We start from the raw sequence: 55,989 nt of genomic DNA on the forward strand, positions 1-55,989 counted from the left end.
CTGAAGGAGCACGCCTGGAAAGTGTGTATACGGCAACGTATCGGGGGTTCGAATCCCCCCCTCACCGCCATATTTGAAAAAGAGCTCGCATGAAAATGCGGGCTTTTTTTTCGCATGTTGCACACCTCTGGGGGGATGAGAATCCCCGACCGGGGTTCGACAACTGGCGACAGCCAGTTGGACAGACTGGGAGCGAAGCGAACAGGCTGCCCGCAGGGCGAGCGAAGCGAGTCAATCCCCCCCTCACCGCCATATTTGAAAAAGAGCTCGCATGAAAATGCGGGCTTTTTTTTCGCATGTTGCACACCTCTGGGGGATGAGAATCCCCGACCGGGGTTCGACAACTGGCGACAGCCAGTTGGACAGACTGAGAGCGTAGCGAACAGGCTGCCCGCAGGGCGAGCGAAGCGAGTCAATCCCCCCCGGTACGGACTCAGCCGCCTCACTAAAAAAAACCCGAACTAATGCACGGGCTTTTTTTATTCTATTCCTTAGCTATTCAACTTTGCTGCCGGCTGCTTTCTTTCAAGCGATGAAACCTGCTCAGGCTGAACACCATCTTCATCCTTACGCCCATCAAGCCAGTAATCCGCATTTTTAATCCCCAGCCGAATCGGATCGAACTGTGGGTCCAGCCCTTGCGCATTCTGGATTTCATAATCCTTAAGGCTGGCAAACGCTTTTTTATGCAACAGAACAATGGCAATAATGTTGAGCCATGCCATCAGTCCTACCCCGATATCCCCCAGCCCCCATGCCAGATCCGCGGTGCGAACCGTGCCATATACCGTGGAGGCCATCAGACATAGCTTGAGCAGAAAGGTCAGCCATGGACGGTGAATTTTACGGTTAATGAAGGCGATATTGGTTTCGGCAATATAGTAGTAGGCAATAATGGTTGTGAAAGCAAAGAAGAACAGCGCAATGGCAACAAAGTAATTACCAAAGCCCGGCATCATACTTTCCATCGCCGTCTGCACATAGCCAGGACCCGCGGCCACGCCTGCAATCCCAGTATAGAGCGCTGCGCCGTCGACGCCCTGGACGTTATACAGCCCGGTGATCAGCAGCATAAACCCGGTCGCGGAGCAGACAAACAGCGTGTCGATGTAGACCGAGAACGCCTGAACCAGCCCCTGCTTCACCGGATGGCTTACTGCCGCTGCAGATGATGCATGCGGCCCGGTTCCCTGGGCGGCCTCGTTGGAATAGACTCCGCGCTTAACGCCCCACATGATGGCCTGACCCAGAATGGCACCGAAACCTGCTTCAAGGCCGAACGCACTTTTCCAGATCAGCAGAATAACCGAAGGGAGCTGGTTAATATTAATGGCGATAATCACACAGGCGACAATAATATAGCCCAGCGCCATAAATGGAACGACCATACTGCTAAAGCTAGCGATCCTTTTCACACCGCCGAAAATAATAAAGCTCAACAGCACAGCAAGTAATGCCGCCGTAACGTTCGGGCTCAGACCAAAAGCAATATCCAGGCTTGCCCCAATCGAGTTTGCCTGCACGCCCGGAAGTAATAATCCGCAGGAGAAAATAGTCACAATAGCAAATAGCCATGCGTACCACTTAACGCCTAAACCTTTTTCAATATAAAAGGCAGGACCACCGCGATATTCGCCGTTAATTTTTTCTTTATAAACTTGTCCCAGGGTGGATTCGACAAATGCGGAGCTGGCACCTAAAAAAGCGACTATCCACATCCAGAAAAGCGCGCCCGGACCGCCAAAGGTAATTGCCGTGGCCACACCGGCGATATTCCCTGTCCCCACGCGGCCTGCCAGCGTCATCGTCAGCGCCTGAAACGACGATACGCCTGCATCGGTAGGACGCCCCTGGAACATCAGGGTAATCATATGTTTGATATGGCGTAATTGCAGGAAGCGACTACGCAGCGAGAAATAAAGGCCGACACCCAGACATAAAAATATTAACGCAGGGCTCCAGATTACACCATTAATAGCACCAACCAGTTCGTTCATGTATGACCCTCAGCGTGATGTTTCAGGGAAAAGGTTCCCCTGTTGTGTTTCTTCTTAGAATTTTGTTCGAACAAGTACGAAACATAGATAACTCACTTGAAGACACCAACTTAATTTTTACTTCGTAGTAATGTTCTGTGACAACATTCACGTTTAATTTTTAACTAACAATTAGCGCGCTCATTATATTCACAGGTATTTTGTGGGTATTATCACTTCATATCACACTTCTGCAAAAAATAATAAAAACAACCACCCACTTAATAATCGACATTATTGATTCAGCAATACGGTGCTTAAATAAGGGAAGTTTTAGCGGAGTATAAACGACGCTTCCCGGCATTACGCCGGGAAGAAATTACAGGAAAGAGGCAAAACGATAATGCTTTACCTTTAGTCGGAATAGACCTGCAGCGTGCGCTGGCAGAGCGCCGAACGCACGCAGTCATCTTTGGTGAAGCGTACCACCCCAATCATCTCATCTTCCTCAAAACGTGACATGGCGTCGCTCAGCCCGGATTTCACGCCGGATGGCAGGTCACACTGGGTAATATCGCCGTTAACGATAACCGTCACGTTCTCCCCGAGGCGCGTTAAAAACATCTTCATTTGCGCAGCGGTCACGTTCTGAGCCTCGTCAAGAATGACGACCGCATTTTCAAATGTACGTCCGCGCATATAGGCGAACGGCGCGATTTCCACCTTACCAATCTCTGGTCGCAGGCAGTACTGCATGAAGGATGCACCCAGTCGCTTCACCAGCACGTCATAGACGGGCCTGAAGTACGGGGCAAACTTCTCCGAAATATCTCCGGGCAAGAAGCCGAGATCTTCATCAGCTTGCAGTACCGGACGGGTAACAATAATTCTCTCCACGTCCTTATGGATCAATGCTTCCGCCGCTTTGGCTGCACTAATCCAGGTTTTCCCGCATCCGGCTTCGCCGGTTGCAAAGATGAGCTGTTTACTCTCGATAGCATTCAGGTAGTGCGCCTGAGCTTCATTGCGCGCCACAATTGGAGAATTATCACGGCTGTCTCGGGCCATGCCAATTGCTTCTACGCCACTCATCTGCACAAGCGAGGTGACCGATTCTTCTTCACGCTGTTTATGGCTACGTGAATCCCGTCTCAGCACACGTTTTGCTTCGCGACGAGCTTTGATCACTGCTTTTTGTCTTCCCATGGATAGCACCTTGAGTTGTTGGTATTCATCACACGCGCCAGCTTCGGCACGATTATGCGCACGAACATCAGAGGGTTGGCTTCCTTGTAAGCCATTGCTTGCTTTATCGGATGACGATACGGAACAGCTACGCGCACTGTTCTGCACGTCGGTCGAATCAGATTCTTGAGGGAGGGGGGAGAATTTAGTGGTGAGGAAATCGCTGCCGGAGTCTGAGCCTCCGCGCCGGGTACTGCGGTTGTTATGTTTACCTTGTCCAGTATAGGACGCAACCATTCGCGATCTCCATAGTGATTCAGCATCACTGCCGGGAACTACCGCTGTCTTATCTTAAGTACATCAGGAGTTATCATAAATGCAACATTTATTTTACCTGTATGCAACCTTTAAGACTGTCCCTGCAGGTGGAATCAGTCTCATATAGAAATATTACAGAAATATAACAGGAGGATAGTCATATGAAAAAATAATGTCCCCGCGAACTGTCGCAGGGACAATTATCAGGCTTCAATAAGACCTTGAGCGAGGTATGCGTTCCGATCACGCACGCCCGGCAGGGCAAAGAAATAGCCGCCGCCGATAGGTTTAATGTACTCTTCCAGCGCTTCGCCGTTGAGCCGCTTCTGTACAGTCAGGAAGCCCTTTTCCAGATCGTGCTGATAGCAGACGAACAGCAGCCCCATATCAAGCTGGCCTGAGTTGGTCACGCCGAGCGAGTAGCTATAGCCCCGACGCATCATCAGGCTGGACTGCGTTTCTTTAGTGCGCGGATTGGCCAGACGAATGTGGCTATCCAGCGCGATGGTATCGCCATTGGGATCGCTGGCGTAGTCAGGCACATCATGCTCGTTCTTCATACCGAGCGGTGCCCCGCTTTGCTTATCCCGACCAAAGATCGTCTGCTGCTCTTTCAGCGGCGTGCGGTCCCAGAATTCCACGTGGAACTGAATAATCCGCACCGCCTGATAGCTGCCGCCCACCGCCCATGCCGGTTCGCCCTGATCGGCAGTGACCCACACCACCTCCTTCATAAGCGCACCATCGTGGCTGTCCGGGTTGGCCGTTCCGTCCTTAAAGCCCAGCAGGTTGACCGGGGTCTCTTTCCCTTTGCTGCGGGCGGCGTGGTCCGAGATAAACCCTTCCCGCTTCCAGCGCACGCTCAGCAGATCCGGTGTGTGCTTGATAATATCGCGCAGGGCGTGGATCACCGTGTCCTGGGTATTGGCACAAATTTGCAGGAGCAGGTCGCCGTGGCAGAGGGCCGCGTCCAGGGAGTCATTCGGGAAACGCGTCATTTTCTGCAGCGCTTTCGGCTTCTGTTTTGCCAGCCCATAGCGCGCATCAAACAGCGACTCACCCAGCGAAACGGTAATAGTCAGGTTATCCGGGGCGATAAACGGCCCCAGAATGCCGGAGTCCATTGGCGGCAGGCGCGGGTTCGGCGTATCGGGCGCCGGTCCGCCCGAGGTGAGAAACGCGATGCGCGTCGTCAGCAGGCGGAACAGGCGTTCCAGATCGGCTTTATCGCTGGCCAGCGAATCAAAGGCCACCAGCATCATGGACGCCTGCTGCGGCGTCAGGATGCCCGCCTGATGCTCGCCATAAAACGGCTGCGTCTCCATGCGGGCATTGGGTGACAGCGTGCCGGGCGCGCTTTGCGGTTTCGCCGCATGTGCTACCGGACATCCGCCAGCCAGCGCAAGGGCGCCTCCCAGCGCCCCTACCCCTTTTAACAATCGACGACGTGAAGGCTCAACCACATCGTTCTCGTTATGTTTATTCATCGTGCTTAGTCCAGACCCAGTACGCCACGCAGCAGAGAGAGATCTTCCGCCAGGGCGGTAATCGGGCCTTTCAGCGCATTACGGTCGGCATCAGTCAGCTTGTCGTAGGTTTCAAACCCGTCTTTGGTACGGTACTTCGCCAGAATGGTGTCGACTTTTTTGAAGTTGGCATCCACTTTGGCCAGCAGTTCACTGTTCTCTTTCTGCAGTTGAGGACGCAGCAGCTCGACAATTTTCTGCGCACCGTCGACGTTGGCCTGGAAGTCCCACAGATCGGTATGGCTGTAACGATCTTCTTCGCCGCTGATTTTGCTGGCGGCCACTTCTTCAATCAGACCGGCCGCGCCGCCCACCACTTTTGACGGCGGGAAGGCCAGCTCGCTGATGCGCTTTTGCAGCTCCAGCACATCGCCGTTCAACTGCTCAGCGTATTTCTCCATCCCTTTGGTGGAGTTGTCGCCAAACAGGGCTTTCTCCAGACGGTGGAAACCGGTGAATTTCGGATCGGCGGCTTTCTGCTCGAAATCATCTTCGCGGGCATCAATGCTGCCATCAAGGTCAGAGAACAGCTCGGCAATCGGTTCGATACGCTCGTAGTGCTGACGGGTTGGCGCATAGAGGGATTTCGCTTTTTCGATGTCACCGGCTTTCACTGCATCGGTAAAGGCTTTGGTTGCCGTCGCCAGGTCCGCCGTCTCTTTCGTGACATAGGCTTTATACGCGGTAATCGCGTCACCCAGGCTCAGCACCGCAGCGCCTTTCGCCGCATCAGCCGTCGCTTCACCTTTGACGATCAGCTTCCCTTTAGGGTTGGTCAGCAGACCACAGGTCATCTCATACTCACCCGGCTGCAGGTTGGCGGTCATCTTCTGGCTGAAGCCAGGGGCGATATTTTCGCGCTCCTCCACCACCAGAACCCCTTTCAGGATCTCCCATTCCAGCGCCTTCTGGCTGTGGTTCTGAATAATGAACTGGGTTTTGCCGCTGTTCACCGTGAGGGTCATCGGCTCACACTGCTTATCATTGACGGTGACTTTAACCTGAGGAACATCCGCGCCCCAGGCGGAGAATGCAGAAGCGAACAGCGCGGCAATGCCTGCGCATAACGCACTACGACGGAACTGAATTGCCATGACTCTTCCCTTTAAAAGTATGTTGTAACTAAAGCAAACATTATGGCGTAACGCGCGACGCCTGCGTGCCGGTACGCGGCGGCATAGCGAACAGCACCAGCGCCGGAACCAGATAAATAAAGTACATCGCCACTTCACTGACGCTTGGCGTTTCCTGATAGCCGAAGATGCCTTCGAGCAGGGTGCCGGTCAGTGAATGGGTGGAGAGCACGTTGCTGAGGTCGAACGCGACGTCCTGGAAATGGTTCCACAGGCCAGCTTCATGGAAGGCGCGGATCGCCCCTGCCGCCAGCCCTGCCGCCACCAGCAGAATAAACAGGCTGGTCCACTTGAAGAACGCGCCCAGGTTCAGGCGAATACCGCCCCAGTAGAGCAGGAAACCGAGCACCACGGCTGTAGCAAGACCCAGCATCGCACCCAGCGGTGGCCAGATCCCGACATCCTGCTGAAACGCCGCCAGCAGGAAGAAAACAGACTCCAGGCCTTCACGCGCGACGGCGAAAAAGACCATCATAATGAGCGCCCAGCCGTGGTTATTGCCCTTTTGCAGCGCATTATCCACCGCCTGCTCCAGCTGCACCTTCACGTTTCGGGAGACTTTACGCATCCAGAACACCATCCAGGTGAGGATTACCACCGCAATCACGGCGACGATCCCCTCAAACAGCTCCTGCTCTTTCTGCGGGAACTCCCCGGTGGTTTCGTTGATGAGGATACCGAGACCCAGACAGAGTGCCGCAGCAAGGAATACCCCGACCCACATGACGGCAATCCAGCGCCCGCGCTGGGTTCGCTTCAGATAACTGGCGATGAGGCTCACGATGAGGGCAGCTTCGAGCCCTTCACGTAACATAATGAGAAATGGAACAAACATGCCGACACCTTAAATGTTTATCGCGGTCAACTGATGCAAAGAAAGGTAAATTCTTGTGATAGTGATTATCATTACGGAGAAAAGAAACACAAGCGAAATGTGTGGTGTTTTGATGACGAGTTGTAAACGCCGAGCCTGGTAATAGTTACATACGTAACGTTTAAGTTTATAAGTTATAACGAAAATGCCCATTTACGCTGATTCAGGGCTGTGGCTAAATATCCGCCTCAAACACCTGGTGAAAATTAATTATGTTTAAGATTGTCCATTTCCTGCTGGCGCTGGTGATTATTCTTGCGCTTGCCTGGCTGGTGAGTTTTGACCGCCGAAAAATTCGCATTCGTTTTGTTTTACAGCTGATTGTCATTGAAATTGCCCTGGCGTTCTTTTTCCTGCACGCCGAAAGCGGGTTATTCCTGATTAAATACGTTTCGGGATTTTTTGAGTCACTGCTTAAATTTGCCGGCGAAGGCACCAATTTCGTCTTTGGCGGTATGGGGGAAAAAGGGCTGGCGTTCATTTTCCTCGGCGTGCTTTGCCCGATTATTTTTATTTCCGCACTGATTGGTATTCTTCAGCACTGGCGGATCCTGCCGATTTTTATTCGAGTAATCGGTACGCTGCTGTCAAAACTGAACGGTATGGGCAAGCTGGAATCCTTTAACGCGGTGAGTTCGCTGATCCTCGGCCAGTCGGAAAACTTCATTGCCTACAAGGGTGTACTGGGGGATCTCTCCTCGCGTCGTCTGTTCACCATGGCGGCCACGGCCATGTCGACGGTCTCCCTGTCGATTGTCGGCGCCTATATGACCATGCTCGACGCCAAATTTGTCGTCGCGGCGCTGATTCTGAACATGTTCAGCACCTTTATTATTCTCTCCGTCATCAACCCGGCACGCCCTGAAGCGGAGCCGGATATCCGGCTTGAAAAACTGCATGAATCGCAGAGCTTCTTTGAAATGCTCGGCGAGTATATTCTGGCCGGCTTTAAAGTAGCGATGATTATTCTGGCAATGCTGATTGGCTTTATCGCCCTTATTAGCGCCGTTAACGCCCTCTTCTCCAGCGTATTTGGCATGAGCTTCCAGCAGATCCTGGGCTATGTATTTTATCCCCTGGCGTGGCTGGTGGGTATTCCGCTGAGTGATGCCTTAAACGCGGGCAGTATTATGGCGACCAAGCTGGTGGCGAATGAATTTGTGGCGATGATTGAGCTGCAAAAAATGGCTCATCAGATGTCCCCGCGCGGGCTGGGCATTTTGTCCGTCTTCCTGGTGTCGTTTGCGAACTTCGCGTCCATCGGCATTGTGGCCGGGGCGATTAAGGGCCTGAACGAGCAGCAGGGGAACGTGGTGTCGCGGTTTGGTTTGCGTCTGGTGTACGGCGCGACGCTGGTGAGCCTGCTGTCGGCGAGCTTTGCGGGGCTGGTACTCTGATGCAATGCCGGGTGGCGCTGCGCTTACCCGGCCTACAAAACAACAACGGCGGGTTATCCCGCCGTTTTTACTAAAACTGCACGCACACCGGCTGATCGACGCGCATCACTGACTCCTGCGCGAAGCGAGACTTATAAATCCCGCGTAACGCTTCGATGTTCTTCTCGCTCTGCGCATCTTTACCGTGGATCAGCATCAATGCCTTGCTCGGCTCACGCGCCACTTTCCCGTCGTTCCCCAGCCACTGCCCGCGCGCGTCAAATACCGTTAAGCCATCGCGAAAACGCGGCGTCACGTCCTGGTCAACAAACTGCTGCCACTCGTTGGGGGTAATCTGCGCCCCGGCAGGTCGATTTAAGCCGAAATAGAGCGTGGTTTGCTGCATCTGGTTATCCGCTTTGCAGGTCTCTACCGCCGCGTGTTGCGATGGCGCAGTGCAGCCAGCCAGCATTAATAATGCCGCTGCCATTACCCCTGTTTTGAGTGTCATGTGTCGCTATCCTCATTGTTATAAGTGCAGCGATATCAACGTAATTCTGGAAAATTTGCAAGAAAAAGCCGGGTGGCGCTTGCGCTTACCCGGCCTACGGTGTTGCGTGGAAAAAATTATTCCGGCTGCAGCTTAGACGGCGGCGCGGAGTGGTAATGCGCGTCTGCTTCAGCAAAGCGTTTCTGCATCGCGGCAGACGGTGCTTTACCCAGCAGGCTGAACACCACGATGCCGATGCTGCCGAAGATGAAGCCCGGGATGATCTCGTACAGGCCCAGCCAGGCGAACTGTTTCCAGACGATGACGGTCACCGCACCGATGATCATCCCCGCCAGCGCACCATTACGGGTCATTCGTGACCACATGACGGAGAACAGAACGACCGGACCAAATGCCGCACCAAAGCCCGCCCACGCATAGCTCACGAGGCCCAGCACGCGGTTTTCCGGGTTGGTCGCCAGCGCAATCGCCACCAGCGCTACCACCAGCACCATAAAGCGCCCTACCCACACCAGCTCTTTCTGGCTCGCGTTTTTACGCAGGAAGGCTTTGTAGAGGTCTTCGGTGATTGCACTGGAGCAAACCAGCAGCTGGCAGCTCAGGGTGGACATCACCGCCGCCAGGATCGCGGAGAGCAGAATACCGGCAATCCACGGGTTAAACAGAATTTGCGCCAGCTCGATAAACACGCGTTCGGCGTTCTGGTTCACCGCGCCCGCCTGCGCCGGGTTGTTGTTGAAGTACGCGATACCGAAGAAGCCGACCGCACACGCCCCTGCCAGACACAGGATCATCCACGTCATACTGATGCGACGGGCATGAACGATGGTGTGGTGAGAATCCGCCGCCATAAAGCGTGCCAGGATATGCGGCTGACCGAAGTAGCCCAGGCCCCAGCCCATCAGCGACACGATGGCAACGAAGTTCAGCCCTTTCAGCATGTCGACGTTTTCAATACTCTTCTGTTTGATCACCTCCAGCGATTCGCCAAAGCCGCCAACGGTGAAAATCACAATCACCGGGGTCAGGATCAGGGCGAAGATCATCAGGCTCGCCTGCACGGTGTCGGTCCAGCTTACCGCCAGGAACCCGCCCACGAAGGTATAGAGGATGGTCGCCGCAGCACCGGCCCACAGGGCGGTTTCGTAGCTCATGCCGAAGGTGCTTTCGAACAGACGCGCGCCGGCCACGATGCCGGAGGCGCAGTAGATGGTGAAGAACAGGAGGATAACCAAGGCAGAGATAATGCGCAGGATGCGGCTGTTATCTTCAAAGCGTCCGGTGAAGTAATCCGGCAGCGTCAGGGCGTTATTGTTGGCCTCGGTATGCACGCGCAGACGGCCAGCCACCAGCTTCCAGTTGATCCATGCGCCGATGGTCAGACCGATGGCGATCCAGCTTTCCGAGATACCGGAGATGAAAATCGCGCCCGGCAGCCCCATCAACAGCCAGCCGCTCATGTCGGATGCGCCCGCAGAGAGTGCGGTCACCATCGGGCCTAAACTGCGTCCGCCCAGAATGTAGTCGTCAAAGTTTTTCGTTGACCGCCACGCCAAAAACCCTATCAGGATCATGCCAAAAATATAAACGAGAAATGTCACCAGCATCGGTGTGCTAATAGCCATTCAAATTCTCCAAAATGTCGAGCGACAACCGTCCGGGCTGCCTTGTTATATGATCACCGGAACGAGGTGAATGTATCTTGTGTTTCGGTTGGGCGCGCTATCCTGCCGTATGCGCCTTCCGCTGACAAACGATTTAACACTGCATTTACATCAATTTCATCCCCGGTTTGATACGAGTTTCCTATAGGTTGCACTCGCTCACGCTTTTACGGGTTGCACCTTTTAAAAGTGTTAACTCCCGCATAAAAACAGGCTTCCTGCACAAAAGCCAGTGCGTTTTTACAGCTAACCATTCGTTAACAATCCATTCATTTTCCGGGTTGCAAACCAGGTCACATTTAACACGGTTGCACAAAGTTGCAACATGGGGGATATTTCACGCTAACGACCAAACACGATGAAAGAACAACAGGAGCTTTGGCATGGGTATGACCACCATGGGGGTTAAGCTGGATGACGCAACCCGCGAACGGATTAAGTCCGCAGCAACCCGCATTGACCGCACGCCGCACTGGTTAATTAAGCAGGCGATTTTTAACTATCTCGAAAGACTTGAGAGCGATGAGGGCCTGCCAGAGCTGCCTGCCCTGCTGGCCGGTGCAGCGAATGAAAGCGAGGAAGCGCCAGCCGCTGGCGACGAGAACCATCAGCCGTTCCTCGAATTTGCCGAGCAGATCCTGCCGCAGTCCGTCAGCCGCGCCGCCATTACCGGCGCCTACCGTCGCGCCGAAACCGACGCCGTGCCGATGCTGCTGGAGCAGGCTCGTCTGCCGGAAACCATTGCCGCCCAGGCGCACAGCCTGGCGTATCAGTTAGCCGACAAGCTGCGCAACCAGAAAACCGCCACCGGCCGCGCCGGGATGGTTCAGGGTCTGCTGCAGGAGTTTTCCCTCTCTTCACAGGAAGGCGTGGCGCTGATGTGCCTGGCGGAAGCGCTGCTGCGTATTCCGGATAAAGCCACCCGCGATGCGCTGATCCGCGACAAGATCAGCAACGGCAACTGGCATTCACACATTGGCCGCAGCCCGTCGCTGTTCGTCAACGCCGCCACCTGGGGCCTGCTGTTTACCGGCAAACTGGTCTCCACCCATAACGAAGCCAACCTCTCCCGCTCCCTGAACCGCATCATCGGTAAGAGCGGTGAGCCGCTGATCCGCAAAGGCGTGGACATGGCGATGCGCCTGATGGGCGAGCAGTTCGTCACCGGGGAAACCATTGCCGAGGCGCTGGCGAACGCTCGCAAGCTGGAAGACAAAGGTTTCCGCTACTCGTACGACATGCTGGGCGAAGCGGCGCTGACCGCCGCCGACGCGCAGGCCTACATGGTCTCTTACCAGCAGGCGATCCACGCCATTGGTAAAGCGTCCAACGGTCGCGGTATTTATGAAGGTCCGGGCATCTCCATTAAGCTCTCCGCCCTGCACCCGCGCTACAGCCGCGCACAGTACGACCGGGTGATGGAAGAGCTCTACCCGCGGCTGAAATCCCTGACCCTGCTGGCGCGCCAGTATGACATCGGCATCAACATCGACGCCGAAGAGGCCGACCGTCTGGAGATCTCCCTCGATCTGCTGGAAAAACTGTGCTTCGAGCCGGAGCTGGCAGGCTGGAATGGCATCGGTTTCGTTATCCAGGCCTACCAGAAGCGCTGCCCGTTCGTCATTGATTACCTGATTGACCTGGCAAGCCGCAGCCGCCGTCGCCTGATGATCCGTCTGGTGAAAGGCGCCTACTGGGACAGCGAAATCAAACGCGCCCAGATGGACGGGCTGGAAGGCTATCCGGTCTATACCCGCAAGGTCTATACCGACGTCTCTTACCTCGCCTGTGCGAAAAAGCTGCTCGGCGTACCGAACCTGATCTATCCGCAGTTCGCTACCCACAACGCCCACACCCTGGCGGCGATCTACAGCCTGGCCGGGCAGAACTACTACCCGGGCCAGTACGAGTTCCAGTGCCTGCACGGCATGGGTGAACCGCTGTACGAGCAGGTCACCGGTAAAGTGGCGGACGGCAAGCTGAACCGCCCGTGCCGTATCTATGCTCCGGTGGGCACCCACGAAACCCTGCTGGCATACCTGGTGCGTCGTCTGCTGGAAAACGGTGCGAACACCTCCTTCGTTAACCGCATCGCCGATACCACCCTGCCGCTGGACGAGCTGGTGGCCGATCCGGTGCAGGCCGTTGAGAAGATGGCGGCACAGGAAGGTCAGATTGGCCTGCCGCATCCGAAAATTGCCCTGCCGCGCGAGCTGTACGGCAAAGGCCGCGTCAACTCGGCGGGTCTGGATCTCGCCAACGAACACCGTCTGGCATCGCTCTCCTCTGCCCTGCTTAACAGCGCATTGCAGAAGTGGCAGGCCAAACCGATGCTGGAACAGCCCGTTGCTGACGGCGAAATGCAGCCGGTCATTAACCCGGCAGAGCCAAAAGATATCGTCGGCTACGTGCGTGAAGCCACCGAAGCGGAAGTGGATCAGGCGCTGGACAGCGCGGTGAATAACGCCCCTATCTGGTTTGCCACGCCGCCGCAGGAGCGCGCCGCGATTCTGGAACGCGCGGCGGTGCTGATGGAAGATCAGATGCAGTCGCTCATCGGTATTCTGGTGCGCGAGGCGGGTAAAACCTTCAGCAACGCCATTGCCGAAGTGCGCGAGGCCGTCGATTTCCTGCATTACTACGCCGGTCAGGTGCGCGATGATTTCGATAACGAAACCCACCGTCCGCTGGGTCCGGTCGTCTGTATCAGCCCGTGGAACTTCCCGCTGGCGATCTTCACCGGCCAGATTGCCGCCGCCCTGGCCGCAGGCAACAGCGTGCTGGCAAAACCGGCAGAGCAGACTCCGCTGATTGCCGCTCAGGGCATCAACATTCTTCTGGAAGCCGGCGTGCCGGCGGGCGTGGTTCAACTGCTGCCGGGCCGCGGTGAAACCGTCGGTGCCAAACTGACCGCCGATAACCGCGTGCGCGGTGTGATGTTTACCGGCTCGACCGAAGTGGCCTCTCTGCTGCAGCGCAATATTGCTACCCGTCTGGATGCGCAGGGTCGTCCTACTCCGCTCATCGCGGAAACCGGCGGAATGAACGCCATGATCGTTGACTCCTCCGCGCTCACCGAGCAGGTGGTGATCGACGTGCTGGCCTCCGCGTTCGACAGCGCCGGTCAGCGCTGCTCCGCCCTGCGCGTGCTGTGCCTGCAGGATGACGTGGCGGACCACACGCTGAAGATGCTGCGCGGCGCGATGGCCGAATGCCGCATGGGCAACCCGGGCCGTCTCACCACCGACATCGGACCGGTGATCGACACGGAAGCCAAAGCCAACATCGACAACCACATTCAGGCCATGCGCGCGAAAGGCCGTCCGGTGTTCCAGGCGGTGCGCGAGAACAGCGAAGATGCCCGCGAATGGCGGACCGGCACCTTTGTGCCGCCAACGCTGATTGAGCTGGCAAGCTTCGACGAGCTGAAAAAAGAGGTCTTCGGCCCGGTACTGCACGTGGTGCGCTACAACCGTAACAACCTGAACGAGCTGGTTGAGCAGATCAACGCCTCCGGCTATGGCCTGACGCTCGGTGTGCATACCCGTATCGACGAGACTATCGCGCAGGTGACCGGCAGCGCTAAAGTGGGCAACCTGTACGTCAACCGCAACATGGTGGGCGCGGTCGTGGGCGTGCAGCCGTTTGGCGGCGAAGGCCTGTCCGGCACCGGCCCGAAAGCGGGCGGTCCTCTCTACCTGTACCGCCTGCTGGCAAACCGTCCAGAGAACGCCCTGGGCGTCACCCTGGCACGCCAGGATGCGGACTATCCGGTGGATGCGCAGCTGAAAACCGTACTGACGCAGCCGCTGGAGGCGCTGATCGCCTGGGCGGAAAAACGTCCTGAACTGCGTGCAGTTGCCCAGCAGTACGGTGAGCTGGCGCAGGCGGGCACGCAGCGTCTGCTGCCGGGGCCAACCGGCGAGCGCAACACCTGGACGCTGATGCCGCGCGAGCGCGTACTGTGCGTGGCCGATAACGAGCAGGACGCGCTGGTGCAGCTGGCCGCCGCGATGGCAACCGGTTGTGAAGTGCTGTGGCCAGAAGATGCGCTGCATCGCGATCTCGCCAAACAGCTGCCGAAAGCGGTCTCGTCCCGCATTCGCTTTGCGAAGACCGATGCCCTGCTGACCCAGCCGTTTGATGCCGTAATTTATCATGGTGATTCCGACCAGCTGCGCGAACTGTGCGAGCAGGTTGCGGCCCGCAGCGGGGCGATTGTTTCGGTGCAGGGCTTCGCCCGCGGTGAAACCAACCTGCTGCTGGAGCGTCTGTACGTGGAGCACTCGCTCAGCGTCAACACGGCGGCGGCAGGCGGTAACGCCAGCCTGATGACCATCGGTTAATCGTGTAAATTTTCCCCGGTGACGCTACGCTTACCGGGGCTACAAAATCACCGTAGGCCGGATAAGCGCAGCGCATCCGGCTTTTGTACACGGAGGGAATGATGAAACACTATCTGATCGCAGGCGCAGCAGTGCTGCTCAGCACCAGCGCGCTGGCCAACGAGTGCGACAAAGCGACCACCCAGCTTGAGCTGAATACCTGTAGCGCGCAGCAGTATCAGGCTGCCGATAAAAAGCTCAACCAGACGTATCAGGCCGCCATCAAGCGCGCGGCGGCACCTCAGCGCGACCTGCTGAAAAAAGCGCAGCAGGCGTGGATTACCCTGCGCGACGCGGACTGCGCGTTTGTCGGTTCGGGGACGGAAGGCGGGAGCGTCCAGCCAATGATTGTGAATCAATGCCTGGCGGAGAAAACCGTTGAGCGTGAAGCGTTTCTGGCCTCGCTGATGCAGTGCGAAGAGGGCAACCTAAGCTGTCCCCTCTCCCCATAGGGGCGAGGGAGAAAAGACAGCACAGAACAGTCCCCTCTCCCCTTTGGGGAGAGGGTTAGGGTGAGGGAAACTAGCGTAAGCGGATCCCTTCAATAATCATCCGCTGCACGTTTTCCAGAGTGCTGTGGAAAAACGCCTCGTCCTGGAGCGTTTTACCGGTCACCGCCTCAACCTGGGCCGCAAAGTCAGCGTAATGCTGGGTGGAGGCCCAAATCATAAAGATCAGGTGATGCGGATCGACGGGTGCCAGCTTTCCACTGGCGATCCATCCGGCAATAATGGCCGACTTATCGTCAACCAGCTGTTTTAAATCTCCGGTAAGTTCCGCCTGCAACAGCGGCGCGCCCTGCAGCATCTCAAGACAAAACAGCCTTGATGCCTGCGGGTAATCGCGCGACACCTCCAGCTTCAGGCGAATATACTCTTTGATCGCCACCAGCGGGGCCAGCTCTGCGCGAAAGGCTTTCAGCGGCGCCAGCCAGATATCGAGGATCTGCTGCATCACCGCGATATAGAGCGCCTCTTTCGACGGGTAGTAGTAGAGCAGATTGGTTTTGGATACCCCGGACTGCTCCGCCACCTGCTCCAGGCGCGTGCCGTGAATACCAAACTGCGAAAAGGTCTCCAGCGCCGCGCTGAGGATCGCCTGTTTCTTAGCACTCACCGCCTGCGAACGTTTACCTGGTGTCTTCACTGCGCCTTGTGTCATTCCCGCTCTCCTTATTCTGCGTTGCCCTCAGCATAGCAAAACCCCCGTCTCGCCACGACATCCTGCACTCCGATCGCGCATGAATGCCTGTTTTCTGTGCAATGTTTTTGACCATTTAGTCCACATTTAGCCGCATCAATCCACCAACTTCTGATTAACACATTAATAACACTGCCATTTTCAAAACTGGCATTGCCTTTGCAAAAACACCGTTACACCTGCGACGTAATGAAGAGAGGTTCGTGATGAAAATTGGCGTATTTGTACCCATCGGCAACAACGGCTGGCTTATCTCGACCGCTGCACCGCAATACATGCCGACCTTTGAGCTCAATAAAGCCATCGTGCAGAAAGCAGAGCACTACCATTTCGACTTTGCGCTTTCGATGATCAAGCTGCGCGGCTTTGGCGGCAAAACCGAATTCTGGGATCACAACCTGGAGTCCTTTACCCTGATGGCCGGGCTGGCGGCGGTAACGTCCCGCATTCAGATCTACGCCACCGCCGCCACCCTCACTCTCCCCCCGGCGATCGTGGCACGCATGGCGTCCACCATTGATTCCATCTCCGGCGGGCGCTTTGGCGTCAACCTGGTCACCGGCTGGCAAAAACCCGAGTACGAGCAGATGGGGCTCTGGCCGGGTGACGATTACTTCTCGCGTCGCTACGACTACCTGACCGAATACGTGCAGGTCCTGCGCGATCTGTGGGGTACCGGCAAAAGCGATTTCAAGGGTAACTTCTTCACCATGAACGACTGTCGCGTCAGTCCGCAGCCGTCGGTGCCGATGAAGGTGATTTGCGCCGGGCAGAGCGACGCGGGAATGGAATTCTCCGCCAAATACGCCGACTTTAACTTCTGCTTCGGCAAAGGCGTGAACACGCCTGCTGCCTTCGCCCCGACCGCCGCGCGAATGAAAGAGGCCGCCGACAAGACCGGGCGCGACGTGGGCTCCTACGTGCTGTTTATGGTGATAGCCGACGAAACCGACGAGGCCGCGCGCGCCAAATGGGAGCGCTATAAGGACGGCGCCGACGAGGAGGCTCTGAGCTGGCTCACCGAACAGAGCCAGAAGGATACCCGCTCCGGGGCGGATACCAACGTTCGCCAGATGGCTGACCCAACCTCTGCGATCAATATCAACATGGGCACGCTGGTCGGCTCTTATGCCAGCGTCGCCAGAATGCTTGACGAAGTGGCAGCCGTTCCCGGCGCGGAAGGCGTCCTGCTGACCTTCGATGATTTCCTCACCGGCGTGGAGACCTTCGGCGAGCGCATCCAGCCGCTGATGCAGTGCCGCGCCCACATCCCTGCCGTCACGAAGGAGGTGGCGTAATGACGACCCTTAACGCACGCCCGGAAGCCATCGCCTTTGCGCCGCAGCAGAGCGCGCTGATCGTGGTGGATATGCAAAACGCCTACGCCAGCCAGGGCGGTTATCTGGATCTGGCGGGGTTCGACGTCTCCGCCACCCGGCCGGTGATCGCGAACATCAAAACCGCCGTCGCCGCCGCGCGCGCCGCGGGCATGCTCATCATCTGGTTCCAGAACGGCTGGGACGATCAGTACGTCGAGGCCGGTGGCCCCGGCTCGCCCAACTTCCACAAGTCGAACGCCCTGAAAACCATGCGTAAACGGCCAGAACTGCAGGGCAAGCTGCTGGCGAAAGGCGGCTGGGACTATCAGCTGGTGGATGAGCTGGTACCGCAGGTGGGCGATATCGTCCTGCCGAAACCGCGCTACAGCGGCTTTTTCAACACCCCGCTCGACAGCCTGCTGCGCAGCCGGGGCATTCGCCATCTGGTGTTCACCGGGATCGCCACCAACGTCTGCGTGGAGTCGACCCTGCGCGACGGCTTTTTCCTCGAGTATTTTGGCGTGGTGCTGGAAGACGCGACCCACCAGGCCGGGCCGGAATTCGCCCAGAAAGCGGCCCTGTTCAATATCGAAACCTTTTTTGGCTGGGTCAGTAACGTCAATGATTTCTGCGACGCCCTGAATCCCCCGCTCGCCCGTATCGCCTGAGGAGACACCTGATGCCAAAATCCGTGATTATTCCGCCGGGTACCAGTACGCCCATTGCCCCGTTTGTTCCCGGCACCCTCGCCGACGGCGTGGTGTATGTCTCCGGCACGCTGCCGTTTGATAAAGACAACAACGTGGTGTTTATCAACGACCCAAAGGCGCAAACCCGCCACGTGCTGGAGACGATCAAAACCGTGATCGAAACGGCGGGTGGCACGATGGAGGATGTGACCTTCAACAGCATCTTTATCACCGACTGGAAAAACTACGCCGCGATTAACGAGATTTACGCCGAGTTCTTCCCCGGCGATAAACCGGCCCGGTTTTGCATTCAGTGCGGGCTGGTGAAGCCAGAGGCACTGGTCGAAATCGCCACCGTTGCGCACATCGCGAAGTGAGGCAGGTATGAAACTCTCCGTCTCGCCGCCCCCGTATGAGGGTGCGCCCGTGGTAGTGTTTATTTCCGGTCTCGGCGGCAGCGGCAGCTACTGGCTACCCCAGCTGGCCGCGCTGGAGCCGGAGTATCAGGTGGTGTGCTATGACCAGCGGGGAACGGGCAATAACCCCGCCACCCTGCCTGAAGGGTACAGCCTTGCGCAAATGGCGGACGAACTGGCTCGGGCGCTGGCTGATGCCGGGATTGCACGCTACAGCGTCGTCGGTCACGCGCTGGGGGCGCTGGTCGGCCTTCAGCTGGCCCTCGACAGGCCCGATGCTCTCACCGCGCTGGTGTGCGTCAACGGCTGGTTGACCCTCAACGCCCATACCCGACGCTGCTTTCAGATCCGCGAGCGTCTGCTGCATTACGGCGGCGCACAGGCGTGGGTCGAAGCGCAGCCGCTGTTTCTCTACCCGGCGGACTGGATGGCCGCCCGCGCTCCCCGCCTGGAGGCAGAAGAAGCGCTGGCGCTGGCCCATTTCCAGGGTAAAACCAACCTGCTGCACAGGCTCAGCGCCCTGAAAAAGGCCGATTTCAGCCGCCATGCCGCGCGTATTCGCTGCCCGGTGCAGATCATCTGTTCCGCCGACGACATGCTGGTACCCGCTGTCTGCTCGTCTGAGCTGCAGGCGGCGATCCCGCACAGCCACAGCGCGGTGATGCGCCAGGGCGGGCATGCCTGCAACGTCACCGAGCCGGATACCTTTAACACCCTGCTGCTGAACGGGCTTGCCAGCCTGCTGCACAGCCCGGAACCCGCCTTATAAGGAGCTTTAATGAGTGAAGCCATTACCCCCGCCGCGCTGGAAACGCTGTTCACCGGCGCCCGCACCCATAACGGCTGGCAGGATATTCCTGTCAGCGACGAAACGCTGCGCGAGATCTACAACCTGATGAAATGGGGGCCAACGTCCGCCAACTGCTCCCCGGCGCGGATTGTGTTTGTGCGAAGCGCAGAGGGAAAAGAGAAGCTGCGCCCGGCGCTCTCCAGCGGCAACCTCGAGAAAACGCTCACGGCCCCGGTCACGGCGATTGTCGCATGGGACGGTGAATTCTACGAGCGCCTGCCTGAACTGTTCCCGCACGGCGATGCCAGAAGCTGGTTTACCACCAGCCCCGCGCTGGCGGAAGAGACGGCCTTTCGCAACAGCTCAATGCAGGCCGCGTACCTGATTTTCGCCTGTCGCGCCCTGGGGCTGGACACCGGCCCGATGTCGGGCTTTGACCGCCAAAAGGTCGACGAGGCCTTTTTCATCGGCACAACGCTTAAAAGCAATCTGCTGATCAACATTGGCTACGGCGATACGAACAAACTTTACGGGCGCCTGCCGCGTCTGGACTTCGACGATGCCTGCGGGCTGGCGTAAGGAGCGACTATGACGACACCGGATAAACAAACCTTTCGCGACGCCATGGCCTGCGTTGGCGCAGCGGTCAATATCATCACCACCGACGGCCCGGCGGGGATGGCAGGCTTTACCGCCAGCGCGGTGTGCAGCGTCACGGATTCACCGCCCACCCTGCTGGTGTGCCTGAACCGCGGCGCGTCCGTCTGGCCAGCGTTTAGCGAAAACCGCACCCTTTGCGTGAATACCCTCAGCGCCGGGCAGGAGCCGCTCTCAAACCTCTTTGGCGGGAAAACGCCGATGGAGGACCGCTTTGCCGCCGCCCGCTGGCAGACGGGCGACACGGGCTGCCCGCGACTGGAGGATGCGCTGGCCTCATTTGACTGCCGCATCAGCCAGGTGGTGAGCGTCGGTACCCACGACATTCTGTTTTGCGACATTGTTTCGATTATTCGTCATCCCGCGCCGCAAGGGCTGGTGTGGTTTGACCGCGGCTACCACGCACTTATGCGACCCGCCTGTTAACCCGCCTTAAGGAGACAGATCATGTTCGGATTTCCCCACTGGCAGTTGAAATCGACCTCCACAGAAGCAGGCGTGGTCGCGCCGGATGAACGACTCCCGCTCGGGCAGACGATGGTGATGGGCGTCCAGCACGCGGTTGCCATGTTTGGCGCCACGGTGCTGATGCCGATGCTGATGGGACTGGATCCCAACCTCTCTATTCTGATGTCGGGTATCGGCACGCTGCTGTTCTTTTTTGTCACCGGCGGGCGCGTGCCCAGCTATCTCGGATCCAGCGCCGCCTTTGTGGGCGTCGTCATTGCCACTACCGGGTTTAACGGCCAGGGGATCAACCCCAACCTGAGCGTGGCCCTCGGCGGCATTATCGCCTGCGGGCTGGTCTATACCCTGATTGGTCTGGTTGTGATGAAAATCGGCACGCGCTGGATCGAACGCATGATGCCTCCCGTCGTGACGGGTGCCGTGGTGATGGCGATTGGCCTGAACCTCGCCCCGATTGCGGTCAGGAGCGTCTCCGCCTCGCCGTTTGAAAGCTGGATGGCGGTGATCACCGTGCTGTGCATCGGCCTGGTGGCGGTGTTCACGCGAGGCATGATCCAGCGGCTGCTGATCCTGGTTGGGCTGATTGTCGCCTGCCTGGTCTATGCCCTGCTGGCGAACGTTTTCGGTCTCGGCAAGCCGGTTGATTTTACCCTGCTGCATCAGGCCGCCTGGTTCGGCCTGCCTAAGGTGACCTCGCCCACCTTCAACACCCAGGCGATGATGCTTATCGCACCGGTGGCGGTGATCCTCGTCGCAGAGAATTTAGGTCATCTGAAAGCGGTCGCGGGAATGACCGGGCGCAGCATGGATCCGTACATGGGCCGCGCGTTCGTTGGTGACGGGCTGGCGACCATGCTCTCCGGCTCCGTGGGCGGCAGCGGTGTCACCACCTATGCCGAAAACATCGGCGTGATGGCGGTCACCAAAGTCTACTCGACGCTGGTCTTCGTGGCGGCGGCGGTGATGGCGATGCTGCTTGGATTCTCACCGAAATTCGGCGCGCTGATCCACACCATTCCGTCACCGGTTATCGGCGGGGCATCGATTGTGGTGTTTGGGCTGATCGCCGTGGCCGGCGCGCGTATCTGGGTGCAGCATCGGGTCGATCTTAGCCAGAACGGCAACCTGATTATGGTGGCGGTCACGCTGGTGTTGGGCGCAGGTGATTTTGCCCTGACGCTGGGCGGGTTTACGATTGGCGGGATTGGCACGGCGACCTTCGGCGCGATCCTGCTTAACGCCCTGCTGAGCCGCCGGATGGCAGCCGCACCGCAGGGCGCCGTGATGCATCAGGATTTGTGATTTAACGTTGCGCTGTCATTTTCGGGCAGCGCGTTTTTCTTCCGTTTGAGCTTTAACTCACTCACCAATACTCCGGCGACAATAAATGCCGCGCCCACCAGCGCCAGAAGCGGCAATCGCTCACCTGCAATGCGTCCGAAAATCCCCGCCCAGACCGGTTCGCCGGTGTAGATCACCGTTGCCCGCGTCGGAGATACGCTGCGCTGCGCCCAGTTCATGGTGACCTGGATAATGGCGCTAAAGATGCCCAGCCCCAATGCGACCACAATCAGGCCGGTGGACATCGGCGGCACGGACTCCCCAGCCGGTACCATCGTCGCGAAAGCCACCAGCGACGCCGTGGCAAGCTGCACCACCGTGACACGCTTGACGTCCACTTTGCCCGCCCAGGCACTGATCAGAATAATTTCCGCCGCAATGGCAATCGCCCCGACCAGAGTAATGATCTCCCCCGGTCCCAGCGCCAGCAGGTTATTTTCCGGACCAGCTAATAAAATCAGGCCGATAAACGCCAGAACGATACCAATACAGGACATCAGCCCCGGTAGTCGCCCCAGGCACAGCCACTGCAGTAACGGCACCAGAGGCACATACATGGCTGTGATAAACGCGGATTTGCTGCTGGAGATGGTCTGTAATCCCCACGTCTGCAGACTGTAGCCCATCGCTATCGCCACCCCAATCGCCACGCCTGCCTTGAGCTCTTTAAGCGTCAGACCCCGCAGCGTTTTAAGGGATATCAGCCCAACGGCTATCGCCGCCGTCGCGAAGCGCAGGCCAACGAAAAAGAACGGATCGCTCAGGGTCACCGCGTACTGGACGGCCAGAAAGGTCCCGCCCCAGAACATGGTGATCAGAATGAGGATGGCTTCCTGAGGTTTTACAGAGAATTTAAAGCGTGAAACAGACATGCGACACCAGCAAGTTAAATCAATGCCGTAGTGTGCGTTGTCTTTGGTTACAGTTCAATGTTGCAGAAATAAAAAAACCGCCGGGAAAACCCGGCGGCAGGGCGTCAACCCGGCGTACTACTTGTTGCTGCCGTGGCTGTTTTTACCCCCTTTTTTACCAGCCTCTGATGCGCGCTGAGGGTCATTTTTGAAGTTACCCCCGCTAGACTGGCCACCTTTACGACCTGCTTCTGATGCTCTTTCACGGTCTTCAGCGAAATTACCTGAACCACCACGATGGTTTGCCATCTCTAACCTCCAGAATGTGAAACATTAAACATCATATTGCATTCAGTAAAAGAGGATCCTTTCACCTCGCAACACAAGGGCAGTGCCTTTAACCGTGCCGCGTGAAACTAAGCTTAGTGGAATGCCGCTATCCGGCAAGCCGCAGGTAATATCCTGCAACATGAACTCAGCCTTTCGGGTGAGATGACGCGACGGGGATGCATAAACCTTTCTTATCATTTCAAAAATCCACCGCCGAAAAGTTGTATCATTTTGCTACAAAGCCTTTTTGTAACCATATTGTTATAAATCAAAGAAATGCCGTTCATTTTTGCAGTCTGGCTGTGATGGCATATCTTTAAAAGAACGCAGCGATCCGCTGTCAGAAAAACCAACGAGGAGTGATGCAAAATGGCAAAAGTTCTGGTGCTCTATTATTCCATGTATGGACACATTGAAACCATGGCTCACGCGGTAGCAGAAGGTGCAAGCAAGGTGGACGGCGTTGAGGTCGTGGTGAAACGCGTACCGGAAACCATGAATGCCGAAGCGTTCTTAAAAGCCGGAGGGAAAACGCAAAACGCACCTCAGGCAACCCCGCAGGAGCTGGCGGATTATGATGCCATTATCTTCGGCACCCCCACCCGCTTCGGCAATATGTCAGGCCAGATGCGTACCTTCCTCGATCAAACCGGCGGGCTTTGGGCATCCGGGGCACTCTACGGCAAGCTCGCCAGCGTATTCAGCTCTACCGGTACCGGCGGCGGTCAGGAGCAGACGATTACCTCAACCTGGACTACCCTTGCGCATCACGGGATGGTGATTGTGCCGATTGGTTACGGCGCACAGGAGCTGTTTGACGTTTCCCAGGTGCGTGGCGGTACGCCGTACGGCGCAACCACCATTGCCGGTGGGGATGGCTCACGTCAGCCAAGTAATGAAGAACTGTCTATCGCCCGCTATCAGGGTGAATATGTCGCGGGTCTGGCCAAAAAACTGAACGGCTAACACCCAACAGGAGGACAAGCATGCCAACTCAAGAATCCAAAGCTCACCACGTGGGCGAATGGGCAAGTTTACGCAACACCTCTCCGGAGATTGCCGAAGCTATCTTTGAAGTCGCGAAGTACGATGAAAAGCTGGCCGAGCAGATTTGGGAGGAAGGTAACGATGAGGTGCTGGTGCGCGCCTTCGAAAAAACGGATAAAGACTCGCTCTTCTGGGGTGAGCAAACCATCGAACGTAAAAACGTCTAAGCGTTTCCCCCCGCCGTCACGCGGGGGTTCTCTTTTACTTCGCCGCGTTATTCATGACCGCATTGAATTTATCGACAGGACAGAAACCGTTCGCATCCACCGGGCAGCCTTTCAGCTCCAGCGTCACGCGCTGCGCAGGCGACTGCAGCGACAGCACGCTGGCGTTACGCAGTTGTTCTGTGCTCTGGTAGACATACTCAATTTTCATCAGCTCCTGGTTGGCATTTTTGTCATGCCAGCGCTGGAAGACGATCTTACCGCCAATCGGGGTGCGCTCCTGCTGGTCGTGTAGCTGATACGGTTTGAAATCCAGGGCGGTAAGCAGGGAAGCAATGTTCGAATCATGCCCCACCAGCAGGGTGATTTTAGGCGCTTTTGCCTGATCGGTGACCAGCGTTTTATCAATGTACTTCACCAGCGGCTTCGCCACGTTTTGCGCCACCTCGGTGGAGGTAAACAGCGAGTCCTGATAGCCGTTCTTCAGCTTCGACAGCACGCGCCACTGCTGGTCGGTCTTGATTTCGCCCCAGGCCACCTGGTCAGCCGGGAAGCCTTCGTAATACTGCAGCGTGAACGCATCCACCAGCGAGTTACCCACCTTCAGCGGCCCGGATACGCCAGGCTCTTTTTCATAGTCGGCGCTGAAGGTATCTTTCGCGTCCGCCAGCGAGCAGACTTTTTTCTCTTTGCAGGACGGGGAATCCGCGTAGTTCGTCATCTGCTCCAGCAGCTTATAGCTTTCTGCGAGCTGCATTTTCTGTCGTTCCGTCTCCATCGCCTTCAGCGCTTTTTCACGGAATTCCGGCGAGTTATCGGTAATCACCGGATTAAAGGTCGGATCCATGGTGCCCATTTTTTCCTCATGGTGCACGGGAACGTCACAGCCCGGGAACGCGCCGGTGATAAAGAATTGTGCAGTCGCGACGGTACGCTGCAGGCTGTTGGCATAAGCATAAACGCTATCCGCCGATGGGCATTCGCCGGTGGTTACCATCCCCTGCTGCGCCAGCCACTCGCGCATGTAATGGCCCATATAAACTTCCAGCACGCCACCCTTGGTGGTGAGTTGACCGCCCGGCACCTCCCACTCCGGCCACTGCTTCGGCGTGGACTGCTCCAGCACGCTACCGTTATTGGCGAGCGGCGCGCGCAGGTTATGACGACTCATGATTAAAACTTGCTCAAGCTGATACCCTTCCGGCGTCTCTTGCGCCTGCACGCCAAACGTAGCTGAAATGGAACCGGCGACAGCCAGCGCGAGTAGTGCTTTTCTCATCCCTAATTCCTCACTCGTTTTAAAATGTCGCGTTCAGTGTGACAGATTCGTGACAATTTTCCGGGAAGCATTTCTCAAACTGATGATTAACGTGCTTACGGCGCGTGCAGATTAGTTTTATAATAAAACCACACCCTACCGGAGAATTGACAGTGAAACGTACCCGCCTCGAAGAGAGCACCTGCCCCGTCGCCCGCTCGCTGGATATCATCGGCGACTGGTGGTCGCTGCTGATTGTTCGCGACGCGCTACGCGGGATTAAACGCTTCGGCGAGTTCCAGAAAAGCCTCGGTATCGCGAAAAACATGCTGACCACGCGGCTAAAACTGCTGGTTGATGAAGGGATCCTCCGGCTTCAGCCCGCGTCCGACGGCAGCGCCTGGCAGGAGTATGTCCTGACCGATAAAGGGCGCGCCCTGCAAACGGTGCTGGTTGCCTTGTCCCAGTGGGGGAATGAATTTTTGTTTGCCGAAAATGAATGTGGCACCGTGCTGGTCGATACCGAACAGCGCAAACCTCTGCGAAAACTGGCGCTTATCGCCGACGATGGGCGCGAGCTGACGCCTGAAGAGATCGTGGCTAAACTCCCCTCCTGATCGTTCCCGACGGCAAAAGCACAAAATGATCGCCAAAATAGTTGCATTATAAAACCAAATAGCTGAGAGTTATTTTAGTTTCATATTGAAACCAACTAACCCACTTTGCTTTGAGGTAACACACGATGACTACGCAAATCACCACCGCCCTGATTACGGGCGCCTCTTCCGGGATTGGTGCCGTCTATGCTGACCGTCTTGCCGCGCGCGGCGCTAACCTGGTCCTGGTCGCCCGTCGTGAGGATCGCCTGAAAACCCTCGCGGCCGACCTGCGCGGGCGCTATGGCGTGGCCGTCGATATTCTGGTGGCCGATCTCACCGATGAGACCGGGATCCGCGCCGTGGAAGAGGAACTGCGCAGCAATACCGCCATTGATACGCTCATTAACAACGCGGGCACCGCGCAGATGGCACCGTTCCTCGCGGGCGAGGTGGCGCAGCATCAGGCCATTAACACCCTGAACACCACGGCGCTGATGCGTCTGACCTACGCTATCCTGCCGCGGCTGGCGAAGAATAATCGTGGTACGCTGATCAATATCGCGTCCGTGCTGGCCCTGCACGTACGGGCGGGCAGCGCGCTCTACAGCGCCACCAAGGCGTGGGTGTTGAGCTTTACCCGAGGGTTACAGGAAGAATTTGCCGACAGCAACGTGCGCATTCAGGCCGTGCTGCCCGCCGCAACGGCGACTGAAATCTGGAGCCATTCAGGCGTCACGGTGAACGATCTGCCGGAAGGATCGGTGATGACCACCGACGATATGGTGGATGCGTCGCTGGCGGGTCTGGATCAGGGTGAACCTATCACCATCCCACCGATGCATGACGCTGGCCTGTGGGAGCGCTACGAAGCGGCGCGCCTTGAGCTATTCAACAGCGCGCGCACCGGCATTCCGGCACCGCGCTACGTAAAACAGTAGCCTAACGCTCCAGCTGGTCGCCGTACTCGCTCATCCAGGCGGCCAGCGGCGAGAGCGCGCCTTGCAGGGTTAACCCCAGTTCGGTTATCTGATACTCCACGCGCGGCGGGATCTCCGGGTAGACCGTCCGCGTCACCAGCCCGCGCTGTTCAAACAGGCGTAGCTGCTTTGTGAGCTCTTTCTGGGTGATGGGGGCTGCGGCACGCAGCAGATCGCCAAAGCGTACGGGCGTGTTAAAGACAATCAGGCGATAAAGAATGGGGATCGCCCACTTACCGGAAATCAGGTTGACAAACTGCGTCATCGGGCAGGTATACGCCTCAGATTTTTTTTCACAGCACACCGCCAGCATTTCTGCCATAGCACACCTCTTGCCTCGTTAGTATCCATTTGGTACCTGGTTTCCTTTCGATACTAACGTTTCTATAGTGCTTTCTCCAGAGACATTTCAGGAGAAGAAAATGGGTCGTTTAACAGATAAATATACGCTGATTACCGGCGGCACCAGCGGCATCGGTCTTGCCACCGCGCAGGCGTTTATCGCCGAAGGTGCGCTCGTCGCGGTTACCGGACGTAACCCGGACACCCTCGCCGAAGCAGAACGTATTCTTGGCGATAAGGCCTGGGTGATCCCGACCGATGCGGGAGATATCACGTCGCAAAAAGCGCTGGCGGAAACCCTCGCTTCCCGCTGGCCACGTCTGGACGCGGTGTTTCTCAACGCCGGCGACGTGACGCACGCGCCGCTGGAAGCCTGGCAGGAGGAGGCCTGGGATCGTCTGATGGGCATCAACCTGAAAGGGCCATTCTTTTTAATTCAGGCGCTGCTGCCGCTGCTGAATAACCCGTCGTCGGTGATCCTCTGCGGCTCCGTGAGTGCGCGCATCGGCCTGCCGACCAGCAGCGTTTATGCCGCGAGCAAGGCCGCCCTGCTGTCGCTGGCGCGCACGCTGTCGGCGGAGCTGCTGCCGCGCGGGATCCGCGTCAACGGCCTGAGCCCCGGTCCGGTGGAAACCCCGGCGTTCACGAAAACGGGCTTAAGCGACGAGGCGCTTAACGCGATGATGGCGGAGATCATCAAGCTGGTGCCGCTCGGCAGAATGGGCTCGACGACGGAGCTGGCAAAAGCCGCGCTCTATCTGGCGTCCGACGAGTCGAGCTACACGGTGGGAACGGAGCTGCTGGTGGACGGCGGAATGGGGAGTTTGTAACTCAAAAGGCGCTGATGCCGGTGACGATGCCGATATACAGCGCCGCCCATACGCAGGCGGAAAGCAGGCTGACTGCGTAGACTTTTACTGCTTTCAGCCTGAGCATCCCCGCCGCCAGCGGCACGATGTAGCGCAACACCGCCAGGAAGCGCGCGGTGAACAGGACCAGCACACCGTTTTTCTGCAGCTGATGCTGCACCCGCAACAATTTACCGGCGTGTTTTGCCGTGAAGCGGGTCATCCATCGCGTGTGCCCCAGTCGCTGACCGATATGGTAGTTCAGCACCGAACCCGCCGTTGCTCCCAGCACCACGGCCAGCCACGCCAGCGCAGGCTGCATGCTCACCTGGCTGACGGTAATGCCCGCCAGCAGCATCACCGAGGCGGGTGGCAGCACGGAGGAGATCAGCACCGTCGATTTACTCAGCGCCATCATAAATAACAGCGCGAACAGATGTGCCGGGTAGAGCGCAAAATGATTCAGCAGAGTGTCGAACCACATCATTTTACCCTCCCTCTTTGAAATATCATTCTCCATTTAAAAGGAATTAACTTAAATAAACCTTCAACATTTTATTAATAATATTCTTCTAAACCGTTCTTAAACATTATTTAAATTCCTGAGCGGCGAATTTAAAGAAGCGTATTATCCCTCTCGTTTTACAACGATCTCGTTATGGCGAGGCTCCTGTACAAATACACGTTATCGCTCTGGTAGGTTCGAGAGAACCGGCACAGGGTAAAACAGGCACTGTCGAATCAAGGCTTTGTCAGTATAACTTCCCTCGCGGGATACGGTGTACAGTGCTGAACCCAGGACGTGGGGATCTCCTCTTCGACATGCCCTGTCTTGCTCGCCCCTGAGAGATGTTATTATTCAAAGGGAATTCACTATGTCTTATGCTATTCACAACCAAAACCTGGCATTCAATGACAGCGCGATCGCGCAATATATGAATACCGATTTTATTGTCCTCGATATTTCATTATGCGTGGCGCTGGCGCGCGAGCAATTCTTCGAAAAATTAAAAGACGACGATATTCCATCGCATATTTTTATTGAAGACAATGGCCGCCTGGCGGGCATGATTGCCGTGCGTAAATTGCTGCAGACCGCCGATACGGTACAACCGGTGAAATCGCTGATGATTTCGCAGTTTTTGCAGGTCAAACCGGAGGATGAACGTGCTGATGTCGCCGGACTGCTGGCGCACGGCGGCGCGGACGTCGTGCCGGTCGTCACGCACGGCAAGCTGGTCGGCTGTCTGACCGAACGCGAAATCGCCCATCTGCTGGAAGATGACGTCACCGAAGATGCCCAGCTTCAGGGGGCGACGCTGCCGCTGGAGAAGCCCTATCTGGAAACCAGCCCGTATAGCCTGTGGAAAAAACGCTCCGTCTGGCTGCTGCTGCTGTTTGTCGCGGAAGCCTACACCAGCTCGGTGATCCAGCATTTCGAAGAGGCGCTGGAGTCGGCCATCGCGCTGGCGTTCTTTATTCCGCTGCTGATCGGCACGGGCGGCAACAGCGGAACGCAGATCACCTCCACGCTGGTGCGCGCCATGGCGCTGGGGGAAGTCCATCTGCGCGACGTTGGCCGCGTACTGCGTAAAGAGATGACCACCTCGCTGATGATTGCCGCCACGCTCGGTATCGCCGGGTGTATTCGCGCCTGGATGATGGGTATCGGGCTGGAAATCACGCTTATCGTCAGCCTGACGCTGGTGTGCATTACCCTGTGGAGTGCGATTGTGTCGTCCGTCATTCCGATGGTGCTCAAGCGCTGCGGCATTGACCCGGCGGTCGTCTCCGCGCCGTTTATCGCGACGCTTATCGACGGTACCGGGCTGATTATCTACTTTAAGATCGCGCAATATACGCTGGGTCTGGAGTGATGTGATTCCTTGCCGGGTGGCGCTGCCGCTTACCCGGCCCACCCATTCCGTAGGCCCGTGCAAGCGTAGCGCCGCCGGGCAATACTCAGATCGCACCAAGCGTTCTCACCGCCAGCCCAAACGCCTCAATCGCCAGAGCAACATCCTCAGCCATCACTGATTCCGCCGGATGGTGGCTGACGCCCCCCTTGCAGCGCACAAACAGCATGCCGACCGGCCAGCGTTCGGCCAGCGCGATGGTGTCATGCCCGGCACCGCTCGGCAGCGATAATGAGCGCCCCTGCACCGACTCAACGGCCTGTCCCAGCAGATCCTGCAAACGCGCATCGCACGGCGTGGCGGCGATACGGTAAAACTCCTCGGCGCTAAAGCTCAGCCCGCGACGAGCAGCAATAGCCTGCGCCTGCGCCAACAGTTCAGCGAGCAGCGCGTCAAGCGGGGCATCCTGCGGGCCGCGAATATCCAGCGAGAGCGCAACGTCGCCCGGGATCACGTTGACCGCACCGGGCAGGCAGCGCAGTTCACCGACCGTCGCCACCCGATTGCCGCCGTATTGGCGGGTGGTGTTTTCGATCAGCACCATCCATTCGGCGGCGGCGGCCAGGGCATCCTTACGGTGATTCATCGGCACGGTTCCCGCGTGCCCGGCCTCCCCGGTGAAGCGGCAGTTGAGGCGGCGCGCGCCGTTAATGGCTTCCACCATGCCCAGCGCCAGACCTTCCTGCTCCAGACACGGCCCCTGTTCGATGTGCAGTTCCAGACAGGCGCTGAAATCGTCCTGATGGCGTGCCGCCAGCGCCACGCGGGAGGGATCTAATCCTGCCTGCATCATCGCCTGCGCCACGCTGATGCCACTGGCATCACACGTCTCCAGCCAGCCCTGCGGCCAGGTGCCAGTGATGCCGCGGCTGCCTAACAGGGTGATCCCAAAACGGGTCCCCTCTTCGTCGCCAAACCCGACAATTTCGATGGCCTGGGCCAGATGCAGCCCCTGCTGGTGCAGGCTGTCCACCACCTCAATGGCGGTGAGCACGCCGAGCATGCCGTCGTAGCGCCCGGCGTTGCGTACGGTGTCGAGATGCGAGCCAAGCAGCACCGCCTGCGCCCCTTCCTGCGCGCCTTCATAGCGTCCACAGATATTGCCCACGCTATCCTGCCAGACGGTCATTCCAGCCAGGCTCATCCACTGGCCCACCAGCTGGTTGGCCTGCAGATGCTGCGTTGAAAGGTACACCCTTGTCAGCGCATCCGGGGTTTCGCTGATGGCGGCCAGCGCATCGGCGCGCGCCATCACCCGTTCTGCCCCCGGGCTCATTGCGGCGTCTCGCGGCGATAGTGGTCCCACGCGGCCTGCATGGCGGCACCCTGCGTGGTGGTGAATTTCAGGTAGTTCAGCACCGACTCCAGCGCGCTCAGGGTGGTCATTACGCAGTCTTTGCGCGCGTTATAGCCCATCGTGCCAATGCGCCACACTTTGCCGTGCAGCGGGCCAAACGAGGTGCCGATTTCAATCCCGAAATCCTCCAGCATCAGCTTACGCACCTGGTCGCCGTTGACGCCCAGCGGTATCACCACGCCCAGCACGTTGTTCATCTTGTGCTTCAGGTCACCGAAGGTTTCCAGCCCCATCGCCTGGATACCCTTCAGCAGCGCATCGCCGTGCAGCCTGTGGCGAGCGATGCCGTTATCCAGCCCCTCCTGCAGGATCAGACGCGCGCATTCGCGAGCGCCAAACAGCGCGGTAGTGGCTTCGGTGTGGTGGTTCAGCCGCTCCGGTCCCCAGTAGTCCATCACCATGCCGAGATCGAAGTAGTTGGAGTAGATCATCTCCTCGTCGCCGTCGCGGTGGGCGTCGGTCCGAATGCCTTCCTCAACGCATTTGCGGCGGCGGATCGCCTCCTCCATGCGCGCGCTCAGGGTGATCGGCGACGTGCCCGACGGGCCGCCAAGGCACTTCTGCATCCCGGCCGAGACGGCGTCCAGCCCCCAGGCGTCGGTCTCCAGCGCATTGCCGCCGAGCGAGGCGGTGGCGTCGGTATAAAACAGCACATCGTAGCGGCGGCAGATCGCGCCCAGTTCCGCGAGCGGCTGCAGCATGGTGGTGGAGGTGTCGCCCTGCACGGTCAACAGCAGGCGCGGACGAATACGTTTAATCGCCTCCTCGACCTGGTCCGGGGTGAACACCTCGCCCCACGGCACCTCGATGGTATGCACCTCTGCACGACAACGGCGGGCTATTTCGCACAGCAGATGCCCAAAGCGGCCAAACACCGGCACCAGCACTTTATCCCCAGGGCGAATGGCCGAAACAAGAATGGCTTCAATCCCCGCACGGGAGGTGCCGTCCACCAGCATCGTCCAGCGGTTCTCGGTGCGGAACACCCCGCGATAGAGGGCCATCACCTCGTTCATGTAGTGGGTCATGGCCGGATCGTACTGGCCGATCAGCTGGCTCGACATGGCGCGCAGCACGCGCGGGTCGGCATTGATCGGGCCCGGCCCCATCAGTAGACGCTGGGGCGGGTTGATTTGCGAAAAGTGTGCGATATCCATTTGTCAGTCCTTATCAGTTGAGGCCGCGCACGGAGGAGATGAACTGCTTCAGTTCCGTGGTCTGCGGGTTAGCAAACAGCGTTTTGCTGTCGCCCTGCTCCCAGACTTTCCCCTGGTGCATAAACACCACGCGGTCGCCCACTTCGCGGGCAAAATTCATTTCATGGGTAACAAGTATGAGCGTCATCCCCTCGGCCGCCAGTTGCTCCAGCACCCTGAGCACTTCGCCCACCAGCTCCGGGTCGAGCGCGGAGGTGATCTCGTCACAGAGTAAAACTTTGGGCGACATTGCCAGTGCCCGGGCAATCGCCACGCGCTGCTGCTGGCCGCCGGAGAGGCTCGACGGGTAGTAATCCAGACGGTCACCTAAGCCCACTTTCTCCAGCATCTGCTGCGCCAGCTCGCGGCATTCGGCGGCGCTTTTCTTCAGCACCCGACGCGGGGCGAGCATCACGTTTTCCAGCGCCGTCATGTGCGGGAACAGGTTGAAGCTCTGGAACACCATCCCGACCGAGCGGCTGATTTCACGCGCCTGAGAATCCCGGTCGGTAATGGTCATGCCGCCCAGCTTGATGCTGCCGTCCTGATAGCCTTCCAGTCCGTTGATGCAGCGCAGCAGCGTGCTTTTGCCCGATCCGCTGCGCCCGATAATGGAAATCACCTGGCCCATGTCGATATCCAGATCGACCCCCTTGAGCACGTGGTTATCGCCGTAGTACTTCTGCACCTGATTAATGGTGATGAGAGGCATTGAATTTCGTCTCCAGATAGCGGCTGTAGCGCGACAGCGGATAACACAGAATGAAGTAGCCGAGCGCTACCAGCGCAAAGACCTTAAACGGCTGATAGGTTACGTTGGTCAGCATGGTGCCGGCCTTGGTCAGCTCGATAAAGCCGATAATCGACGCCAGCGCGGTGCCCTTGATTACCTGCACGGCAAAGCCGACCGTCGGGGCGATGCCGATGCGCAGCGCCTGCGGGGCGACCACGCGAAACAGGGTCTGGCCAAAGGTCAGCCCCAGACAGCGCGAGGCTTCCCACTGCCCTTTTGGCAGGGCGCGAATGCTGCCGTACCCGATATCGAGCAAAAATGCGCTGGTGTAGAAGGTTAACGCCAGCGACGCGGCGGTCCATGGCGAGACGTCGATGCCGAACAGCGCCACGCCGAAGAAGGCCAGAAACAGCTGCATCAGCAGCGGCGTGCCCTGGAACAGCTCAATATAGCCGCGGATAATGCGCTTCACCGCGCGCCCGCCCGTCAGGCGCAGCAGCAGGAGCGGCAGCGTCACCGCCGCCCCGCCGACAAACGCCACCAGCGACAGCAGCACCGTCCAGCGTCCGGCCAGCAGCAGGTTGCGAATAATGTCCCAGTCGGTAAAGGTGGTCATCATGCCTGCACCCCCAGCCATTTGCGTCCTGCCGCCATCATCAGCTGGCGCAGGGTAATCGACAGCGCTAAGTAAATGCCGGTTGTCACCAGATAAACCTCAAAGCTCAGAAACGTTCTGGACTGGATCAGGTTGGCGGCGAAGGTCAGCTCTTCATACGAGACCTGCGACACCACCGACGAGCCGAGCATCACGATGATGCACTGGCTCACCAGCGCCGGGTAAATGCGCTGCAGCGCGGGCGGCAGCACCACGCGAATAAAGGTCTGCAGGCGGGTCAGCCCGAGCACGCGTCCGGCTTCCCACTGCCCTTTCGGCGTGACCTGAATACCCGCGCGGATGATCTCGGTGCTGTAGGCGCCAAGGTTGACCACCATGGCCAGCAGCGCCGCTTCCCCCGCCGTCATCTTCAGCCCCAGATTCGGCAGGCCGAAGACGATGAAAAACAGCTGCACCACAAACGGCGTGTTGCGGATGATTTCCACGTACGCACCCCAGATCCGGCTGTACCAGGTTGTGCGTCCGCTGCGGATCGCCGCCCCGAAAATGCCTATCGCCAGCCCGCCGACGGTCGCCATCACCGTCAGTTGAACGGTGACCCACAGCCCCGCCAGCAGCTCCGGCCAGTGCGGCCAGAGCGCGGAGAAATGAAGTTGCTCAGTCATCGGCTCAGGCGCCAAGGTTTGCCGGCAGCGGGGCCTTCAGCCATTGCTCAGACAGGCCGTTCAGCGTGCCGTCCTTGATGCCCTGCTCAATCAGCGCATCCACTTTTGCTTTCAGGGCAGGTTCGTTCTTCTTCAGGCCAATAAAGCACGGCGAATCTTTCAGCATAAAGCTCGGCACCGGGGCTTTATCCGCGTTCTGGCGCGAAATGGCCGCCACCACGAGGTTGCCGGTTGCCACGTACTGCACCTGGCCGGAAAGGTAAGCGGAGAGCGTGGTGTTGTTGTCTTCGTAGCGTTTCACGCCCGCATCTTTCGGCGCCAGGCTGGTCAGCACCATGTCCTCCACCGCCCCGCGCGTCACGCCGATGGTTTTTCCGCTCAGCGCGGCGGCGTCTTTCAGCTCGGCGCCTTTCGGACCAAACACGCCGAGGAAGAACGGCGCGTAGGCGCGGCTGAAGTCGATCACCTTCTCGCGCTCCGGGTTTTTACCGAGGCTTGAAATAACCAGATCCACCTTATCGGTTTGCAGGTACGGCACGCGGTTGGCGCTGGTCACCGGCACCAGCTGCAGCTTAAGCTTCATCTGTTTGGCCAGATAGCGCGCCATGTCGATGTCATAGCCCTGCGGCTGCAGATCGGTCCCCACCGAGCCAAACGGCGGGAAGTCCTGCGGAACGGCAATGCGGATAGTGCCGCGCTTCTCGATATCCTGAAGCTGGTCAGCCTTTGCCGGCAGCTGTGTGAAAAGACATGCGGCCCCGGCCAGTGCAATCAACAATTTTTTCATGGTGCTTCCCCGTAACGTTAACATGAAACAAAAGATTCTTTGAATGTGATTTTGCAACTAATGTGCCAGGTGAGGCGAAGCGGGGAATATTCTTGTAAAGCCTGATAAAACGCGGACGGGTCGAAAAAACATGCGTTTTCCCGCCCCGTCAGCTGCACCATTTCAATGCAAAGCACCAGCCTGATGCCCCATTATCGTTGTTCGAGTTCGTCCAGTTGCTGATAAAGGGAGGCAATGTCGTGAATGCGCGGACGGCCTTTATCGAGAATTTCATGCAGGAAGGCATTCGCCAGCAGGTTGATCAGACTGTTGACCGAGGAGTAGCTGTCATAGGCGGAGACGCTGTCCAGCGGGGCGCAGAGCTGCCAGCTCGCCAGCGGAAACAGGCTGTGTGCCTGCGGCTCGCACATCAGCAGCACCGGAATACCGCTGCTCTGAAGCTGCTGCATCAGCGGGCGGATAATGCGCGGGCGACGGCGAAAGGCCATCATGACCACCAGATCGTCCGACGTTAAATCCACCAGCTCTTCACTCAGGCTCTGCCCCGGCTGCGGCAGGACCAGCACCTGACCGCGCGCCTGTAACAGCTGCTGGCGCAGGTGCAACGCCGCCGGATAGGCGTTACGCATGCCGATAATGACGATGCGCCGCGCCTTCACCATGCAGGCCATGGCGTCGGCAAACTGCTGCGCGTCCAGGGCATTGACCCACTGGGTCAGGTTCGCCATCTCCTGCTTATAGTGGCGCGCCAGCAGCGTATTGCCCTGCACCGCGTCGCGGTTATCGGTGAGCGGCATCCCGCTCTGGCGCAGGGTGCGCAGCTCGTCGCGCATGTCCTTATATTTCTTATAGCCCAGACGCTTAAACAGACGGCTGACCGTGGCTTTCGACACCCCGCTCAGCTGCGCCAGCTCGGCGCTGTTGTAGCTAATGAGGTCGTCAAAATGGTCGAAAATAAAATCCGCCACCCGCTGCTCCTGCGGCGACAGCGACGGGTACTGTGCTTTCAGACGTTCATCCAGTTGTTCCATAGCGCCTCTGTAACTTTTGTTTCATCACATTTTGCCTTTCATTCTACCTTTCATTATACGTGCCAGTTTACTGAAACTTTTCTTTCAGAACTGGAACAGCTTTTGCAGCACCTTGTGACTTTCAGGGTTACGAGGACGCTTCATGCAAAGTAATGTCTCCACGCACGGCATGGCCGTTGCACCCCACCATCTTGCCAGCCAGAGCGCGCTGGCGGTGCTGCGCGAAGGCGGCAGCGCGATAGAGGCGATGGTCGCCGCGGCGGCCACCATTGCCGTGGTTTATCCGCATATGAACGGGCTGGGTGGCGATGGCTTCTGGCTTATCGTGCCGCCGGAAGGCGAACCTGTCGCCATTGATGCCAGCGGCGCGGCGGGATCGCGCGCAACGCTTGCCGCCTATGACGGTCTGACGCATATCCCCCATCGCGGCCCGCGTGCGGCGCTGACCGTCGCCGGCACGGTGAGCGGCTGGGACGAGGCGCTGAAGGTCTCGCGCGAAATGACCGGCAAGGCGCTGCCGCTGGCTCGCCTGCTGGCCGACGCCATCGATTATGCGCAGAACGGCACGCCGGTCACGGCCTCTCAGGCCCATGCCACGGCCAGTAAATTCGACGAGCTGAAAGACATCCCCGGCTTCGCGGAAACCTGGCTGGTGGACGGCAAGCCGCCGCAGGTCGGGAGCCGTTTTTACCAGCCCGCCATGGCCACGACCCTGACGCGTCTGGTGGAAGACGGTCTGGACAGCTTCTATCGCGGCCCGCTGGCGGACGTGCTGGCGCACGGCATGGAGACGCTGGGACTGCCCGTGACGCTGGCCGATTTACACGCGCACGCCGCCCGGCGCACCACGCCGCTAAAACTGCAGCATCAGCAGGGAGACATCTATAACCACGCCCCGCCAACGCAGGGGCTGGTCTCGCTGGCGATACTCGGCATCACCGACCGCCTGAATATGGCGGAGGCCGACGACGCCGAAACCCTTCACCGCATCGTGGAAGCCACCAAGCTGGCCTTTGGCCTGCGCGATGCCCACATCACCGACCCGCGCGAGCTGAAAACCGATATTCAGAGCCTGCTGGATCCCGCGTCCCTTCAGGCGCTTGCCGACAGGGTTGACGACAGTCGCGCCGCACCGTGGGGCACCGGAAAAGGCCCCGGCGATACGGTGTGGATGGGGGTGATGGATAGCAGCGGCCTTGCCGTGTCGTTTATCCAGAGTATCTATCACGAGTTCGGCAGCGGCGTGGTACTGCCCGACACCGGCATCGTCTGGCAGAACCGGGGCGCATCGTTCAGCCTCGATCCCGATAGTCTTCTGGCCCTCGCGCCGGGCAAGCAGCCTTTCCATACCCTGAACCCGGCGGCAGCGCGTCTTAAGGACGGGCGCGTGATGGTCTATGGATCGATGGGCGGTGACGGACAGCCGCAAACCCAGGCCGCGCTCTTTACCCGCTACGCGATTCAGGGCGTGCCTTTACAGGAAAGCATTTCCCGCCCGCGCTGGCTGTTGGGACGTACCTGGGGACAAACTTCGGACACGTTAAAGCTGGAAGGACGCTTTACCGCTGAGACGGTCTCACGGCTTCAGGCACTCGGACATGAGGTGGAAATATTCCCTGACTTCAGTGAAGCGATGGGCCACGCGGGCGCGATTGTCCGTCACCCCAACGGACTGTTCGAAGGGGCATTTGACCCGCGCAGCAACGGCGCGGCCGCCGGATTCTGAGGAGAAAACAATGACGACACAACAGCCCGACTGGCAAGCGTATCTTGCGCAAATGGAGTCCGTACTCGGCGTGGCGCTGGATGACGCCCGCCGCGCCGAACTGGAGTTGCAGTTCAGCCGCATTGCCACCCTGGCCGCGCCGCTGATGGCGCTGCCGCTCGACGACCGTCTGGAGATAGCAGGAGTATACAAAGCATGAGGCTACACGAGATGAGTATCAGCGCGATCCAGCATGCGCTGAGCGCAGGCGAGCTGAGCGCGAGCGAGATTGCCCGCCAGACGCTGGAGGCGATTGCGCGCGTGAATCCACAGATCAACGCCTGGACCGCCGTGACGGAAGCGCGCATGCTCGCCGAGGCCGAGAGCATCGACACCCTGCGCCGCGAGAAGCGCCCCCTGCCGCCGCTGGCGGGCGTGCCCTACGCGGTAAAAAACCTGTTCGACGTGGCCGGTCAAACCACCCTTGCCGGGGCAGAGCTCTTCAGCCAGCGGTCCGCCGCAGCCGCTGACAGCTTCGCGGTGCGCCAGCTGCGCAGCGCGGGCGGGCTGCTGACCGGGATGGTGAATATGGACGCCTACGCCTACGGCTTCACAACCGAAAACAGCCACTACGGCACGACGCGTAACCCGCACGATCTGGCGCGCATTGCGGGCGGGTCGTCCGGCGGCTCGGCCGCCGCGGTGGCCGCCGGGTTGGTGCATTTTTCGCTCGGCACCGACACCAACGGGTCGATTCGCGTTCCGGCCTCCCTGTGCGGCATCTATGGCCTCAAACCCACCTTTGGCCGCCTGTCGCGGTCCGGCAGCCATCCGTTTGTGGCGAGTCTGGATCATATCGGCCCCTTTGCCCGTCGCGTGTGCGACCTAGCCTCCGTGTATGACGCACTGCAAGGGCGGGATACCAGCGACGGTTTTCAGGCAGAGAGCTCGCGTGAACAGGCGCGCCCCTTGCTCGATCGCGGTCTGGATAATCTCCGCTGTGCAGTGCTCGGCGGCTACTTCACCACCTGGTGCGATGCGGATGCCAGAGACGCCGTGGCACGGGTGGCGAAGGCGCTCGACGTGCAGGATGAGTTGCAGTTTCCGGACGCTGAACTGGCGCGTTCCGCGGCGTTTATCATCAGCGCCTCCGAAGGGGGGAATCAGTACCTGCCCGCGCTTCGCCGCGAGCCTGAGCGTTTTGAGCCGCACTCCCGCGAACGCCTGCTGGCAGGCGCGATGATCCCCTCCGCCTGGTATATTCAGGCCCAGCGGTTTCGCGCCCACGCCAGGCAGGCATTTAAAACCCTCTTCGCGCAGGCCGACGTGCTGATCGCTCCGGCAACGCCGCGCAGCGCGACGCTCGCGGGTGAGCAGACCATGGAGATTAACGGTCAGCCGCTCCCCATTCGCGCCAGCATGGGGATGCTGACCCAGCCGATTTCGTTTTTGGGCTTGCCCGTGACCACCGTTCCGCTGCGCACCGCGCAAGGTGCGCCGATTGGTCTGCAGCTGATTGCCGCGCCGTTTAACGAGCAGGCGTGCCTTCGCGTTGCGCGCGTGCTGGAAGAGAGTGGGATCGCCGATGCCCGTCCGGCGGAGGTGGCCGTATGATGAATCACGATGATATTAACCTGCCGTGGGTGGTTGCCGAGGTGACCGCCGCGTTTTACCGCTACGAAGACGCGCTGGTCAGCAACAACGTTGCGGTGCTGGACGAGCTGTTCTGGCACGACAAAAACACGGTGCGTCTGGGGGCGGGTGAAAACCTGTACGGGATTGATGAAATCCGCGCCTTTCGCGCGGCGCGCCCGTCTGCCGGGTTGCAGAGGACGCTGCGTCACACCGTGATCACCACATTCGGCGAGGATTATGCCGTGTGCAGCACCGAGTTTACCCGTGAAGGTACGGAACGCACTGGACGCCAGCAGCAGACATGGGTGCGGTTTGCCTACGGATGGCGGATCGTGGCGGCGCAGGTGAGTTTGATGTCGTAACGCCACCGGGCATACGAGGTTCCGTAGGCCGGGTAAGGCGCAGCCGCCACCCGGCAAAACACGGCACAATTATTTCTGAAACGGATGCACATCCCGCCAGTGGTCGGCAATCTGCTGGCGGGTACAGACCCACACCCGCTCATGCTGCTGCACGTAATCCAGGAACCGCTGCAGCGCGCGAAAACGCCCCGGACGCCCCAGCAGGCGGCAGTGCATGCCGATGGACATCATCTTCGGCGCGCTTTCCCCCTCTTCGTACAGCACGTCAAAACTGTCCTTCAGATACGTATAAAACTGCTCGGCGGTATTAAACCCCTGTGCGGTCGCGAAGCGCATGTCGTTAGCATCCAGCGTATAGGGCACAATCAGGTGCGGTTTTCGGGTGCCGTCACCGCAGGCCACTTCCGTCCAGAAGGGCAGGTCGTCACCGTAGTAGTCGCTGTCGTAGTCGAAACCGCCGTGATCCACCACCAGCTGGCGGGTGTTGGGGCTGTCGCGCCCGGTGTACCAGCCCGTCGGCGGTTTGCCGAACAGGTCGGTCAGCACCTGCACCGCCTTGTTCAGATGTTCGCGCTCCTGGCTGATATCCATGTTCTGATAGTGGATCCAGCGCCAGCCGTGGCTGACCACGTCGTAATCCGCCGCCCCGATCGCCTCGACGATCTCCGGGTGACGCGCCAGCGCCATCGCCACGCCAAAGACCGTCAGCGGCAGGCCGCGCTTTTGAAATTCATTGTGGATCCGCCAGAACCCGGCGCGGCTGCCGTATTCGTAGAGGGAGTCCATCGACATGTGTTTATCCGGGTAGCTGGCCGCGCCGATGATGTCCGACAGGAACTGCTCGGATCCGGCATCGCCGTGCAGAACGTGGTTTTCCGCCCCTTCCTCATAATTGAGCACAAACTGCACGGCGATGCGCGCCTGATTCGGCCACTGCGCGTGCAGTGGGTTGCCCGCGTAGCCGCGCAGATCCCGCGGGTAATTCTGTTCAAAAAGCGCCATTACGTCTCCCCTCACCTTCAAAATGGATTCAATGCCTGAAACTGTCCGCTTAACGCTTTTTTCTCCGGGAACGCCAGATCCCCGTGCTTGCTGGTCGACAGCCCCAGCGCCACCAGCGATTCCACCATCTTCACCGCCGCGCTGACGCCGTCGATCACCGGTACGCGCAGCTCGCGCGTCAGCTCCTGCGCCAGCGTTGCCATGCCGCCGCAGCCCAGCACGATGGCGCCGCAGCCGTCCTCCTTCAGCGCCTGTATACAGCGCGCGCGCACCTTCTCCTGCGCCAGACCACTGCCGTCTTCCAGCGCCAGCACCGGGAGATCGATAGCGTGCAGCGCCGCGCAATGGTCCTGAAAGCCATACTGGTGCAGCAGATGACGGGCAATGATCAGCGTGCGCGGCAGCGTAGTGACCACCGAAAAGCGCGTCGCCACCAGCGTCGCCATATGCATCGCGGCTTCCGCAATGCCCACCACCGGCCCCTGCGCCAGCTCGCGTGCCGCCAGCAGCCCCGGATCGCCAAAGCAGGCAATAACGTGACCGTCCACGCCCTGCTCTCTTCCGAGTTTGACCTGTTCGAGAACCCCCACGGCGGCGATGGCCTCATCAAAGTGACCCTCGATAGACGGCACGCCCGCGCTCGGGCAAACCGCGAGGATCTCCGTCCCCGACGCCGCCACCGCGCGGGCCGCCGCACCGATGGTTTCCGTCATCGCGAGGCTGGTGTTGGGGTTGATCACTTGTATACAGACTGACGACATTACGGCTCCTTGTGGCCGGCAAACAGCCGGGCAAAATCAGGCAGGCACTCGCCCGCCCGCTCGAAGCAGAGGCTGGCGACGATATGTTCAAAATGGTGCATTAAGGCATCGCTGAGCGGCTGGAGCGCCTTCTGGCGCAGCAGATCCACAAGCTGTTCGTGATCGTTGCAGCGGCAGCCCTGACGCCACGGCGCGCCCCAGGTGGCAATCACCAGCGAGGAACGCTGGCTCAGGCCGGTTACCATCTCCGTCAGCACCTGGTTGCCGGAGATGGCCTGCAGCTGAATGTGGAAATTGGCGGAGTGGCGGATCGCCGCCGGGCCGTCATACGCTTCATGCGCCTGCTGCTCCTGGCGAATGATGGCCTCCAGCGCCGCCAGATGCGGCGGCTGACAGTGCGCCAGCACGTCCGGCAGGTTGGCGACCTCCAGCAGGGCGCGGGTACGGAAGATATGCTGCGCCTCTTCCACCGTCGGGCTGGCGACGTGTGCACCACGCTTGGGCGTTAAGGTGACCATTTGCACAGCGGCGAGTCGCTGCAGCACCTTACGAATGCCCGTGCGGCTCACGCCAAACACTTCGGCCAGCGCCTCTTCCGGCAGTTTGCTCCCCGGCAGCAGCTGATGTTCGACAATCGCGGTCATCAGCGCCTGAAAGATCGATTCATCTTTGTCATGCAGGTCTGGTGCGGTCTGCAGGGCGTTTATGTTGTTCATTCACCACTCCGTCTTTTACTCTTCGTTATCGAATCGTATACATAAAAATAAAATATTGCATACAAGATTTATTATTTTGGCCTGGATCCTGCAACACCGTCTGCACTCCCACTCAACGGGTTTTCATTCACAGGAGCAGGTTTCATGCCAAACAGTCAAAACGCGCAGCAGGGTACGGCCGCTGATTCCGGTGCGGTTTACAGCCCACGTCTTTGCAATGAGGATCTGGCACCGACGCGTGACCAGAACTGGAGCTGGTACAACATCTTTTCGTTCTGGATGTCGGACGTTCACAGCATGGGGGGTTATGTTGTCGCCGCGAGCTTCTTTACGCTCGGGCTGGCAAGCTGGCAGGTGCTGCTTTGCCTGCTGGTGGGGATTTGCATTGTGCAGCTGTGCGCCAACCTGGTGGCCAAACCGAGCCAGATGGCGGGCGTGCCCTATGCGGTGATCAGCCGTCAGGCATTTGGCGTCTTCGGGGCCAATATTCCGGCGGTGATCCGCGGGCTGATTGCCTTCGCGTGGTACGGCATTCAGACCTATCTGGCCGCCAACGCCCTGATGCTGGTGGCGCTGAAGTTCTGGCCGTCGCTCTCTTCGCTCACTACCGGCGCATTCCTGGGCCTGTCGCATCTGGGCTGGATCTGCTTTGCCATCATGTGGGTATTGCAGGCGATGGTCTTCTGGCACGGCATGAGCGCCATCAAGCGCTTTATTGATATCGCCGGTCCGGCGGTCTACGTGGTGATGCTGGCCCTCGCAGGCTGGATTGTATACAAAACCGGTTTTGACGGCATTTCCTTCACCCTCGCCAGCAAATCCCTGAGCGCGGGCGAGCAGACCTGGCAGATGATCACCGCGACCGCACTGGTGGTGTCTTACTTCTCCGGCCCGCTGCTCAACTTTGGCGACTTCTCCCGCTACGGTAAAAGCATGGGCGAGATCCGCCGCGGCAACCGCTGGGGCCTGCCGTTTAACTTCCTGCTGTTCTCCATCGTCACCGTGGTGATTGTCTCCGGCACCCAGTCGCTGTTTGGCCGCATGATCACCGACCCGATCGAAACCGTCAGCCGCGTGGGCAACGATCTGGCCGTGGCGATTGGCCTGCTGACGATGATCACCGCCACCATCGGGATCAACATCGTCGCGAACTTCGTCTCCCCGGCGTTTGATTTCTCTAACTGCTCGCCGCAGAAAATCAGCTTCCGCACCGGGGGAATGATTGCCGCCGTCGGCTCGATCCTGCTCACCCCGTGGAACCTGTTCAACTCGCCGGAGCTTATCCACTACACCCTGGACGTGCTCGGGGCGTTTATCGGCCCGCTGTTCGGCATTCTGATTGCCGACTTCTACCTGATTAAACGCGGCAAGGTGTCGGTAGACGACCTATTCGATGACACGCCAAAGGGCAAATACTGGTACCGCAACGGCTTTAACCCGAAAGCCATTGGCGCGCTGATCCCGTCCGTTGCCGTGGGCCTGGTGATTAGCTTTATCCCGGCCCTGCATGAGGTGGCGAACTTCAGCTGGTTCATCGGGGTCTTCCTCGGCGGCGTCACCTACCGCTGGCTGGCGCGGGAAGATCACGAGACGGCGGGCGCAACGTCGTTCAGCTCCCGCGTGGCAACGCAAAAAGAGTAACCCTCTCCCTCCGGCCGCAGGGTATCTGCGGCCCGTTCATTCTGGCACCGTTCTTGCTGCGCCTTATCACCCCGCTACGCAAACACTAAGGCAGGAACCATGATGGATTACCAGACAGCGATCCGCGGTGCATTTTTTGATATTGCCCAGGTCTGCGACAGCGCAGACGAGATTGCCCGGCACGCGCGCTACCTTGAGGACGGCCTGCTGTTTATACAGAGCGGGAAAATTCTGGCGCAGATGCCGTGGCAGGAGGGCGAGCAGTATCTTGACCCTCATAAAGGCTACACCGACCTGCGCGGCAGGCTGCTGCTGCCCGGTTTTGTCGACACCCACGTCCATTATCCGCAAACGGAGATGATCGGCGCCTTTGGCGAACAGCTGCTTGAGTGGCTAACCACCTACACCTTCCCGGTGGAGAGCCAGTTTGCCGATGAAGCCTACGCGAAAGAGATCGCTGAATTTTTCATTCACCAGCTGGTGAGCAACGGCACCACCACCGCGCTGGTATTTTGCACGCTGCATCCGGAATCGGTCGAGGCGCTGTTTACCGAAGCCCTGCGCCTGAACATGCGCCTTATCGCCGGAAAGGTGATGATGGACAGGCACACGCCGGACTACCTGAGCGAAGATGCGAAGCAGAGCTACCGGCAGACGCGGGCGCTGATCCAGCGCTGGCATCATCGGGGGCGTCTGGGCTACGCCATTACGCCGCGCTTTGCCCCGACCTCATCTCCCGAGCTGCTGGCCGCGGTCAGCCTGCTCAGAGAGGAGTTCCCGGATACCTGGATGCAGACCCATCTGAGCGAAAACCCCAACGAAGTGGCCTGGGTAAGCGACCTCTGGCCGGAGCATGAGCGCTATCTGGACGTGTATCACCACTACGGCCTCACCGGCGAGCGCAGCGTGTTTGCCCACGCGATTCATCTTCACCACAGCGAGTGGCAGTGCCTGCATGACACCGGTTCGGCGGTGGCGTTTTGCCCCACCTCTAACCTGTTTCTCGGCAGCGGGCTGTTTCGCCTGCCCGCCTGCTGGCAACACAAGGTGCGGATGGGCATCGGCACCGACGTTGGCGCGGGCACCACCTTCAGCATGCTGCGCACACTGGGGGAGGCCTACAAGGTCGGCCAGCTTCAGAGCTACCGCCTGCGCGCCAGCGAAGCGTTTTATCACGCCACGCTGGGCGGCGCGCACGCCCTCAGGCTGGACGATAAAATTGGCAACTTCACGCCCGGCAAAGAGGCGGATTTCGTGGTTATCGACCCTGACGTGACGCCGCTGCAGCGCCTGCGCAATCGCCGCTGTCAGGATATCTACGAGCAGCTTTTTGTGCTGATGACCCTGGGCGACGAGCGCAACATCAGCGAGACCTGGGTCAACGGCGAGCGAGTGTGGTCAACTGCCCCTGTAGGTTGACCACCCGCCAGGCGCAATCACAAACGGCAGATGGAAATGCTCGTCAGCCGTTTCTCCCACGACAAAATCAATTTGCGCGCAGGGATAGAGCGTATTCCTGCCGGTTTCGCTAAACCACGCGCCGATCTCCGCCACCAGCCGATAGCGGCCTGCGGGCAGAGAGGGAACGAACGCGGCGATACGCCCCTGCGCGTTGGTCACGCCCGTGGCCAGCGTGCTCCCGTCCTGCTGCAGATGAACCGTCACGCCCTGCGCCGGTTTGCCCGTCGAAATATCAAGAATATGGGTGCTGAGTGTGCTCATTCGCCAATGACTCCTTCCAGCCGTAGCAGCGTAATTTCCCGCAGCTGTTCCAGCGCGGCCAGCACTTCCTGCGCGTCGCTGTTCTCCAGCCGCGCGTGCAGCGCCTGTAAAATGTCCTCGCCGCTGCGGCCCTTCGCGCGGATAAGAAAGACCCGTCCGAAGCGGGCTTCGTAGCGAGCATTCCCCTCGCGCAATGCCTGCGCAAGTGCGGCATCGCGGTCATTCACCGCGCCCTGTTCCTGACGCGACAACGCAGCCTCCGCCTGAGAGCCCGTTGGCTTCTCCCCGATACGCGGATGGGCGCTCAGGGCTTGCGTTAATGCCGCTTCATCCCAGTTTTGCGTCAGCGTTTTTGCCGTAGTGAACAATTCATCCCGGCTGGCGTATGGCCGCCCGCGAACCAGCATATCGGCCCAGCCGGGGATCGCCACACAGGGGTGGAGCAGCGCGAGAGCGTCCTGGTGGGGAAGATGGTTGAAGTCGTGCAGTGCGATCATAGTGTCTCCTTTATTGTCTTCCTCCAGGTTATTGCACAAACCACGCCACTCTGAGCGCAGACGTGAAACAGTCGATTCCGTATAGCTCGACTGGAAATTTTTGATTCAAAAAAAGGCACGCTCACCGTGTTTGCGCACCTTAGCAGTGCAAACTTACCTCTCACAATGCCGTTTTCACCACTCTGCAGCCTGGTACGCAAATTGCTGAATGTCTTTACACCCTGCAAAAGGAGAGAAGCATGAGAGCAATCGTCATTGGCGCGGGTATTGGCGGCCTGAGCGCCGCCGTCGCGCTGAAGAAAGCGGGCATCGACTGTACCGTGTTTGAAGCCGTAAAAGAGATCAGGCCCGTCGGGGCGGCCATCTCCATTTGGCCTAACGGCGTGAAATGCATGCAGCACCTCGGCATGGGCGACATCATCGAGACCTACGGCGGGCCGATGCGTTTTATGGCCTACAAGGATTACCGGCGCGGCGAGATCCTGACCCGCTTTAGCCTTGCCCCGCTGGTCGAGCGTACCGGAGGGCGTCCCTGCCCCGTCTCGCGCGCTGAACTCCAGCGCGAAATGCTGGACTTCTGGGGGCGCGACAAGGTGCAGTTTGGCAAGCGCGTGGAACATGTTCATGAAGACGACGCAGGCGTGAGCGTGACCTTCACCGACGGCACCACGGCAGCCGGCGATTTTCTGATTGCCGCCGACGGCAGCCACTCGGCGGTTCGTCCTCACGTGCTGGGCTACACCCCGGAGCGCCGCTACGCCGGGTACGTAAACTGGAACGGGCTGGTGAAGATTGACGAAGAGATTGCCCCGGCTCATCAGTGGACCACCTTCGTTGGCGAAGGCAAACGCGTGTCGCTGATGCCCGTCTCCGGCGGACGGTTTTACTTCTTTTTTGACGTACCGCTGCCCGCGGGCCTGGCGGAGGATCGCGCCACCCTGCGCGCCGATCTCACGGGCTACTTCCGCGGCTGGGCGCCGCAGGTGCAGAAGCTTATCGCGGCGCTGGATCCTGAAACGACGAACCGCATTGAAATCCACGACATTGAGCCGTTTGACAGCCTGGTGCGCGGCAACGTCGCGCTGCTCGGCGATGCCGCGCACAGCACCACGCCAGATATCGGCCAGGGCGGCTGTGCGGCAATGGAAGACGCCGTCGTGCTGGGGGAATGCCTGCGTGAAAACCACAGCATTACGCTGGCACTGCGGCAGTACGAAGCGCTGCGCTGCGACCGGGTGCGCGACCTGGTGCTGAAGGCGCGTAAACGCTGCGACGTCACCCACGGGAAAGACATGGCGTTGACGCAGGCCTGGTATCAGGAGCTCAAAGAGGAGACCGGAGAGCGCATCATCAACGGTCTGTGCGAGACCATTCAGGGCGGCCCGTTAGGCTGAGCGTAAGAGGGACAACGATGAAAAGAGAACCGACTCCACCCGCCCACTGCACGTTTGAGCCAGAGGACTGGCTGCGTCTGGCGAGATGCTGGCATCCGGTCGCGCGCGCCTGCGACGTCGGCCCGGCACCGGTCAAAGCGACCCTGCTGGATGAACAGCTGGTGATTTACCGGATCCACGACCAGGTCGTGGTCGCCAGGGACGTGTGTCCACACCGCGGCGTGCCGCTGACGCTGGGCTTTCACGATGAGCACGGGATTATCTGCCCTTACCACGGCTTACGCTTCGGAGAGGACGGGCGCTGCAACCGTATTCCGTCCAGCCCCGACCAGCCCGTTCCGGCGAAGCTGAACCTGATTAACTACGCCGTGGAGGAACGCTTCGGCCTGATCTGGACCTGCCTGGCGTTTGACCCGGACAATCCTGTGCCGCTGCCCACCATGCCGCACTGGGATGACGACGGATTTCAGCAGATCAACTGCCCGGCATTTGAGGTCAATGGCTTCGCCGGGAGACAGGTGGAGGGGTTTCTGGACGTGGCGCACTTTGCGTGGATCCACACCGATACCTTTGCCGATCCCAATAATCAGCTTGTGCCCGCCTATCAACCGCAGGAGACGCCGTTCGGCTTCGTGGCGGATTACTGGAGCTCCGTGAGCAACTATCCCGCCAGTTCGGACGTGCAGGCGCCGGAAGGGTTCCAGTGGCTGCGCCATTTTGAAATGCATCTGCCGTTTACCGCCACCCTGACGATTCATTTTCCGGGAGAATCGAGACTGGTCATCATGAATGCCGCGTCGCCCGTGTCATCGCGCGTGACCCGCATGTTCGCCCCTATCGCTCGTAATGTTGACCTGCATATTCCGGTGGAGGATGTGCATGCCTTTAACCTGCGCATCTTCGAAGAAGACCGCCTGATGGTGGAAACCCAGCGCCCGGAAAGTCTGCCGCTGGATCTGACGCTGGAAGCCCATATTCCCGCCGATAAAAGCTCAATCGCCTACCGTCGGGGACTGAAAAAAATGGGCTTTGGCGAATTTTTCCTGGTATGACGGAGGCCGATATGCTGAGCGTGATTGTTGACGGGCTGTGGCGCGAGGGCGACAAAAGCCTCGCCGTCAGGCTGGTGGCTGAAGACGGCGAAGCGCTGCCGGCGTGGCAGCCCGGCGCGCACATTGATGTCCACCTGCCCTGCGGGCTTGTCCGTCAGTATTCTCTGACCGGGGCCTGTGAGGACGAGAGCTATCTTATCTGCGTGGGCCGTGAAGCCGCCTCGCGCGGCGGGTCGCGCTATGTCCACGAGACGCTGCGGCCCGGGCAGAGGCTGACGATCTCTGCCCCGCGCAATCTGTTTCAGCTTCGTCAGGCAGAGCGGGTTTTGCTGCTGGCGGCGGGCATTGGCATTACGCCGCTGTATGCGATGGCCCTGCAGCTGAAGGCGGCCGGAACGCCGTTTACGCTGCATTATTACGTCAAACGCCGGGAAAGCGCGGCGTTTACGCGCGAACTCTCGCAGTGCGGTAAGTGCATCATTCATACCACCAGCCCGCGTTCAACGCTGGCAGAGCATCTCCCGGCGGCTGAGGCGGGGCTTCACGCCTGGGTCTGCGGTCCGGCAGGGTTTATGGAAAAAGTGCGTGAAGTCGCCACGGCGAAGGGATGGGAGGACGCCCATCTTCACAGCGAGGCGTTTCAACCCGCAACCCCTGTCACAAGCGGCGAAGCGGGCGAGATCTTTACGGTCAAACTGGCCTCCACAGGCGAGCGCTGGCCGGTGCCTGCAGATAAGACCATCGCCCAGGTATTACAGGAAAACGGCGTGGACGTGCCGTTGTCCTGTGAAATGGGGATCTGCGGCGCGTGCCTGACGCCGGTGATTGACGGCGTGGTGGATCACCGGGATAGCGTGCAGTCGGAGGCGGAAAAAGGCGCGCCGGACCAGCAGGTGGCGCTGTGCTGTTCGCGGAGCCATTCCGGTGAACTGGTGATCGGGCTGTAAAACGAACAAACCCTGCGATATTGCTCTCGCAGGGTTTTCAAATTTGGCGCAAGTATTGATCTCTATTGACTTAGCTCTACAAATGTCTGCTCGCTTATCCTCTCTTTATTTCTTCTTTCCCCCCCTTATCAAAATTCGACATAACCACCTTTATTATTGAAGCAAACCATTAGCACGACGGTAACAAAAAAAGAATTACGGCCAACAATGACGTCAATTATCAAAATAGAACGAATCACTTTTGAATAACACCTGCCTATACGGCCATTTATGATGGCTTATCGTGTTTTAAATATTTCCAGCAAGGCAAATATACTATACCGGTTAATTTCCGCGCCTGACGTTATCGCGACGGGAACAATGAAATTCGGGAAGTATAAATGAAATGATTTATTTGAATGGCACAGGGCATGTTTCCTGTTCACCATGGGCGGTAGCGTGGGGCGAAGGTTACAGGAGCCGTCATGACTGAAGCTATCATCATGTTTTGTATAGCAATGACAACCTTAATCATTGCTCGCCCTTTAGCCAGAAAATACAGTCTGGTGGATAAGCCCGGTGGTCGAAAACAGCACAAAGGTGAGATACCTTTAATAGGCGGTATTTCAGTGTATTGCAGTATAGTCATATTTCATGTGCTGCATCTCAATATTGCCCCATTTGTCGACGCAAATTTCATAGCATACATTGTCGGTATATCAATATTACTGGCAGTTGGCATTGCAGATGATTATTACGATCTCCCGGTCATACCACGAATACTGGCGCAGGCGTTAGCTGCACTTGTTATTATCCTCGATGATGTCTATCTCAATACGTTTGGGTTCGTCCTCGGCGAGTATGAACTTCTGCTGGGATCGGCCGGATACCTGATAACCCTTTTTGCCGGATGGGCGGCCATCAACGCGTTCAATATGATTGATGGTATTGACGGGCTGTTGGGCTCTGTTTCCGCCGTAATATTTGCAGCACTAATGGTCACTTTCCTGTCTGCAGGTGCAGAGCAGCCTGCTTTCTGGTGTTTACTGATGATAATGGCCCTGCTTCCTTACCTGATCAGCAATCTTGGTGTAGTGGGCGCAAAGGTCTTTATGGGTGATGCCGGAAGTATGGTTATTGGTTTCACCATGCTTTGGCTGATTCTGAATGCCAGCCAGGGCAGTAAAGCCATTATGGCGCCGGTCACCGCACTCTGGATTATCGCCCTGCCGCTGATGGATATGGTCGCCGTTATGATCCGTCGTCTGCGCCGCAGGCAAAGCCCGTTTCATGCCGACCGGGATCACCTGCACCATATTTTATTACGTTGCGGTTTATCCAGTCGCCAGACTGTCTTTGTGATGGTACTGCTCACCGCCGCGCTGGCAGGAATGGGGATGACGCTGGTAAAAGTGGGCGTCACAGAAAGTTTGTCCATGGCTCTGTATCTTGCCGTTTTTGGTATTTACGTGTTGATGAATAACGCATTGCAGCAACGGAATCCCGACCCGAAAATCCACGCGGCCCGATAAAAATCTGCAGCCATGCGTCCTCATGCTTTGTTAGTGAAAGCGCGCCAGCCGCACTTTCACCTCCTTTGATGAATCGAGTTTTCACTATGATAACCGTTAAGTTTGGGGCGATAGCCCTGTCTGCTGTTCTGCTCAGCGGATGCACCCTCACGCCCGGCAGTAACCTGTCGACATCAGGCAAAACCATTATTAATGCGAATGACGCCAGCGCAGATATTAGCGATAAAGTGAACGTCTACCGCGTCACACCCAAATTGATTGAATCGCTGAAACCTGCGCCGGTTGTCGCTCGCCCAAACACCGATCTGGCCGACGAGATCCGCCGCTACGAATATCGTATTGGCGTCGGCGACGTCTTAATGGTCACCGTCTGGGACCACCCTGAGCTCACCACCCCTGCCGGGCAATATCGTAGCGCCTCTGACACCGGGAACTGGGTTAAGTCCGACGGGTCCATCTTTTACCCCTACGCAGGCAAGATTAAAGTTGCAGGCCGAACGCTGGCTCAGGTCCGCAACGAGTTAACCAGAAAACTGGCAACAGTTATCGAGTCGCCACAGGTAGACGTCAGCGTTGCCGCCTTCCGTTCGCAAAAAGCCTACATCACCGGTGAGGTGACCCGTTCCGGTCAGCAAGCTATCACCAATATTCCGCTGACCATCATCGACGCCATTAATCAGGCGGGTGGTCTGGCCGAAGGTGCCGACTGGAATAACGCGGTGCTTACGCACAACGGTAAAGATGAGCAAATCTCACTTCAGGCGCTGATGAAGAATGGCGATCTGCAGCAAAACCGTCTGCTTTATAACGGCGACATTCTTTTCGTCCCCCGCAACGACGACCTGAAAGTGTTCGTCATGGGCGAAGTGAAAAAGCAAACCACCCTGAAGATGGACCGTAGCGGCATGACGTTGACAGAGGCGCTGGGCAATGCCGAAGGTATCGACCAGATGAGTGCCGATGCAACCGGCATTTTTGTCATTCGCTCAACCGGCGGAAAAGATGCCAGTGGCAAGCTGGCCAACGTCTATCAGCTTAATATTTCCGACGCTACCGCTCTGGTGATGGGTACAGAGTTCAGGCTCCAGCCTTATGACGTGGTGTATGTCACCACGGCGCCGGTCACCCGCTGGAACCGCGTATTAAGCCAGTTGGTCCCTACCATTTCCGGTATCAACGATATGACCAATACCGCCCGAATGATTAAGCAATGGTAACCATGTTTAACTCAATTTTAGTTGTTTGCATTGGCAATATTTGTCGTTCCCCCACCGGGGAGCGGTTATTGCGCCGGGCTCTTCCGGATAAGAAAATTGATTCCGCCGGATTAGGTGCACTGGTGGGAAAAGAAGCCGATGCCACCGCAACGGAAGTCGCTACAGCGCACGGCGTATCGCTTGACGGGCACCGTGGGCAGGCGTTCACATCTGAACTTGCCAGGCAGTACGACCTGATTCTGGTAATGGAAAAATCCCATCTCGAGCGGATTAAAAGAAGCTATCCAGAAGTAAGCGGGAAAGCCATGCTTTTCGGTCACTGGCAGGATCAGCTTGAAATTGCCGATCCCTATAAAAAAAGCCGTGAAATGTTTGAACTGGTTTATAAGCAACTGGCTCAGAGCGCTGCGCGCTGGGAACTGGCGTTGAATAAGAACAGAAAAGAGATTCGATAACGTGTCTGACTCATACCACATTTCAAAGAACGCCAGCGAAAAAGAGAAGCTACTGAGCCTGGCAGACGTCATCGGCATTCTGCGCGATGGCAAATGGAGAATTATCGCCATTACGTCAATTTTCACACTGGCAAGTGTGGCCTATGTCTTTACGGCGACACCGATTTACCAGGCCACAGCATTGGTTCAGGTTGAAAAAGACGCCGGCAAAAGTATTTTCAGCCAGCTATCGGATGCTATTCCGGGTGGCAAGCAGGAGTCGCAGCCGCAAATTGGCCTGTTGCAATCACGAATGGTCCTGGGTCAGACGGTGGATGATTTACATCTCGACACCGCCGTAGAGGAAAAGCACTTCCCGATCATCGGCAAGGCTATTGCCAACCTACTGGGGAAACAGGACAGCAGTGTTAAAGTGGAAAATCTGACCGTCCCTGAGGACTTTTTAGATATCCCCTTGCGGCTTACCGTGACTGCTGCAAACACCTATCAAATCGAGATTGACGGCACGGCGTACACCGGTAAAACCGGAGAGCATTTTTCTCAAAATGGCATCAGCTTTGTTATCCGTGAGATTAATGCCGACGAAGGAACGGACTTTACGCTGACTAAGCTCGATAAGCTGACAGCGGTGAATCAGCTTCTGAATAGCTTCACTGCTAAAGATATGAGTAACGACAGCGGCATGCTGCAACTGGCCTATCGGGGTGAAGATAAAAAGAAAACGGCAGAGATTTTAAGGAGCATCAGCAACAACTACCTGAAACAGAACGTCGAGCGCAAATCAGAAGAAGCGTCCAAAAGTCTGGAATTTCTTAAAGAGCAGCTACCGCTGGTTCTGAATAACCTGAATAAATCCGAAAATCTCCTCCATCAGTTCCGCCAGAAAAACGACTCTGTCGATTTATCGCTGGAGGCCAAATCCGTTCTGGAAACGGCAGTGGGCCTTGAGGCACAAATTAACGAACTGATTTTTAAAGAAGCCGAAATCTCAAAGCTCTATACCCGCGATCACCCGGCCTATCGAACCCTCCTGGAACAAAAAGCGGTGCTGACTGAGGAGCGCGATAAGCTCAATGCGCGTATTAGCGCCATGCCGAAAACGCAGCAGGAAGTCCTAAGCCTGACGCGTGATGTTCAGGCAGGTCAGGAAGTATATATGCAGCTTCTGAGCAAACAGCAGGAGCTGAACATCAACAAAGCCAGCGCCATTGGCAGCGTGCGAATTATCGACCACGCCGTTACAGAGAAAAAACCCGTCGCGCCCGTTAAACCGTTGATTACTCTGATAAGCTTTATGTTTGGTCTGTTTACCTCTGTCACTTATTGTATTTTCCGCAAGCTCTTGCACACAGGGATTGAAAACAGCGAGCAAATTGAAAACTTAGGGGTGAATGTGTACGCCACCATCCCGGTATCAAAATGGCTGAGTAATAAAAATCAGACCATTACCAGAAGTAAACGAAAGCAGATGCGCTCCGTACATTTGCTTGCCCGGGATAATCCTTCAGACTTAGCCGTTGAGGCGATGCGCAGCCTGAGAACCAGCCTGCACTTTGCGATGATGCAGGCCAGAAACAACATTTTGCTTATCTCCGGGGCGACGCCAGAAGCCGGTAAAACGTTTGTCAGCTGCAACCTTGCAACAGTGATTGCGCAATCCGGCAAGCGGGTGCTGCTTATTGATGCCGATTTGCGTAAGGGCCAGATGCACCACGTCCTGGGAAGCGAGATCAAGCATGGTGTCTCTGAAATTCTGCATCGCACGAGCGAATATGAAAAGGTTATTCAGAAAACAGAGATTGAAAATCTTAATTTCATTTCCCGAGGCCATATTCCTCCGAATCCATCGGAGCTGCTAATGACCGAGGCCTTCTCGAACCTGATGGAGTGGGCACAGCATAATTATGACCTCGTGATTGTTGATACCCCTCCAGTATTAGCCGTGAGCGATGCCTGCGTTGCCGCAAAATATGCCGGTACCGTTATGCTTGTTGCTCGCTTCCAGAAAAACTCGATAAAAGAAGTTGAAGTTTCCGTGAAACGCTTTGTACAGAATGATATTACCGTCAACGGCGTTATCCTGAACGGCGTGGAAAAAACAGCAAGTAATGCCTATGAGTATAATGCCTACTCGTATAGCTAATCAGATATCTCTGTTATATACCGCTCATAGCAATACAAGACCTGGATAACGCAATGACCATTTATTTTGTAATAATACTCACGGCGGGTATTTTAGGGTATATCTACGAAAAAATAGATAAAGACGCTCGAGCGGTAATGAACGCCCTCTTCACGCTTTACTTTACGTTAATCATTGGATTGAGAGATAAAGTGGGCGTCGACTGGTATAATTATGTCAGAATGTATAACAGGTTCAATTCCGATCCGTGGCGTTACGATACGCATGAACTTCTGTATAAACTGGTCAACATACTCGGTTTTCAGTCAGATATTGGGTTCGGCTTCGTCATATTCGTCACGTCCGCTATTTTTATCATGGCTATCATCAAAGGAGCAGAAACGGCAGAAATAAACCCTTATTATTTCTTCGCCTTAAGTGGTGCTTATATTTTTGTCATGGCGGGAGTGAACTATATTCGCCAGGGTGTGGCACTGGCCGTTATGGTCATCGCATTTGCACATCTTCTTAATGGCGATAAGATAAAATTCTTTATCTACACACTACTGGCCGGTTTATTTCATACATCGGCAATGCTGCTTATTTTATTTATTGCCATCGATTTAAATATCATTTTTATTTTTTTGGGGTTAGTATCACTGATAGCAGCTATAATATATCTGCCAATGGACAGATATCAACATT

General features: G+C 57.9%; 55 protein-coding genes, 1 other RNA gene and 1 riboswitch (1 of these 57 only partly in view). Of the genes, 31 read left to right on the forward strand and 25 right to left on the reverse strand.

Features of this window, described 5'->3' with window-relative positions; translation table 11 throughout:
* Positions 1 to 114 precede the first annotated feature (114 nt).
* A non-coding RNA gene (locus FU672_RS05830) (RtT sRNA) lies at positions 115 to 252 on the forward strand.
* A gap of 239 nt (positions 253 to 491) precedes the next feature.
* Here FU672_RS05830 and FU672_RS05835 read toward each other — a convergent pair.
* The 5 genes from FU672_RS05835 to efeU all read right to left on the reverse strand — a co-directional run bounded on the left by FU672_RS05835 (position 492) and on the right by efeU (position 6,973).
* Positions 492 to 1,997: an alanine/glycine:cation symporter family protein gene (locus tag FU672_RS05835; RefSeq protein ID WP_029740193.1), complete on the reverse strand. Its 1,506-nt coding sequence runs from the start codon at positions 1,995 to 1,997 to the stop codon at positions 492 to 494.
* 393 nt (positions 1,998 to 2,390) lie between these two features.
* Entirely contained in the window at positions 2,391 to 3,182 is a 792-nt protein-coding gene (gene phoH / locus FU672_RS05840) for a phosphate starvation-inducible protein PhoH (protein ID WP_014831397.1), read from the reverse strand.
* 500 nt (positions 3,183 to 3,682) lie between these two features.
* A complete protein-coding gene (gene efeB / locus FU672_RS05845; protein WP_148242505.1) occupies positions 3,683 to 4,966 on the reverse strand; it encodes an iron uptake transporter deferrochelatase/peroxidase subunit in 1,284 nt (427 codons plus the stop codon).
* A gap of 5 nt (positions 4,967 to 4,971) precedes the next feature.
* Entirely contained in the window at positions 4,972 to 6,099 is a 1,128-nt protein-coding gene (gene efeO, locus FU672_RS05850) for an iron uptake system protein EfeO (protein ID WP_148242506.1), read from the reverse strand.
* A 40-nt stretch (positions 6,100 to 6,139) separates the two neighbouring features.
* Positions 6,140 to 6,973 carry an iron uptake transporter permease EfeU gene (gene efeU, locus FU672_RS05855; RefSeq protein ID WP_148242507.1) on the reverse strand — a complete coding sequence of 278 codons (834 nt, stop codon included), beginning with the start codon at positions 6,971 to 6,973 and terminating at the stop codon, positions 6,140 to 6,142.
* A 251-nt stretch (positions 6,974 to 7,224) separates the two neighbouring features.
* Between efeU and FU672_RS05865 the strand changes: the two genes are divergently transcribed.
* Positions 7,225 to 8,409 carry a NupC/NupG family nucleoside CNT transporter gene (locus FU672_RS05865; RefSeq protein WP_148242509.1) on the forward strand — a complete coding sequence of 395 codons (1,185 nt, stop codon included), beginning with the start codon at positions 7,225 to 7,227 and terminating at the stop codon, positions 8,407 to 8,409.
* 70 nt (positions 8,410 to 8,479) lie between these two features.
* Here the strand turns inward: FU672_RS05865 and FU672_RS05870 are convergent, their stop codons facing one another.
* On the reverse strand, positions 8,480 to 8,899 hold the full coding sequence (locus FU672_RS05870) for a DUF3574 domain-containing protein (RefSeq protein WP_148242510.1): 420 nt from the start codon (positions 8,897 to 8,899) through the stop codon (positions 8,480 to 8,482).
* Between the two features lie 116 nt (positions 8,900 to 9,015).
* Complete coding sequence (gene putP / locus FU672_RS05875; protein ID WP_148242511.1) at positions 9,016 to 10,524, reverse strand: sodium/proline symporter PutP; 1,509 nt, start codon at positions 10,522 to 10,524, stop codon at positions 9,016 to 9,018.
* Positions 10,525 to 10,946: 422 nt separating this feature from the next.
* On the opposite strand from putP, the gene putA reads away from it, so the two are divergent.
* Positions 10,947 to 14,909, forward strand: coding sequence for a trifunctional transcriptional regulator/proline dehydrogenase/L-glutamate gamma-semialdehyde dehydrogenase (putA, locus tag FU672_RS05880; protein ID WP_148242512.1), 3,963 nt, complete (start codon positions 10,947 to 10,949; stop codon positions 14,907 to 14,909).
* A gap of 101 nt (positions 14,910 to 15,010) precedes the next feature.
* Positions 15,011 to 15,400: a lysozyme inhibitor LprI family protein gene (locus tag FU672_RS05885; protein WP_148242915.1), complete on the forward strand. Its 390-nt coding sequence runs from the start codon at positions 15,011 to 15,013 to the stop codon at positions 15,398 to 15,400.
* A gap of 70 nt (positions 15,401 to 15,470) precedes the next feature.
* Here FU672_RS05885 and rutR read toward each other — a convergent pair whose 3' ends face one another.
* Entirely contained in the window at positions 15,471 to 16,109 is a 639-nt protein-coding gene (rutR, locus tag FU672_RS05890) for an HTH-type transcriptional regulator RutR (RefSeq protein WP_148242513.1), read from the reverse strand.
* Between the two features lie 245 nt (positions 16,110 to 16,354).
* On the opposite strand from rutR, the gene rutA reads away from it, so the two are divergent.
* Genes rutA through rutG form a run of 7 tightly spaced genes read left to right on the forward strand, consistent with a single transcriptional unit; the run spans position 16,355 to position 21,789 of the window.
* Positions 16,355 to 17,446 carry a pyrimidine utilization protein A gene (rutA, locus tag FU672_RS05895; RefSeq protein WP_148242514.1) on the forward strand — a complete coding sequence of 364 codons (1,092 nt, stop codon included), beginning with the start codon at positions 16,355 to 16,357 and terminating at the stop codon, positions 17,444 to 17,446.
* On the forward strand, positions 17,446 to 18,135 hold the full coding sequence (gene rutB / locus FU672_RS05900) for a pyrimidine utilization protein B (protein WP_148242515.1): 690 nt from the start codon (positions 17,446 to 17,448) through the stop codon (positions 18,133 to 18,135). Before rutA ends, rutB begins: the two co-directional genes overlap by 1 nt.
* 11 nt (positions 18,136 to 18,146) lie before the next feature.
* Complete coding sequence (rutC, locus tag FU672_RS05905) at positions 18,147 to 18,533, forward strand: pyrimidine utilization protein C (RefSeq protein ID WP_010429508.1); 387 nt, start codon at positions 18,147 to 18,149, stop codon at positions 18,531 to 18,533.
* A gap of 7 nt (positions 18,534 to 18,540) precedes the next feature.
* A complete protein-coding gene (gene rutD, locus FU672_RS05910; protein WP_148242516.1) occupies positions 18,541 to 19,341 on the forward strand; it encodes a pyrimidine utilization protein D in 801 nt (266 codons plus the stop codon).
* Between the two features lie 9 nt (positions 19,342 to 19,350).
* Positions 19,351 to 19,941, forward strand: coding sequence for a malonic semialdehyde reductase (locus FU672_RS05915; RefSeq protein WP_148242517.1), 591 nt, complete (start codon positions 19,351 to 19,353; stop codon positions 19,939 to 19,941).
* 9 nt (positions 19,942 to 19,950) lie between these two features.
* Entirely contained in the window at positions 19,951 to 20,445 is a 495-nt protein-coding gene (gene rutF, locus FU672_RS05920) for an NADH-dependent FMN reductase RutF (RefSeq protein WP_148242518.1), read from the forward strand.
* A 21-nt stretch (positions 20,446 to 20,466) separates the two neighbouring features.
* Positions 20,467 to 21,789 (forward strand): pyrimidine utilization transport protein G, encoded by a 1,323-nt coding sequence (gene rutG, locus FU672_RS05925; protein WP_148242519.1) that lies wholly within the window; start codon positions 20,467 to 20,469, stop codon positions 21,787 to 21,789.
* On the opposite strand, the gene FU672_RS05930 is transcribed toward rutG, so the two are convergent.
* On the reverse strand, positions 21,777 to 22,700 hold the full coding sequence (locus FU672_RS05930; protein ID WP_148242520.1) for a DMT family transporter: 924 nt from the start codon (positions 22,698 to 22,700) through the stop codon (positions 21,777 to 21,779). The genes rutG and FU672_RS05930 overlap by 13 nt on opposite strands.
* Positions 22,701 to 22,817: 117 nt before the next feature.
* On the reverse strand, positions 22,818 to 22,988 hold the full coding sequence (locus FU672_RS05935; RefSeq protein ID WP_001273664.1) for a con-10 family general stress protein: 171 nt from the start codon (positions 22,986 to 22,988) through the stop codon (positions 22,818 to 22,820).
* Positions 22,989 to 23,378: 390 nt separating this feature from the next.
* Between FU672_RS05935 and wrbA the strand changes: the two genes are divergently transcribed.
* Together wrbA and FU672_RS05945 are read left to right on the forward strand one after the other, a co-directional pair.
* Complete coding sequence (wrbA, locus tag FU672_RS05940) at positions 23,379 to 23,975, forward strand: NAD(P)H:quinone oxidoreductase (protein WP_148242521.1); 597 nt, start codon at positions 23,379 to 23,381, stop codon at positions 23,973 to 23,975.
* 20 nt (positions 23,976 to 23,995) lie between these two features.
* The gene (locus FU672_RS05945; protein WP_008499832.1) at positions 23,996 to 24,223 is read left to right on the forward strand and encodes a YccJ family protein; all 228 of its coding nucleotides are present in this window, start codon (positions 23,996 to 23,998) and stop codon (positions 24,221 to 24,223) included.
* 34 nt (positions 24,224 to 24,257) lie between these two features.
* On the opposite strand, the gene agp is transcribed toward FU672_RS05945, so the two are convergent.
* Positions 24,258 to 25,499: a bifunctional glucose-1-phosphatase/inositol phosphatase gene (gene agp, locus FU672_RS05950; RefSeq protein WP_148242522.1), complete on the reverse strand. Its 1,242-nt coding sequence runs from the start codon at positions 25,497 to 25,499 to the stop codon at positions 24,258 to 24,260.
* 152 nt (positions 25,500 to 25,651) lie between these two features.
* On the opposite strand from agp, the gene FU672_RS05955 reads away from it, so the two are divergent.
* A complete protein-coding gene (locus FU672_RS05955) occupies positions 25,652 to 26,095 on the forward strand; it encodes a winged helix-turn-helix transcriptional regulator (protein WP_111964502.1) in 444 nt (147 codons plus the stop codon).
* Between the two features lie 125 nt (positions 26,096 to 26,220).
* Positions 26,221 to 27,015 (forward strand): SDR family NAD(P)-dependent oxidoreductase, encoded by a 795-nt coding sequence (locus FU672_RS05960; protein WP_148242523.1) that lies wholly within the window; start codon positions 26,221 to 26,223, stop codon positions 27,013 to 27,015.
* A 1-nt stretch (position 27,016) separates the two neighbouring features.
* Here the strand turns inward: FU672_RS05960 and FU672_RS05965 are convergent, their stop codons facing one another.
* The gene (locus tag FU672_RS05965; RefSeq protein WP_148242524.1) at positions 27,017 to 27,376 is read right to left on the reverse strand and encodes a winged helix-turn-helix transcriptional regulator; all 360 of its coding nucleotides are present in this window, start codon (positions 27,374 to 27,376) and stop codon (positions 27,017 to 27,019) included.
* Between the two features lie 100 nt (positions 27,377 to 27,476).
* Here FU672_RS05965 and FU672_RS05970 point away from each other — a divergent pair, with 100 nt between their 5' ends.
* Positions 27,477 to 28,226 carry an SDR family oxidoreductase gene (locus FU672_RS05970; protein WP_148242525.1) on the forward strand — a complete coding sequence of 250 codons (750 nt, stop codon included), beginning with the start codon at positions 27,477 to 27,479 and terminating at the stop codon, positions 28,224 to 28,226.
* A gap of 1 nt (position 28,227) precedes the next feature.
* On the opposite strand, the gene FU672_RS05975 is transcribed toward FU672_RS05970, so the two are convergent.
* Complete coding sequence (locus FU672_RS05975) at positions 28,228 to 28,731, reverse strand: DedA family protein (RefSeq protein WP_148242526.1); 504 nt, start codon at positions 28,729 to 28,731, stop codon at positions 28,228 to 28,230.
* Between the two features lie 158 nt (positions 28,732 to 28,889).
* Positions 28,890 to 29,059: riboswitch (M-box (ykoK) riboswitch) on the forward strand.
* Positions 29,060 to 29,119: 60 nt separating this feature from the next.
* Between FU672_RS05975 and FU672_RS05980 the strand changes: the two genes are divergently transcribed.
* Positions 29,120 to 30,121: a magnesium transporter gene (locus FU672_RS05980; RefSeq protein WP_148242527.1), complete on the forward strand. Its 1,002-nt coding sequence runs from the start codon at positions 29,120 to 29,122 to the stop codon at positions 30,119 to 30,121.
* An 85-nt stretch (positions 30,122 to 30,206) separates the two neighbouring features.
* Here FU672_RS05980 and hpxK read toward each other — a convergent pair whose 3' ends face one another.
* From hpxK to hpxU, 7 genes are all read right to left on the reverse strand, one after another.
* Positions 30,207 to 31,436 (reverse strand): allantoate amidohydrolase, encoded by a 1,230-nt coding sequence (hpxK, locus tag FU672_RS05985; RefSeq protein WP_148242528.1) that lies wholly within the window; start codon positions 31,434 to 31,436, stop codon positions 30,207 to 30,209.
* A complete protein-coding gene (gene pucG / locus FU672_RS05990) occupies positions 31,433 to 32,674 on the reverse strand; it encodes a pyridoxal-phosphate-dependent aminotransferase family protein (protein ID WP_148242529.1) in 1,242 nt (413 codons plus the stop codon). The genes hpxK and pucG overlap by 4 nt, the downstream gene beginning before the upstream one ends.
* A gap of 13 nt (positions 32,675 to 32,687) precedes the next feature.
* On the reverse strand, positions 32,688 to 33,425 hold the full coding sequence (locus tag FU672_RS05995) for an amino acid ABC transporter ATP-binding protein (RefSeq protein ID WP_148242530.1): 738 nt from the start codon (positions 33,423 to 33,425) through the stop codon (positions 32,688 to 32,690).
* Positions 33,406 to 34,062, reverse strand: coding sequence for an amino acid ABC transporter permease (locus tag FU672_RS06000; protein ID WP_187360792.1), 657 nt, complete (start codon positions 34,060 to 34,062; stop codon positions 33,406 to 33,408). The genes FU672_RS05995 and FU672_RS06000 overlap by 20 nt, the downstream gene beginning before the upstream one ends.
* A complete protein-coding gene (locus FU672_RS06005; RefSeq protein ID WP_148242531.1) occupies positions 34,062 to 34,727 on the reverse strand; it encodes an amino acid ABC transporter permease in 666 nt (221 codons plus the stop codon). Before FU672_RS06005 ends, FU672_RS06000 begins: the two co-directional genes overlap by 1 nt.
* Positions 34,728 to 34,731: 4 nt before the next feature.
* A complete protein-coding gene (locus FU672_RS06010) occupies positions 34,732 to 35,514 on the reverse strand; it encodes a transporter substrate-binding domain-containing protein (protein WP_148242532.1) in 783 nt (260 codons plus the stop codon).
* Positions 35,515 to 35,705: 191 nt separating this feature from the next.
* A complete protein-coding gene (gene hpxU / locus FU672_RS06015; RefSeq protein WP_148242533.1) occupies positions 35,706 to 36,545 on the reverse strand; it encodes a MurR/RpiR family transcriptional regulator HpxU in 840 nt (279 codons plus the stop codon).
* 142 nt (positions 36,546 to 36,687) lie between these two features.
* Between hpxU and hpxW the strand changes: the two genes are divergently transcribed.
* Genes hpxW through hpxZ form a run of 4 tightly spaced genes read left to right on the forward strand, consistent with a single transcriptional unit; the run spans position 36,688 to position 40,247 of the window.
* Positions 36,688 to 38,271, forward strand: a complete 1,584-nt coding sequence (gene hpxW, locus FU672_RS06020) for an oxamate amidohydrolase (protein WP_148242534.1) — start codon at positions 36,688 to 36,690, stop codon at positions 38,269 to 38,271.
* A gap of 10 nt (positions 38,272 to 38,281) precedes the next feature.
* Positions 38,282 to 38,470, forward strand: a complete 189-nt coding sequence (gene hpxX, locus FU672_RS06025) for an oxalurate catabolism protein HpxX (RefSeq protein ID WP_148242535.1) — start codon at positions 38,282 to 38,284, stop codon at positions 38,468 to 38,470.
* Positions 38,467 to 39,864 (forward strand): AtzE family amidohydrolase, encoded by a 1,398-nt coding sequence (locus FU672_RS06030; RefSeq protein WP_148242536.1) that lies wholly within the window; start codon positions 38,467 to 38,469, stop codon positions 39,862 to 39,864. Before hpxX ends, FU672_RS06030 begins: the two co-directional genes overlap by 4 nt.
* Positions 39,861 to 40,247, forward strand: a complete 387-nt coding sequence (gene hpxZ / locus FU672_RS06035; RefSeq protein ID WP_121931216.1) for an oxalurate catabolism protein HpxZ — start codon at positions 39,861 to 39,863, stop codon at positions 40,245 to 40,247. The genes FU672_RS06030 and hpxZ overlap by 4 nt, the downstream gene beginning before the upstream one ends.
* Before the next feature lie 69 nt (positions 40,248 to 40,316).
* Here the strand turns inward: hpxZ and puuE are convergent, their stop codons facing one another.
* From puuE to FU672_RS06050, 3 genes are read right to left on the reverse strand one after another with little or no spacing between them, the layout of a single operon-like run.
* Entirely contained in the window at positions 40,317 to 41,249 is a 933-nt protein-coding gene (gene puuE, locus FU672_RS06040) for an allantoinase PuuE (protein WP_148242537.1), read from the reverse strand.
* 17 nt (positions 41,250 to 41,266) lie between these two features.
* The gene (hpxA, locus tag FU672_RS06045) at positions 41,267 to 42,010 is read right to left on the reverse strand and encodes an allantoin racemase (protein ID WP_148242538.1); all 744 of its coding nucleotides are present in this window, start codon (positions 42,008 to 42,010) and stop codon (positions 41,267 to 41,269) included.
* Entirely contained in the window at positions 42,010 to 42,726 is a 717-nt protein-coding gene (locus tag FU672_RS06050) for a GntR family transcriptional regulator (protein ID WP_148242539.1), read from the reverse strand. The genes hpxA and FU672_RS06050 overlap by 1 nt, the downstream gene beginning before the upstream one ends.
* Before the next feature lie 144 nt (positions 42,727 to 42,870).
* Here FU672_RS06050 and FU672_RS06055 point away from each other — a divergent pair, with 144 nt between their 5' ends.
* Both FU672_RS06055 and guaD read left to right on the forward strand, forming a co-directional pair.
* The gene (locus FU672_RS06055; protein WP_148242540.1) at positions 42,871 to 44,367 is read left to right on the forward strand and encodes an NCS1 family nucleobase:cation symporter-1; all 1,497 of its coding nucleotides are present in this window, start codon (positions 42,871 to 42,873) and stop codon (positions 44,365 to 44,367) included.
* Positions 44,368 to 44,466: 99 nt separating this feature from the next.
* Positions 44,467 to 45,786: a guanine deaminase gene (gene guaD, locus FU672_RS06060; protein WP_148242541.1), complete on the forward strand. Its 1,320-nt coding sequence runs from the start codon at positions 44,467 to 44,469 to the stop codon at positions 45,784 to 45,786.
* Here guaD and uraH read toward each other — a convergent pair.
* Both uraH and uraD read right to left on the reverse strand, forming a co-directional pair.
* Positions 45,766 to 46,089: a hydroxyisourate hydrolase gene (uraH, locus tag FU672_RS06065; RefSeq protein ID WP_148242542.1), complete on the reverse strand. Its 324-nt coding sequence runs from the start codon at positions 46,087 to 46,089 to the stop codon at positions 45,766 to 45,768. The genes guaD and uraH overlap by 21 nt on opposite strands.
* Positions 46,086 to 46,586, reverse strand: coding sequence for a 2-oxo-4-hydroxy-4-carboxy-5-ureidoimidazoline decarboxylase (uraD, locus tag FU672_RS06070; RefSeq protein WP_148242543.1), 501 nt, complete (start codon positions 46,584 to 46,586; stop codon positions 46,086 to 46,088). Before uraD ends, uraH begins: the two co-directional genes overlap by 4 nt.
* A 239-nt stretch (positions 46,587 to 46,825) precedes the next feature.
* On the opposite strand from uraD, the gene hpxO reads away from it, so the two are divergent.
* From hpxO to FU672_RS06110, 8 genes are all read left to right on the forward strand, one after another.
* Positions 46,826 to 47,980 (forward strand): FAD-dependent urate hydroxylase HpxO, encoded by a 1,155-nt coding sequence (gene hpxO, locus FU672_RS06075; protein WP_148242544.1) that lies wholly within the window; start codon positions 46,826 to 46,828, stop codon positions 47,978 to 47,980.
* Between the two features lie 17 nt (positions 47,981 to 47,997).
* Entirely contained in the window at positions 47,998 to 49,032 is a 1,035-nt protein-coding gene (gene hpxD / locus FU672_RS06080; protein WP_148242545.1) for a molybdenum cofactor-independent xanthine hydroxylase subunit HpxD, read from the forward strand.
* 11 nt (positions 49,033 to 49,043) lie between these two features.
* The gene (locus tag FU672_RS06085) at positions 49,044 to 49,979 is read left to right on the forward strand and encodes a PDR/VanB family oxidoreductase (protein ID WP_148242546.1); all 936 of its coding nucleotides are present in this window, start codon (positions 49,044 to 49,046) and stop codon (positions 49,977 to 49,979) included.
* Positions 49,980 to 50,443: 464 nt separating this feature from the next.
* Positions 50,444 to 51,490 (forward strand): UDP-N-acetylglucosamine--undecaprenyl-phosphate N-acetylglucosaminephosphotransferase, encoded by a 1,047-nt coding sequence (gene wecA, locus FU672_RS06090; RefSeq protein ID WP_148242547.1) that lies wholly within the window; start codon positions 50,444 to 50,446, stop codon positions 51,488 to 51,490.
* 86 nt (positions 51,491 to 51,576) lie between these two features.
* Positions 51,577 to 52,707, forward strand: a complete 1,131-nt coding sequence (locus tag FU672_RS06095) for a polysaccharide export protein (RefSeq protein ID WP_148242548.1) — start codon at positions 51,577 to 51,579, stop codon at positions 52,705 to 52,707.
* Positions 52,708 to 52,709: 2 nt separating this feature from the next.
* The gene (locus FU672_RS06100; RefSeq protein WP_316043720.1) at positions 52,710 to 53,162 is read left to right on the forward strand and encodes an arsenate reductase/protein-tyrosine-phosphatase family protein; all 453 of its coding nucleotides are present in this window, start codon (positions 52,710 to 52,712) and stop codon (positions 53,160 to 53,162) included.
* A 1-nt stretch (position 53,163) separates the two neighbouring features.
* Entirely contained in the window at positions 53,164 to 55,305 is a 2,142-nt protein-coding gene (locus FU672_RS06105; RefSeq protein WP_148242550.1) for a polysaccharide biosynthesis tyrosine autokinase, read from the forward strand.
* A gap of 53 nt (positions 55,306 to 55,358) precedes the next feature.
* Positions 55,359 to 55,989 carry the 5' portion of an EpsG family protein gene (locus FU672_RS06110; protein WP_148242551.1) on the forward strand. 392 nt of this gene lie beyond the right edge of the window, so only the first 631 of its 1,023 coding nucleotides appear in the window; the start codon lies at positions 55,359 to 55,361; its stop codon lies off the right edge, out of view.

It is taken from the genome of Enterobacter asburiae (assembly GCF_008080435.1).
Lineage (GTDB): Bacteria > Pseudomonadota > Gammaproteobacteria > Enterobacterales > Enterobacteriaceae > Enterobacter > Enterobacter asburiae_C.

What these genes read in the sequence shown, in the direction of transcription:
- rutB (WP_148242515.1), top strand. Translation starts at nt 17,446, where the DNA reads ATGACGACCCTTAACGCACGCCCGGAAGCCATCGCCTTTGCGCCGCAG.
- FU672_RS06010 (WP_148242532.1), bottom strand. Translation starts at nt 35,514, where the DNA reads ATGAAAAAATTGTTGATTGCACTGGCCGGGGCCGCATGTCTTTTCACA.
- FU672_RS05885 (WP_148242915.1), top strand. Translation starts at nt 15,011, where the DNA reads ATGAAACACTATCTGATCGCAGGCGCAGCAGTGCTGCTCAGCACCAGC.
- phoH (WP_014831397.1), bottom strand. Translation starts at nt 3,182, where the DNA reads ATGGGAAGACAAAAAGCAGTGATCAAAGCTCGTCGCGAAGCAAAACGT.
- FU672_RS06100 (WP_316043720.1), top strand. Translation starts at nt 52,710, where the DNA reads ATGTTTAACTCAATTTTAGTTGTTTGCATTGGCAATATTTGTCGTTCC.
- uraD (WP_148242543.1), bottom strand. Translation starts at nt 46,586, where the DNA reads ATGATCGCACTGCACGACTTCAACCATCTTCCCCACCAGGACGCTCTC.
- FU672_RS06055 (WP_148242540.1), top strand. Translation starts at nt 42,871, where the DNA reads ATGCCAAACAGTCAAAACGCGCAGCAGGGTACGGCCGCTGATTCCGGT.
- FU672_RS06095 (WP_148242548.1), top strand. Translation starts at nt 51,577, where the DNA reads ATGATAACCGTTAAGTTTGGGGCGATAGCCCTGTCTGCTGTTCTGCTC.
- wrbA (WP_148242521.1), top strand. Translation starts at nt 23,379, where the DNA reads ATGGCAAAAGTTCTGGTGCTCTATTATTCCATGTATGGACACATTGAA.
- FU672_RS05980 (WP_148242527.1), top strand. Translation starts at nt 29,120, where the DNA reads ATGTCTTATGCTATTCACAACCAAAACCTGGCATTCAATGACAGCGCG.
- FU672_RS05835 (WP_029740193.1), bottom strand. Translation starts at nt 1,997, where the DNA reads ATGAACGAACTGGTTGGTGCTATTAATGGTGTAATCTGGAGCCCTGCG.
- wecA (WP_148242547.1), top strand. Translation starts at nt 50,444, where the DNA reads ATGACTGAAGCTATCATCATGTTTTGTATAGCAATGACAACCTTAATC.
- FU672_RS05945 (WP_008499832.1), top strand. Translation starts at nt 23,996, where the DNA reads ATGCCAACTCAAGAATCCAAAGCTCACCACGTGGGCGAATGGGCAAGT.
- pucG (WP_148242529.1), bottom strand. Translation starts at nt 32,674, where the DNA reads ATGGATATCGCACACTTTTCGCAAATCAACCCGCCCCAGCGTCTACTG.
- rutA (WP_148242514.1), top strand. Translation starts at nt 16,355, where the DNA reads ATGAAAATTGGCGTATTTGTACCCATCGGCAACAACGGCTGGCTTATC.
- FU672_RS05995 (WP_148242530.1), bottom strand. Translation starts at nt 33,425, where the DNA reads ATGCCTCTCATCACCATTAATCAGGTGCAGAAGTACTACGGCGATAAC.
- hpxW (WP_148242534.1), top strand. Translation starts at nt 36,688, where the DNA reads ATGCAAAGTAATGTCTCCACGCACGGCATGGCCGTTGCACCCCACCAT.
- hpxU (WP_148242533.1), bottom strand. Translation starts at nt 36,545, where the DNA reads ATGGAACAACTGGATGAACGTCTGAAAGCACAGTACCCGTCGCTGTCG.
- rutD (WP_148242516.1), top strand. Translation starts at nt 18,541, where the DNA reads ATGAAACTCTCCGTCTCGCCGCCCCCGTATGAGGGTGCGCCCGTGGTA.
- FU672_RS06050 (WP_148242539.1), bottom strand. Translation starts at nt 42,726, where the DNA reads ATGAACAACATAAACGCCCTGCAGACCGCACCAGACCTGCATGACAAA.
- efeO (WP_148242506.1), bottom strand. Translation starts at nt 6,099, where the DNA reads ATGGCAATTCAGTTCCGTCGTAGTGCGTTATGCGCAGGCATTGCCGCG.
- hpxD (WP_148242545.1), top strand. Translation starts at nt 47,998, where the DNA reads ATGAAAAGAGAACCGACTCCACCCGCCCACTGCACGTTTGAGCCAGAG.
- FU672_RS05975 (WP_148242526.1), bottom strand. Translation starts at nt 28,731, where the DNA reads ATGATGTGGTTCGACACTCTGCTGAATCATTTTGCGCTCTACCCGGCA.
- putP (WP_148242511.1), bottom strand. Translation starts at nt 10,524, where the DNA reads ATGGCTATTAGCACACCGATGCTGGTGACATTTCTCGTTTATATTTTT.
- rutC (WP_010429508.1), top strand. Translation starts at nt 18,147, where the DNA reads ATGCCAAAATCCGTGATTATTCCGCCGGGTACCAGTACGCCCATTGCC.
- FU672_RS05865 (WP_148242509.1), top strand. Translation starts at nt 7,225, where the DNA reads ATGTTTAAGATTGTCCATTTCCTGCTGGCGCTGGTGATTATTCTTGCG.
- FU672_RS05960 (WP_148242523.1), top strand. Translation starts at nt 26,221, where the DNA reads ATGACTACGCAAATCACCACCGCCCTGATTACGGGCGCCTCTTCCGGG.
- FU672_RS05965 (WP_148242524.1), bottom strand. Translation starts at nt 27,376, where the DNA reads ATGGCAGAAATGCTGGCGGTGTGCTGTGAAAAAAAATCTGAGGCGTAT.
- efeU (WP_148242507.1), bottom strand. Translation starts at nt 6,973, where the DNA reads ATGTTTGTTCCATTTCTCATTATGTTACGTGAAGGGCTCGAAGCTGCC.
- rutR (WP_148242513.1), bottom strand. Translation starts at nt 16,109, where the DNA reads ATGACACAAGGCGCAGTGAAGACACCAGGTAAACGTTCGCAGGCGGTG.
- FU672_RS05970 (WP_148242525.1), top strand. Translation starts at nt 27,477, where the DNA reads ATGGGTCGTTTAACAGATAAATATACGCTGATTACCGGCGGCACCAGC.
- FU672_RS05930 (WP_148242520.1), bottom strand. Translation starts at nt 22,700, where the DNA reads ATGTCTGTTTCACGCTTTAAATTCTCTGTAAAACCTCAGGAAGCCATC.
- hpxO (WP_148242544.1), top strand. Translation starts at nt 46,826, where the DNA reads ATGAGAGCAATCGTCATTGGCGCGGGTATTGGCGGCCTGAGCGCCGCC.
- putA (WP_148242512.1), top strand. Translation starts at nt 10,947, where the DNA reads ATGGGTATGACCACCATGGGGGTTAAGCTGGATGACGCAACCCGCGAA.
- rutG (WP_148242519.1), top strand. Translation starts at nt 20,467, where the DNA reads ATGTTCGGATTTCCCCACTGGCAGTTGAAATCGACCTCCACAGAAGCA.
- hpxX (WP_148242535.1), top strand. Translation starts at nt 38,282, where the DNA reads ATGACGACACAACAGCCCGACTGGCAAGCGTATCTTGCGCAAATGGAG.
- FU672_RS05870 (WP_148242510.1), bottom strand. Translation starts at nt 8,899, where the DNA reads ATGACACTCAAAACAGGGGTAATGGCAGCGGCATTATTAATGCTGGCT.
- puuE (WP_148242537.1), bottom strand. Translation starts at nt 41,249, where the DNA reads ATGGCGCTTTTTGAACAGAATTACCCGCGGGATCTGCGCGGCTACGCG.
- hpxA (WP_148242538.1), bottom strand. Translation starts at nt 42,010, where the DNA reads ATGTCGTCAGTCTGTATACAAGTGATCAACCCCAACACCAGCCTCGCG.
- hpxK (WP_148242528.1), bottom strand. Translation starts at nt 31,436, where the DNA reads ATGAGCCCGGGGGCAGAACGGGTGATGGCGCGCGCCGATGCGCTGGCC.
- uraH (WP_148242542.1), bottom strand. Translation starts at nt 46,089, where the DNA reads ATGAGCACACTCAGCACCCATATTCTTGATATTTCGACGGGCAAACCG.
- efeB (WP_148242505.1), bottom strand. Translation starts at nt 4,966, where the DNA reads ATGAATAAACATAACGAGAACGATGTGGTTGAGCCTTCACGTCGTCGA.
- guaD (WP_148242541.1), top strand. Translation starts at nt 44,467, where the DNA reads ATGATGGATTACCAGACAGCGATCCGCGGTGCATTTTTTGATATTGCC.
- FU672_RS05915 (WP_148242517.1), top strand. Translation starts at nt 19,351, where the DNA reads ATGAGTGAAGCCATTACCCCCGCCGCGCTGGAAACGCTGTTCACCGGC.
- FU672_RS06030 (WP_148242536.1), top strand. Translation starts at nt 38,467, where the DNA reads ATGAGGCTACACGAGATGAGTATCAGCGCGATCCAGCATGCGCTGAGC.
- rutF (WP_148242518.1), top strand. Translation starts at nt 19,951, where the DNA reads ATGACGACACCGGATAAACAAACCTTTCGCGACGCCATGGCCTGCGTT.
- FU672_RS05935 (WP_001273664.1), bottom strand. Translation starts at nt 22,988, where the DNA reads ATGGCAAACCATCGTGGTGGTTCAGGTAATTTCGCTGAAGACCGTGAA.
- FU672_RS06005 (WP_148242531.1), bottom strand. Translation starts at nt 34,727, where the DNA reads ATGACTGAGCAACTTCATTTCTCCGCGCTCTGGCCGCACTGGCCGGAG.
- agp (WP_148242522.1), bottom strand. Translation starts at nt 25,499, where the DNA reads ATGAGAAAAGCACTACTCGCGCTGGCTGTCGCCGGTTCCATTTCAGCT.
- hpxZ (WP_121931216.1), top strand. Translation starts at nt 39,861, where the DNA reads ATGATGAATCACGATGATATTAACCTGCCGTGGGTGGTTGCCGAGGTG.
- FU672_RS06000 (WP_187360792.1), bottom strand. Translation starts at nt 34,062, where the DNA reads ATGACCACCTTTACCGACTGGGACATTATTCGCAACCTGCTGCTGGCC.
- FU672_RS06085 (WP_148242546.1), top strand. Translation starts at nt 49,044, where the DNA reads ATGCTGAGCGTGATTGTTGACGGGCTGTGGCGCGAGGGCGACAAAAGC.